The sequence below is a fragment of the Ensifer sp. R1-3 genome (assembly GCF_056739175.1).
Genome location: NZ_CP096515.1, coordinates 2,375,754 through 2,432,259 on the forward strand (window position 1 = coordinate 2,375,754; position 56,506 = coordinate 2,432,259).

Sequence of the window (56,506 nt, forward strand, 5' to 3'; positions counted from 1 at the left end):
ATCACAATGAACGAGGCGGACGCTCCTCTCCGGAGCGCCCGCCTGATTGTTGCCACGGCTGATAACAGGCCGCTGCGATATCTTCAATATGCGGCTTCTTTTGAAGCTGCCCCGCCGGGACGGCTTAGGCCGCGCGGCTCGCCGCTCTTCCGTTGACGGACGACGAATCGCTGTCGATCGCTTCTTTCAGAGGCTTGACCAGGTCGAGCTTTTCCCAGGAGAAGGAACCGTCGCGGCCCGCCTTGCGGCCGAAATGGCCGTAGGCAGAGGTCTTGGCATAGATCGGCCGGTTGAGGTCCAGATGGCGGCGGATGCCGGTCGGCGACAGGTCCATCGTCTTGCGGATGGCGCTCTCCACCTGATCTTCCGAGACTTTTCCCGTGCCGTGCAGATCGACATAGATCGACAGCGGCTGGGCTACGCCGATCGCGTAGGAAAGCTGGATGGTGCAGCGCTCGGCAAGGCCCGCCGCTACGACGTTCTTGGCAAGGTAGCGGGCCGCATAGGCGGCCGAGCGGTCGACCTTGGTCGTGTCCTTGCCGGAGAAGGCACCGCCGCCATGCGGAGCTGCGCCGCCATAGGTGTCGACGATGATCTTGCGGCCGGTAAGGCCCGCATCGCCGTCCGGTCCGCCGATGACGAACTTGCCGGTAGGATTGATGTACCAGGTGCAGTCGTCGGCGATCTTCAGGTCCCCGAGCGCCTCACGGATATAGGGTTCGACCACGGAGCGAACCTTGGTGGAATCCCAGCTCTCGTCGAGGTGCTGGGTGGAAAGAACGATCGAGGTGGCCTCGGCCGGCTTGCCGTCGACGTACCGCACGGTCACCTGGCTCTTGGCGTCCGGACCGAGCTTGGCGACTTCGCCTTCGCCCTTCTTGCGGGCCGCAGCGAGCAGATTGAGGATGCGGTGCGAATAGTAGATCGGCGCCGGCATGAGCTCGGCGGTCTCGCGGCAGGCATAGCCGAACATGATGCCCTGGTCGCCCGCGCCTTCTTCGCCCTGCTTGTCGGCGGCATTGTCCACGCCCTGCGCGATGTGCGCGGACTGGAAGTGCAGAAGGACGTCGATCTTCGCAGTCTTCCAATGGAAGCCGTCCTGCTCATAGCCTATGTCGCGGATCGCCTTGCGGGCCGCCGACTTGAACTTCGAGGGGTTGATGACGTCGTTGCCGTTCTTGTCTTTCTTGAGAAGGCTCGGCGGCAGCCGGACCTCTCCGGCGATGACCACACGATTGGTCGTCGCCAGCGTCTCACAGGCGATGCGCACAGTCCACGGATCGACGCCGGTCTTTGCGGCTTCGCGGTAGACCAGATCGACGATTTCGTCGGAGATACGGTCACACACTTTGTCCGGATGACCTTCGGCTACGGATTCGCTTGTGAACAGGTAGTTTGCGCGCATGCGGGAAGTCCCCTCAATGAAAGAAGCGGTCCAAACGTTTAGTGGTTTTGCCGGTGAAAAACAAGCACACAACGACATAAATATATCTTTATATCGGCATCGCAGCGACGTTCCGCTTTCCGGAAATGCGCTTTTTGTGGAAAATCTTCGCGCTCGGGCGGGAGCCGTGACGCGCTCAGCCCGGAATCCCATCCGGAGCGACCCGCCTCTTGTCGCATGCAGCGTCGAAGCGCTGCCGCCTTCGTCGTTTATCGGTAGGGTTGGAGCTCGCGCAGTACCCAATAGACGAAAAAAGCGGCTTGATGCCGCTTCTTTCGTGCCGGACGACTTGCCGCCTATTCGCTCTCCGCCTCGGCGGCCAGTGCTTTCACGAGGTCTACCAGCTTGCGCCGAACCTTCGGGTCGGAAATCTTCACGAAGGCACGGTTGAGCTGCAGCCCTTCCGAGGAAGACAGGAAATCGACGACGTAGTTGGAGCTCGACGCCTCGGCCATCCCCGGCCCGGTGCCGCCGCCATCGCCCGGAGCATCCTCGAAGAAGAACGACACTGGCACGTTGAGTATCTGCGAAATGTTCTGCAGCCGGCTCGCGCCGACGCGGTTCGTGCCTTTTTCGTACTTCTGGATCTGCTGGAAGGTAATCCCCAGACTCTCGCCGAGCTTCTCCTGGCTCATGCCAAGCATCGTCCGACGAAGGCGAATCCTGCTACCGACATGAATGTCGATCGGGTTCGGTTTCTTCTTGTTCTCGATCATATTCGCCTTCCTAAACACCCTGTTTTCGTTACCAGCAACCCCGCATTGCAAAAACCTGCGCTGCGGCAACCCTGTCACGCTTCGGCGGCAGGCAAAGGTTGATGGCGAAATCCACTATGCAATTTTAGGGGTTTTACGTCAATTCTTCCTAATATTAAAACCTAAGCGCGATATTGCTGCAACCAGAAATAGAATCCCCGTCGTCAGCCAAAAAATCTGGCTGCGCGTTGCGATATTTGTGAGCGTAGGCAGTTTTCCCGGCAGAATTGTGTCTATAACCCCCCTGTAATTGTAGCCCAATACTACCACTAAAACACCACGTGCATCAACAACTGCTGAAATACCAGTATTCGCCGCACGGATCATCGGAGTTCCGGCCTCGACCGCGCGAAGCTGCGCCTGATGGAAATGCTGGCGTGGGCCGGGGGTGTCGCCGAACCAGGCGTCATTGGTGATGTTGAGGAGCGCGTCTGCGAGACGGGCATTGCCGTCCACCTCGTCGGCGAAGATCGCCTCGTAACAGATCATCGGGTAGATCCTTCGACCGCCCGGCAAGGTCAGCACCGGGCGGGTGCTGGCCGCCGAGAAGCCGCCCGGCATCGAAGCCGCGACGGAACTCAGGCCCCAGGAGGTCAGCAGATCCTCGAACGGGAGGTATTCACCGAAAGGCACCAGATGCACCTTGTCCGCCGCACCGACGATCTGCCCTCGATCGTCGATGACATAAACCGAATTGTAATAGCGCGGCGGCAGTCCGGCACCGGCATCCTCGACCCTGACGGCACCGGCGACGAGAACTTGCCCGTCCTGGAGAACATCGGCGATCCGCGCCAGGGCGTCGGGATTGTCGGTGAGGATGAAAGGGATCGACGTTTCCGGCCAGACGACGATGTCCGGCCGTTTGGCGCCATCCTGGACCGGGGCGGCCGTCAGCGAGAGATGGTCCTCGAAGATCGACGCACGCTCGCGGTCGTCGAGCTTCTTGGCCTGGTCGATCACCGGTTGGACAACGCGGACGGTCATCTCCGGCTGGAGCGGCGCCGGTGCCGGCTGGGCGAACCGGTAAAAGCCGAAAGCGACATGCGCCGTGAAGAGCGCTGCGGCGATGGCGAGACCGGCGCGCGCGCCCTTGCCCGTCCAGATCAGAGCCGGCGCGGCGAAGACGAAAACGGCTAGCAGGTTGATCGTCGAAAGATTGACGACGCTGGCCGACTGCATCATCAACGGCATCGGCATGGCCGCATAGCCGATGGCATTCCAAGGGAAGCCGGTAAAGAGAAAACCGCGCAGCCATTCGGCGATGCCGAAGCCGAGCGCAAGGGCGGCGATCCGGCCCCAACCATCCGACCAGAGGCTGCGGGCAATGACGACCGCCAGCGCGTAAAAGAGCCCGAGAACGGCCGGGAGGCCGACGACGGTGAGCGGCAGCGCCCAGGCGAACGCGTCCGCCTCGACCAGAAGCGCATTACCCAGCCACCAGAGACCACCCAGGAAATAACCGAAACCGAAGGACCAGCCGATCGCAGCGGGCGGCATCAGCCGCCGCAGCAGGCCGTCGCCGGGATCGGGCGCCACCCCGTCGATCAGCCAGACGAGGACGGGAAAGGAGACGAAAGCCGCCGCGAAAATGCCGAAAGGCGGCTGGGCAAGCACCGCCAGGAGGCCGGCGAGAAAGCCGACGAATGTCCGGGAAACCCCCGAGAGAAGTATGATTCTGCCTGCCAGTCTTTCCATTGAACCTCCAGTCGGCGCCGGACGTGGGGGAGACCTTGCGCGGGACCCTGTCCTCGAGGATTCAAGGACACACGCAGCACGACCGAATCAATCGGCGGCAGTCTTCCAAAAAAGTGGCTGCTTGTCCCGTCTCCTGGCGACGCCGAGCCGGCCCTATTCGAACGAGGACGGGGGCTGGGCACCCGCCCCTGTGGCGCCGGGCGTGGTAAACGCATCGGGCAACGGCTCCTTCTCGACCTTCGGCAGGCGGCGGCGTGACGGCGGACGCTTGCGCATGATCCTGACGCGTTTGACGCGACGCGGATCGGCATCGAGAATCTGGAATTCGAAACCGGGAATCGCCTGCACCACTTCGCCGCGGACAGGAATCCGGCCGAGCGATGCGAAGACGAGTCCGCCCAGCGTGTCGACATCCTCGAGTTGCTCGCGTACGTCGAAGTCCGGCCCGACCGCCTCGGCGATCTCTTCGAGCTCCACCCGGGCGTCGGCGATGAAGACGTCGTCCGAGCTGCGCGCGAACATCACTTCCTCGTCGTCATGCTCGTCCTCGATGTCGCCGACCACCATCTCGACGATGTCTTCGAGCGATACGAGACCGTCCGTTCCGCCGTATTCATCGATGACGAGTGCCATCTGGATGCGCGCAGCCTGCATGCGCTGCATGAGATCCGAGGCGAGCATCGACGGCGGCACGAACAGGAGCTGCCGGACGATCCCCGCCTCCTCCACCGTCTTGTCGAGATCGACGCGGGAAAGATCGAAGCCTGCCTTCTGCTGCCGGGGCGCCCTTTCGGGCTTGTCGCCATTCGTCGTCGTCGCCCCCTGAGCTTTGCCGTTGCGGCGGCGGTTGCGCGCCTGCTTGGTCACATAGGCAAGAAGGTCACGGATGTGCACCATGCCGCGAGGGTCGTCGAGCCCCTCGCTGTAGACCGGCATGCGCGAGCGTCCCGACTCCTCGAAGAGCACCATGAGCTCGCCGATGGTGATATTCTGGTCTACCGCTTCGATGTCGGCTCGCGGAACCATCACGTCCTCGACCCGAACCTCGCGGAAGCGGAGGATGTTGTTGAGCATCGCCCGCTCTTCGGGCGAGAAAGCCGCATTGCCGTCAGCGTCCGTCATGAGCGCGTCGGCAAGATCCTCGCGCAGGCTCGACGGGCTCACACCGCGTAACAGACGCGCGGCACGGCTCCAAAATGATGATGTGGATTTGCTGCCCTCGAATCGGGCGGCGGTACTACTACCGGCCTCGGTGTCGCCGGAGGCTTCCGCCTCCTCGGTCGCGACAGCGGCCGGCTGTGTCTTGAAGTCGCTCATCGTTCCAAACTGTTAATGCGGGGGTTGGTCCCCGTAGGGATCAGATAGGCCAAGACGCGCCAAAATGCGAGTCTCCAACCCCTCCATTCTCTCCGCTTCGTCGTCTTCGATATGATCATACCCGAAAAGATGCAGGAATCCATGCACGAGAAGATGCGTCAAATGCGCGTCGAAGGGCTTTTCGAGCTCCGCCGCCTCCCGCCTGAGCGTCTCATGGGCGACCACGATGTCGCCGAGCATAGGCCCGGGCATCCTGCCGGGCGTCACCGGAAAGGCGGGAAAGGACAGAACATTCGTCGCCTTGTCCTGGCCTCGCCACTCCGCGTTGATCGCCCTGATCGACTGATCGTCGGTGAAGACCAGCGACAGTTCCGCCGCCTGTGCCGGCAGCGGCTGCTTCTCCTCATCGGCGAGAAAATCGGCCGCAGCCTCGAGAACACGCTCGCAAAAGGACTGAAGCTCGTCTTCGGGCGGCCAGTCTCCCGCCTCGACGCTGATCTGAATGTCCAATGCCGTCATGATAAACACGGCCGCCTCAGCGATCGCTCTGCTCGCTCTCGTCGTGAACCGCCGTCTGGCTGTCATAGGCCCTGACGATCCGCGCCACCAGAGGATGACGGACGACGTCGGCGTCCTTGAAGCGGATCACCGAGACGCCCTCCACGCCCTTGAGTATCTGCAGCGCCTCCACCAGCCCGGACTTCACGCCGCGCGGCAGGTCGACCTGACTCGGATCGCCCGTGACGATCATCCGGCCGTTCTCGCCGAGACGGGTCAGGAACATCTTCATCTGCATCGACGTCGTGTTCTGCGCCTCGTCGAGGATCACGGCGGCGTTGGCAAGCGTTCGCCCGCGCATGAAGGCGAGCGGCGCAATCTCGATGACGCCGGCGGTGATTGCCCGCTCGACCTTGTCGCCCGGCATCATGTCGTACAGCGCGTCATAGAGCGGACGCAGATAGGGATCGACCTTCTCCTTCATGTCGCCGGGCAGGAAGCCGAGACGCTCGCCCGCTTCGACAGCCGGACGCGAGAGGATGATCCGGTCGACAGCGCCACGCTCCAGGAGCTGGGCGGCATGGGCGACGGCGAGATAGGTCTTGCCCGTGCCGGCAGGACCGACGCCGAAGACGAGCTCGGCCCGCTCCATGGCGCGGATATAGGAATCCTGCATCGGCGTGCGCGCAGCGATTGTCTTCTTGCGCGTCGAAATCTGCGCCATTGTCAATTTGGCTTTGCGCTCCATCGTCGGCAACTGTAGCTGATCGTCGGCGGCGACCGCCATGCGGATCGCACCTTCGACATCGGATGTATCGATCGAAGCGCCACTCTGCAGCCTTCCGTAGAGATAGTCGAGGGCACGGCGCGCCTGATTGGTTGCGACGACGTCACCGGAGATGGCGACCGAGTTGCCCCGAGGCCGGGCCTCGATGCGCAATCGCTCTTCCAGCAATTTCAGATTCTGGTCGAACTGACCGAAGAGCTCGCTCGCGAAGCGGTTGTTCTCGAAGGTGAGCACGAAGTGATTGGCGTCCGTCGCGGATGTCTTCGACTGGCGAGATGAGGAAGAAATCAGTTCGTGTCCGTTCAAGCGGTCAGCTCCTCGCGTCCGATTCCCCGATCATCTCGGCAAACAGGCTGTTCGGCCCGGCCTTGGTGATTCGCACTCTGATAATGTCACCGATTTGCGATGCTTTTGCATCAACATTCACGGGCTGCAGCCACGGCGACCGGCCGACGAGCTGCCCCGGCATGCGGCCCGGCTTCTCCAGGAGCAGGTCGATCTCCCGACCCACACAGGCCTCGGCGAAACCGCGCTGCTGCTTTACGAGCAAAGCCTGCAATATTTCCAAGCGCTTGGCCTTCACGTCCTCGGGAACCTGTTCCTTGAGCTCGGCGCCCGGCGTGCCGGGACGCGTCGAATACTTAAACGAGAAAGCCTGTGCATAGTTCACTTCTTCCACAAGGCGAAGGGTATCCTCGAAGTCCTGATCGGTCTCGCCGGGGAAGCCGACGATGAAATCGCCCGAAAGCGCAAGGTCGGGCTGCGCCGCACGAATGCGCTCGACGAGCGCCAGATATTCGGCTGCCGTGTGGCGCCGGTTCATCGCCTTCAGGATACGATCGGAGCCCGACTGGACCGGCAGGTGCAGATAGGGCATCAGCTTCGCCATCGACCGGTGCGCCTCTATGAGGCTGTCGTCCATGTCGCGCGGATGGCTGGTGGTATAGCGCAGGCGCGCAAGGCCGTCGATTTCGCCGAGGCGTCGCAGGAGGTCGCCAAGGCTCCATTCGCGCCCATGCGGACCCTCGCCGTGCCAGGCGTTGACATTCTGTCCGAGCAGGGTGATTTCGCGCACGCCGCCTTCGACGAGCTTCTCCGCCTCCGCCACGATCTGTGCCACCGGGCGCGAGACTTCCGAGCCGCGCGTGTAGGGTACCACGCAGAAAGTGCAGAACTTGTCGCAGCCTTCCTGGACGGTCAGGAAAGCCGTGACGCCCCGCGCACGGGTCTTGGCTTTATCGGGCGCCGGCAGATGGACGAACTTGTCCTCGATGGCATATTCCGTTTCCACGATACGCTGGCCGGCGCGAGCCCGCTTCAGCGCGTCGGGAAGGCGATGATAGGTCTGAGGACCTATGACGAGATCGACCGCCGGGACGCGGCGGAGAATCTCGTCGCCCTCCGCCTGGGCCACGCAGCCGGCGACGCCGATCAGCATCTCGCGGCCCTCGCGCGCCTTGGCCTTTTTCAGTTCGCGCAGGCGACCGAGCTCGGAATAGACCTTCTCTGCCGCCTTTTCGCGGATATGACAGGTGTTGAGCAGGACGAAATCGGCGTCTTCCAGGACATCGGTCGCAACATAGCCGTCGCGCGAGAGCGCATCCGACATGCGGTCGGAGTCATAGACGTTCATCTGACAGCCATAGGTCTTGACGAAAACCTTGCGCGCCGGAACGTTCAGGTCGCCCGCCTCGGGCGACGTCGACAGAAGAGCGGTTTCCTGGGTCATGCGGGTTCTTTAGTGCATAGCGCCCCAAAGTTGAAGCATTTTCGGGCCGTCACGGCGCGAGCCGCGACCTTTGCGCGTCTGACGGGATGTCCGGCGCTGCAGAGCACGCGGGGGCCGGCTCGCCCTTCGCGGCGGATCGGGAGCGCCCTCGCAGCCGATCCGACAGCATTTTGCGGATCCGCTGTCCGATGAGGCGGCTCACTTCCTTGCGGTTCGCGTGCCGGTCATAGTCCACCGCCTCGCCGAAATCGACATCGACCTCCAGGGCTCCCTCTCTGAGCACCCCGAGAAGGTGCGGCACCAGGCCGATGTCCCCCGGCCATGCGGCGATCGGCCGATGATAGCGCCCCATCGGCATGCCGTGGATGCCGGTGTAGGAAATCGCCAGCGGCTGGACGTGGACCACGCCGGTCGGCGACTGCGGGACCGCCGAAGCGGCCGCGCCGAACAGCGAGGTCTTGATGTCGAGCAGCCGGTTGCCGTCGGAGGTCGTTCCTTCCGGGAAGAGCACGACGATTTCCCCATCGGCGAGCCGCCGCCCGATGTCATTGACCTGGTGACCGGTGGTGCGCTTCTGCTCGCGTTCCACGAAAACCGATGCCTGAAGGCGGGCGAGAAGCCCGAATATCGGCCAGCTCTTGACGTCCGACTTGGCAACGAAAACGACGTCCGCCACCGAGGAAAGCACCAGGATATCCTTCCAGGAGACGTGATTGGCGCTCAGGAGCAAGGGACGCCGGCGGTCGAGCTCGCCATGGACGCGGACGCGCAGGCCGAGCAGCAGACAGGCGACGCGATGCCAGTGACGCGGCAGCCAGCGCCGCGGTTTCAGATCGAGCCAGAGGCAAAGAATCTGGACCGGCATCAGCACCAGCGAGACCATGACGAGCAGCATGCCGCAAAGAGCGACCCGCACCCAATTGATCATCCGCAGGCACCTTCCAAACTGCGCTTCACCGTTTGCGTGAAACAGTGAACGTGATCTATTCCAATAGGTTGAGACGCGGGATGCGGGCGGAAAACCGCCCACACTTTCCTCATCCCGCTCTAGCGAAGATCGAGCCGCATGACAAGCGCCGCGCTGCGCTCGCCGGGCCGCGCCTGATAATAGGCCTTGCGCTCGCCGACCTTGCGGAAGCCGAGCTTTCCGTAGAGGCCGATTGCGGCCTGGTTCGTCTCGTCGACTTCCAGGAACAGTGCCTCGGCCCCTTTGACGGCGGCCTCCCGCATGGCCGCCTGCATGAGGCGCCAGCCGAGACCGGAGCGCGCGTAGCGGGCGTCGACCCCGATCGTCAGTATCTCGGCTTCGCCCGCGACCGCCCGCGACAGGACGAAGCCGCCGAAGGCCGGCCGGAACATGCCGTTGGCATTGGTCTGGCGCGCGACGAATCCGAATACCGTCTCCTGACTCAGGAGCCCATGGATTTCGCCGTCGCTCCAGGCGGCGGCGAAGCGCTGGCGATGCAGCGCGGCCGCGGCGCCGAGATCGGCCTCTTCAAGCGCGAAAATGTCGAACTCAGTGCGGCGGGTGAAGTAGTCGGTAAGGCTCATCGGGGGCGTTTCTTGGACGTTCTGGAGAATATACGGGCGAATGGCGTCTTCCGGTCAGGCACGGGTCACGGCGAATCCGGCCTGGGGCTTGGCGTCCGGTCCGCGCAGATAAAGCGGCTTAGGACGCGCTGAAACCGGATCGGCCGCAGCCCCCAGCCGGGCGAGGGCCGCCATATCGATCTCGTCCGGCTTGCCGCCCGCCGCGCCGGTGACGGCAAGGGCACCGGAGCCGCAGGCGATGCCGGCGAAAGCGGAAAAGCGCAGGCGCGCTTCCTCGGCGGGCAGGATTTCCGCCTCCCCCTGCGGCCGTCCCGAAGCATCGAAGGCCTGGAGGTAAACCTCGTCCCGTTTGGCGTCGAGGACGACGAGCACCGGCTGGCCAGCCTGGTTCAGCCTCGCGCTTTCGGCGACGACGTGAAGCGTGGTGATCCCGACCGCGGGCTTTCCGAGCGCCAGCGCGAGGCCGCGCGCAGCGGCAACGCCGACACGGATCCCGGTGAACGATCCTGGACCTATCGTCACGGCAATCCGATCGATTTCGCCGAGTTCCCGGCCCGAGGCGCTCAAGGCCTCATCCACGAATTCCATGAGGCGCTCCGCGTGGCCACGTCCGATATCCGCGCCCGCGCATGCCAGAAGTTCTCCGGCGCCGCCGTCGTAGACGGCAGCGAAACAACCGGACCCGGATGTATCAATGGCAAGAACTAGCATTTCAGCCGCGGTCTCCTCCCCTGCGCCTGCGAGCGGTGCGGCTGCGAGGGTGCGCAGCCGCAGTTACCGCATGTCCAAGTCGCTGCGGCCCTTCGGAATCACACTTGCGATTCTATCCCAAAAACCACACCGGGATAAGGAATATGGAAAGACGATGTAAGGAAAATGAAGCCAAACAGTAAGCAAAGGATGCGCGGGCCTGCCATGCAGATTCCCGCGCCCCGATCCACTTCGGATCAGACGGATTCGACCGCCTCGACTTCCGGAACGAAGTGGCGCAGCAGGTTCTGCACGCCGTGCCTCAAGGTCGCCGTCGAGGAGGGGCAGCCGGAGCATGCGCCTTTCATGTTCAGGAACACCGTTCCGTCCTTGAAGCCGCGGAAGGTGATGTCGCCGCCGTCCTGGGCAACGGCGGGCCGAACCCGCGTCTCGAGCAGTTCCTTGATCGTGGCGACGATCGCCTCGTCGCCCTCATCGAAGAACTCGTCCTCCTCATCCGTCTGCTCGGCACGGCCGGCGCCCGACATGATCGGCTGCCCCGACATGAAATGCTCCATGATCGAGCCGAGAATCGCGGGCTTCAGGTGCTGCCACTCCTGCGATTCCTTGCTCACGGTGATGAAGTCATAGCCGAAATAGACACCGGTGACGCCGGGGATCGAAAAGAGCCGAGCCGCAAGGGGCGATCCTGCAAGGGCCTCTTCTTCGCTCCGGAATTCGGCAGTGCCGTTCTCCATCACCACCTTGCCCGGCAGGAACTTCAAAGTGGCGGGATTCGGTGTGGCTTCGGTCTGGATGAACATGTCTCACTCCATTCTGCCGGGAGCGCTCCTCGACCGGCCTTTTTAGAATTGTTCCAAAATATAGGAGCCTCAAGCGGAGCCCGCAAGGCGTAATAGCGTGATTCAAAGTGCTACAACGACCTTTGCGCGTCCGATATGACGCGCGGGCTCTGTGGAGGTCAGGTCAACGCGTCGATTTCCTCATCCGTCAGCAGGTCGGGAATAACCGTGACAGGTATCGGAAAGGCCGCGGCTTTCCCGGCAATGGACGAAACGAGCGGGCCCGGGCCTTCCTTCGCCGATCCGGCCGCCAGCACCAGGATCGCGATGTCACGGTCCTCCTCGATGGCGGCGTGAATCTGTTCCGTGGCGATGCCCTCGCGAATGACGATTTCCGGCTCGATGCCGATCCGTTCGCGTACCGTCTGCGCGATCTTGGCCAGCGTCGCCTCGGCCTCATCCCGCGCTTCGGCACGCATGATCTCCTCGACGCCCAGCCATTGCTGGAAGTCGCCGTCGGCGATCACGTAGAGCAGCACGAGACCGCCATTGGAGTTCTTCGCGCGCATGCCGGCATAATGCACCGCGCGGCCGCATTCGGGCGTATCATCGATCACCGCCATGAATTTGCGGCGATGGCCTTCCATTCGTGAGAGTCGGGTTGAAACCATGCGCTGAACATTACAACGCCGCGCGGCGCCCGCAAGGTCTCATTTTCGTGAACTACTGCAAAAAGCCGATGATTTCGCGGACCTCGCGCATGGTCGTCTCGGCGCGTTCCCGGGCGCGCTCCCCGCCCTTGCGCAGGATAGCGTCGATATGCGCGGTATCGCCCATCAACCGGCGCATCTCGCCCGTGATCGGCGAAAGTACGCTGACGGCAAGGTCGGCCAGAGCTGGCTTGAAGGTCGAGAATTGCTGGCCGCCGAATTCGGCAAGCACCTCTTCTTTCGACCTGTCGGCGAGCGCTGCGTAAATGCCGACGAGATTTTCGGCCTCCGGCCGATCCTTAAGACCGTCCGCTTCGCTCGGAAGCGCGTCCGGATCGGTCTTGGCCTTGCGGATCTTCTTCAGGATCGTGTCGGCATCGTCCATCAGATTGATGCGCGACAGATCGGATGGATCCGACTTTGACATCTTCTTGGTGCCGTCGCGCAGCGACATGACGCGCGGCGCCGGGCCGCCGATCAGGGGTTCGACCGGCGGGAAATAGGCATGGATCGGCTCTTCGCCGACCACGATGTCGACGCCGTAACCACCGCGGCGGATATGCTCCATGAAGTCGATGTTGAATTTCTGGGCGATGTCGCGGGTGAGCTCCAGATGCTGTTTCTGGTCGTCGCCGACCGGCACGTGGGTGGCGCGATAAACGAGGATGTCGGCCGCCATCAGGCTCGGATAGGCGAGCAGGCCGAGCGAAGCGTTTTCACGGTCCTTGCCGGCCTTGTCCTTGAACTGGGTCATCCGGTTCATCCAGCCGATGCGGGCGACGCAATTGAATATCCAGGCGAGCTCGGCATGCTGCGGCACGGCCGACTGGTTGAAGACGATGTGCTTTTCGGGGTCGATGCCCGAGGCGATGAAAGCGGCCGCGATCGAACGGATCTGGCCCGGCAGGTCGTCATGCACGAGCTGAGCCGTGATCGAGTGCAGGTCGACGACGCAATAGATGCAATCGTTGTTTTTCTGAAGGGCGACAAATTTGCGGATCGCGCCGAGATAATTGCCGAGATGCAGGTTGCCGGTCGGCTGAACACCGGAAAATACGAGCGGCTTGAATTCGTTCATGTCGTCCCCAATCGGGCTTGTGGAGGGCCCGGCTCCAGTTGATATCCGCCGCGCTTATGCACGGCGGGCCGGGCGCAATCAAGAGGCATGGTCACGCGGGCTGGAGGAGATCCCACCTATTGCCGAAAGGATCGACGAAGACGGCAACGGTTCCGTAGACCTCATGGCGGGGCGCCTCGAGGAACGTGACGCCTGCGGAAAGCATGGCGGCGTGATCGCGGCCGAAGCCGTCGGTAAAGAGAAAGAAGCCGACCCGCCCGCCGGCCTGATTGCCGATTGCGGCGCGCTGCCTTTCGCCCTCGGCCCGGGCGAGCAGGAGAGCGGTCTCCGCCGCACCTTTCGGCCGCACGACGACCCAGCGCTTGCCGCCGCCGAGGTCGCTGTCATCGAGGAGGTCGAAGCCGAGCTTGCCGCAGTAAAAGGCGATGCCCTCGTCGTAGCCGGGCACGACGATGGCGACACGGGCAATCGACTGTCTCATTGCCGATCCGCCCCTTCGCTCGCCCGCTCGACGGACGAGGCCGATGCCCCCCGTTTGACGCTGCGGCGGATCATCGAGAGGCTCGCGCCGCCGATCCCGAACGCGACCGCGAAATAGATCGCCATCGCGGCGGCGATCAGGCCGCAGAGGGTAAAGGCGCGGGTCGCAAGCGGTGCGGCGGAAGATAGCGGGAAGGCGAGCCAATCCACGGCAACGTATAAGGCGGCCGCCATGATCGCAGCGGCGATCACCAGCCGGGGAATCCTCGTCAGCAGGGGAATATCGCGCCCCCAGTGCCCACGCCAGACGAGCGTCGCGAAAAGAAGCAAGGCGTTCACCCAGCCGGCGACGATTTCGGCCGTCGCGATGCCGCTTGCGGCAAGCGACGGAAAAAGCGTCAGCGCCAGGGAGACGTTCACTGCCACGGAAATCCCGGCGAAGATCATCGGCGTGCGGGTGTCCTCGCGGGCGAAGAAACCGGGAATGAAAGCCTTGATCAGCACGAAAGCCGGCAGGCCGAGGCCGTAGATCGCCAGGATATGCCCGACGACGACGGTGGATTCCGGCGAGAACTGGCCGCGCTCGAAGAGGAGCCGGACGATCGGCTCCGACATGACGAGCAGCGCCGCGGCGGCGGGGAGCGTGAGGAACAGCGTGAATTCGACGGAACGGTTCTGCAGGTTCGCAGCCTCGTTGAGGTTGCCGCCGCGCAGAGCGCGTGCAAGCTCGGGCAGGAGCACGGTCGCAACGGCAATGCCGACGACGCCGAGCGGCAGCTGATAGATGCGGTCGGCATAGACGAGCGACGAGACGGCGCCTTCCTTTGCAGAAGCGATATTGGTGTTGATCAGGAGGTTGATCTGGGTGATGCCGCCGGTGATCGCCGCGGGAAGTGCCAGCACCAGCAGGCGCTTGACGTTCGGCGTCAGCCGGGGCCGGCGAAAGCCGATCCGGATCCCGGCATTGCGCACCGCGACCCAGACGATCGCCAGTTGCACGAGGCCCGCGGCCAGCACCCCCCAGGAGAGGTCGTAGCCCACCGCGACCGCATCCTGGCCGCTGTACCAGGCGTAGGCCAGCACGGCGATCAGGATGAAGTTCAGGAAGACCGGCGCGATGGCTGCGGCGAAATAGCGGTGCAGCGAATTGAGCATGCCCGCCATCATCGCCGCCAGCGACATGCAGGCGAGATAGGGAAACATGATCGTCGCGAAGGTGACGGTGCTTGTGAATTTCGCGGGGTCGTCGGCAAATCCGGGAGCGATCAATTGCCCGACGATGAAAGGCATCGACAGTTCCATGGCGATCGTCAGCAGAAGAAGAACGGTGAAGAGGACGCCGAAGACCTCCTCGGAAAAGCGCCGGGCGCCGTCCATGCCGTGCGCCTCGATCTCCTTGGCGAAAAGCGGCACGAAGGCCGAATTGAACGCCCCTTCGGCAAAAAGCCTGCGGAAGGTGTTCGGCAGCCGGAAGGCGGTGTTGAAGGCATCGGCGACCGGGCCGGTGCCGAGTGCGGCCGCCATGAAGGTTTCCCGGATGAAGCCGAAGAGCCGGCTTCCGAGCGTTGCGCCGCCGACGGTAGCGAATTTCTTGACCAGACTCATGTTTCGGCTTTTGTCGTTTTGGAACCGTGGGGTACACGGGACACAGGGGTCGGCGCAATGATGCCGGAGGGCATGCGCTCGCGCGCTTCGTCCACCTCGCCCGCCAGCACCGCCTTGAGGCGCGCTGCGATGTTCATCTGCCGGTTCTCGCTGGTGATCTTCGAGCCGACCAGGTCGGTGACGTAGAAGGTGTCGATCACCTTTTCGCCGAAGGTGGTGATATGGGCCGACGCGATGTCGAGCGATAGGTCTGACAGCACCGCGGTCACTTCGGAAAGCAGACCGGTCCGGTCGAGGCCTTCGACCTCGATGACCGTGAACTTGTTCGACAGCGTATTGCTGATCGTCACCTCCGGCGTCACGGTGAAGGCCCTGCTGCGCTTCTTCACACGCGTCCGGCTGGCGATCACCTCGGGCAGCCTCTTGCGGCCGGAGAGCACGTCCTCGATCAGCTTGCCGATGCTCGCCGCCCGGCGCGTCTCGTCCTCGGCGACCGAGAACTCGCGGTTGACGAGAATGGTATCGAGCGCCCGGCCGTCCGACGTCGTGTGGATCTGCGCGCCGACGATGTTGGCGCCCGCCGCGGCGCAAGCGCCGGCGATGACGGTCAGCAGGCGCGGATGGTCCGGCGACAGCACCGTGATTTCGGTAATGGCGTGGAAATCATGGGTGCGGACCATGGTCGCGAGCGTCCTGCCCGCGCGGTCCGCTTCGCGGATGAAGCCTGCATGGCGCACCTGCTCCTCGAGCGCCACGGTCAGGAGATAGGGCTGATAATGCAGCCGCACATAGGCCTGGCGGTCCTTCTTGGGCCAGTCGGCGAGCGCCTCCTCCAGCATGTGGGCGGCGTGCTTCGCCCTCTCCTTGCGCGACAGTTCCGAAAAGCCGCCTGAGAGCAGAAGCTCGGTCTCGTAGTAGAGCGTGCGCAGGAGCTGGCCTTTCCAGCCGTTCCAGACGCCGGGTCCGACGGCGCGGATGTCGCAGACGGTAAGGATGAGCAGCATCTTCAGCCGTTCGAGGGATTGGACCCGTTCGGCGAAATCGACGATGGTCTTGCGGTCGTTAAGGTCGCGGGTCTGCGCGACCATCGACATGGTCAGATGTTCTTCGACGAGCCAGACGACCATTTCGGTCTGTTTCGGGGTCAGTCTGAAGCGCGGGCAAAGCTTTCGCGCGACCTTTGCGCCGGCCACCGAATGATCTTCGGGGCGCCCCTTGGCGATGTCGTGCAGCAGAACGGCGACGTAGAGGGCTTCGCGGTCCTCGATGCCAGGCATCAGCATCGCCGTCAGGGGATGCGCCTCCTCCTCCAGGCCCCGCTCGATGCGGGAGAGAACGTCGACCGAGCGCAGGAGATGCTCGTCCACCGTATAGTGGTGGTACATGTTGAACTGCATCATCGAGACGATCTTCCCGAATTCCGGGATGAAGCGGCCGAGCACCCCCGCTTCGTTCATCCGGCGAAGGATCAGTTCCGGATTGCGCCGCGAGGTGAGTATAGACAGGAAAAGCCGGTTGGCCTCTTCGTTTTCACGCAAGTGCGGCGTGATCAGGCCCAGGGAACGGGTCACCTGCTTCAGCGCCGCCGGGTGGAATTCGAGCCCGTTGATGTCGGCGATGTGGAACAGGCGCATGAGGTTTACCGGGTCGCGCTTGAACACATCGGTGCCCGCAAGTGCGATGCGCCCGCCGTCATCGACGAAATCGAGCGTGCCCGCGATCTTGCGGACGCGATTGCGGAAGCGGCTTATGACGCCCGTGATCCCGGGCGTGTCCTTGGCCTGCTGGTCCTCCAGCGCCGAGCAGAAGATGCGGGTCAGGTCGCCGACGTCCTTGGCCACCAGGAAGTAGTGCTTCATGAAGCGTTCCACCGCCGAGAGCCCGGGGTGATCGTGATAGCCGAGCGCCTCGGCGATCTCGCGCTGGATGTCGAATGAGAGGCGCTCCTCCGCCTTGCCGGTCAGGAAATGCATGTGGCAGCGCACCGCCCAGAGAAAATCCTCGGCCTTCTGGAAGAGCTTGTATTCCTGCTTCGAAAGCACGCCGAGCTTGACGAGATCGGCAGAGTCCTTGACCCGGTAGAAATACTTGGAAATCCAGAAGAGCGTGTGCAGGTCGCGCAAGCCGCCCTTGCTTTCCTTGACATTCGGCTCGACGAGGTAGCGCGTGTCGCCCGCCTTGCGATGGCGCTCGTCCCGCTCGGCGAGCTTGGCGGCAATGAATTCCGGACCGGTATTGCGGACGATCTCATGGTCGAAGCGCGTTTCGAGTTCGTTCGCCAGAGCCGCGGACCCGCAGACATAGCGGCATTCGAGGATCGCGGTGCGGATGGTCATGTCCGCACGCGACAGGCGGATGCATTCCTCGATCGTTCGCGTTGCGTGACCGACCTTGAAGCCGAGGTCCCACAGGATATAGAGCATGAATTCGATCGCCGGCTCCGCCCAGACCGCTTTCTTGGCGGGCAGGAGGAAGAGGAGGTCGATATCCGAGCCGGGCGCGAGCGTTCCGCGGCCGTAGCCGCCGACGGCGGTGACCGCGATGCGCGAAGCCTCGGGGGCCTTCGCGGCGTCGAAAACCTGGTTCAGCACGAAGTCGTGCAAAAGGGTAATCAGCTGGTCCTGAAGCCAGGAGATGCGCTCTGCGCATTTTATTCCTGCGCCGTCTGCGGCGAGCAACTCGCGCGCCTTGGCGCGGCCCGCGACATTTGCCTCCTTGAAGGCCGCAAGCAAGGCCCGGCGCATCGGTTCGCGCTGTTCGGCATGAGCGGAGGCGATGAAGTCGCACCTGGCCCGAAGCGCCGCCACGTCCAGGATTTCGGGAAAGGAGGTTTCGTGTCTGGCCATGAAGTGCCGAGGGGCGTCCTGTCCGACTTAGATCATTCGTTGCAAGCGCCGCTGTATAGCCCTTTTGCCGGCCGAATGACAGGGGAAATAGCCGGGCGAAATCAGCGGTTGGAAAGCTCCTTCTTGAGCGCATAAAGCGCGTCGAGCGCCTCTCGCGGCGTCATGTCGTCCGGGTTGAGCGCCTTGAGGGCCTCCTCGACCTTCGAAGGACCCGACGATGCCCTCGCCGCCTCCTCTCGCCGGACGGCAACCTGGAACAGCGGCAGGTCGTCGATCAGCTGGCTCGCCGGATTCTTGCGGTCTGCATCCTCGAGCTTGGCGAGCACATCCCTCGCGCGGGCGACGACCGACGCCGGCAAGCCGGCGAGGCGGGCGACCTGGATGCCGTAGGAACGGTCGGCGGCGCCCGGGCCTACCTCGTGCAGGAAGATGACGTCGCCGTCCCACTCCTTGACGCGCATGGTCGCGTTCGACAGCCGCACGAGCTTTTCGGAGAGAACCGTCAGCTCGTGGAAATGGGTCGCGAAGAGCCCGCGGCAGCGATTGACCTCGTGCAGATGCTCGACCGCCGCCCAGGCGATCGACAGGCCGTCGAAGGTCGCGGTGCCGCGGCCGATCTCGTCGAGGATCACCAGCGAGCGGTCCGTCGCCTGATTGAGGATCGCCGCCGTCTCGACCATCTCGACCATGAAGGTCGACCGCCCGCGGGCAAGATCGTCCGAAGCGCCGACGCGCGAGAAGAGCCGGTCGACCACGCCGATATGCGCGGCGGCCGCGGGCACGAAGGATCCCGTCTGGGCCATGATCGCGATCAGCGCGTTCTGGCGCAGGAAAGTCGACTTGCCGCCCATGTTGGGCCCGGTGAGGAGCCAGATCGCGCCGCCCTGCTCGCCGTTCGGCGGAGAAAGATCGCAGCCGTTGGCGACGAAGGGATTGGCAGCCTGGCGCCGCAGGGCCTGCTCCACGACGGGGTGGCGTCCTCCGTCGATCGCGAACATTCGCGAGCGGTCGACCGTAGGGCGCGTATAATTCTGCTCCTCCGCAAGCACTGCGAGCCCGGCCGAGACGTCGATCGTCGCGAGCGCCAGCGCTGCCGCCTTGATCGCCTCGGCCTCGGCGACCACCTCGCGCGTCATGGCCTCGAAGGTCTCGAGCTCGATCGCCAGCGCCCGGTCCGCGGCATTGGCGATCTTCGTTTCGAGCTCGGCAAGCTCGGTCGTGGTGAAGCGCATGGCATTCGCCATGGTCTGGCGATGAATGAAGCGGGCGCGGCCGGCGTCGGTGTCGGTCATCGATCCGGCATTGCCGGCGGTCACCTCGATGAAGTAGCCGAGCACGTTGTTGTGCTTGATCTTCAGCGACTTGATGCCCGTCTCTTCGCAATATTGCAGCTGCAGCCCCGCGATCACGCGGCGCGACTGATCGCGCAGCGCCCGCATCTCGTCGAGCTCGGCGCTCGCGCCCTCGCGGACGAAGCCGCCGTCGCGCTTCAGAAGCGGCAGTTCCTCGGCAAGGGTCGCGTCGAGGCGCGCGAGCAATTCCCCCGGCAAGGCCGCGATCGCATCGCGCGCTTCGGTCAGTTCCGCCGAGAGCTCGGCGCCCGAGAGGAGCGCCGATATCGCCGCCGCGGCCCGCATGCCCGCCTGGATGGCACCGAGATCGCGAGGGCCGCCGCGGCCGAGCGCGAGCCGCGACAGGGCCCGCGGCATGTCCGGCGCCCTGCGAAGCGCGTCGCGAACATCCGTCGTAAAGCGCGGCTGATCGGCCAGCACCTCGATCGAATCGAGCCGCTGGTTGATCCGCTCCGGGTCGGTCAGGGGCGACATCAGCCTTTCGGCGAGCAGCCTGGCGCCCCCGCTCGTCATCGTACGATCGAGCGACTTGAGCAGGCTGCCGTCGCGGGAGCCGGAAAGCGTCTTGGCGAGTTCCAGATTGGCGCGGGTCGCCGGATCGATGAAGAGTGTCGAGGCGGCGCTTTCCCTTTCCGGAATGCCGAGCGCCGGGCGCTCCTGGAGCTGGGTCTTCTCGACATAGGAGACCGCCGCCGAAGCGGCCGCGAGCTCCGCGCGCGAGAAGCTGCCGAACCCATCGAGCGTGCCCACGCCGTAGTAGCGTGAAATGCGGCCCTCCGCCGTCGCGCTGTCGAAGAGGACGGCCGGCTGCGGCACCGCGACGCGCCCGAGCACGTCGAAGACGGCCCTGAGATCCGGATCGTGAAAGACGGTGTCGGGCAGGATCAGCTCGCGCGGTTCGATCCGCAATATGTCGGCAAGCAGGCGGCTCTCCGCCGTCTCGGCGAGGCGGAAGATGCCCGTCGAAATGTCGATCCAGGCAAGAGCATAGGCCGGCTCCGAGCCGCTCCTGATGCGCGCCAGCGCCATCAGATAGTTCGATTCCGAAGGCGAGAGCAGCTTGTCCTCGGTGATCGTCCCCGGCGTCACCAGGCGCACGACATCGCGGCGCACGACCGATTTGCTGCCGCGCTTCTTCGCTTCGGCCGGGTCCTCCACCTGTTCGCAGACGGCGACACGATAGCCGGATGCGATCAGCTTCTGCAGGTAATCGTCGGCCGCATGCACCGGCACGCCGCACATCGGAATCTCCTGTCCCATGTGCTGGCCGCGTTTCGTCAGCGTGATACCGAGCGCACGCGAGGCCTCGACCGCATCCTGGAAAAACAGCTCGTAGAAATCGCCCATGCGGTAGAACAGGAGCGAATCCGGATTGTTCGCCTTGATCTCGATGAACTGCTCCATCATCGGCGTGGCAGTGGAGCGGCTCTCCTCGCTTGCGAGATCGGACACGGAAAGGACGTCGCCCGAACGGTTCGATGCATCCATCAGGAAATTCATGATTGTTCCAAAAAAAGAGATGTCACACTATCCGCAAGCATTTATAGACGACAACAACAAAGAGGCTGACCAGGAGGGTCGCCCACAGGAGGTTGAGGAAACATGCCGGGTATCGACAAGACCGACCGCGCAATGACCAGCGTCACGGCGCAGGAAGCGCTCGATTTTCATTCTCAAGGTCGCCCCGGAAAACTGGAAATCTCGCCGACCAAGCCGATGGCGACGCAGCGCGACCTTTCGCTCGCCTATTCGCCCGGCGTCGCCGTTCCGGTGAAGGCGATCGCCGACGATCCGGCAACGGCGTACGACTACACGGCGCGCGGCAACATGGTTGCGGTGATTTCCAACGGTACGGCAATCCTCGGCCTCGGCAATCTAGGCGCACTCGCCTCGAAGCCCGTCATGGAGGGCAAGGCCGTCCTCTTCAAGCGCTTCGCCGACGTCGATTCGATCGACCTCGAGGTGGATACCGAAAACGTCGACGAATTCGTCAACTGCGTCCGCTTTCTCGGCCCTTCTTTCGGCGGAATCAATCTCGAGGACATCAAGGCCCCGGACTGCTTCATCATCGAGCAGCGGCTGCGCGAAGTCATGGACATTCCCGTCTTCCATGACGACCAGCACGGCACCGCGATCATCGCCGCGGCAGGCCTCGTCAACGCGCTGACCCTGACCGGCCGCGACTTCAAGACGGCCAAGCTCGTCTGCAACGGCGCGGGCGCGGCGGCGATCGCCTGCATCGAGCTCATCAAGGCGATGGGCTTCAACCCGGAAAACATCATCCTCTGCGATACCAAGGGGGTCATCTACAAGGGCCGTACCGACGGCATGAACCAGTGGAAGTCGGCGCATGCGGTCGAGACCGACCGCAGGACGCTCGCCGAGGCACTTGACGGCGCCGACGTGTTCTTCGGCCTTTCGGCCAAGGGCGCGCTTTCCGCGGACATGGTCCGCTCCATGGGCGCACGGCCGATCATCTTCGCCATGGCCAATCCCGATCCGGAAATCACGCCCGAAGAAGTGGCCCTGATCCGCGACGACGCGATCGTCGCGACCGGCCGCTCGGACTATCCGAACCAGGTCAACAACGTTCTCGGCTTTCCCTATATCTTCCGCGGCGCGCTCGACGTGCGCGCTTCGACCATCAACGACGCGATGAAGATCGCCGCGGCGGAAGCGCTCGCCAATCTCGCCAAGGAAGACGTTCCGGACGACGTCGCCGCTGCCTATCAGGGAAACCGGCCGCGCTTCGGGCCGCAATATATCATTCCCGTCCCCTTCGATCCGCGCCTCATCTCGGCGATCCCGATGGCCGTCGCAAAGGCAGCTATGGAGACCGGCGTTGCCCGCAAGCCGATCGAGGACCTCAAGGCCTATGGGCAGCAGCTTTCGGCGCGGCGCGACCCGATCGCCTCGACGCTGCAGCGCATCGTCGAGCGCGTTCGCCGCCAGCCGAAGCGGATCGTCTTCGCGGAAGGCGAGGAAGTGCAGATGATGCGCTCGGCGATCGCCTATGCCAACCAGCAGCTCGGCACGGCGCTCCTGCTCGGGCGCGAGGAAGTGATGCGCGAAACCGCCGAGCGCGAAGGCATCGACCTCGACCGCGCCGGCATCCAGATCGTCAATGCGCGCCTGTCGAAGCGCGTCGGCGCCTATACCGATTTCCTCTATTCGCGCCTGCAGCGAAAGGGCTATCTCTTCCGCGACGTGCAGCGTCTGATCAATACCGACCGCAACCATTTCGCCGCCTCGATGGTGGCGCTCGGCGATGCCGACGGCATGGTGACGGGCCTTACGCGCAACTATTCGACCGCGCTCGAAGACGTGCGCCGCTGCATCGATCCAAAGCCCGGCCACCGGGTGATCGGCGTGTCCATTGCGCTCTGCCGCGGCCGTACGGTGCTCGTCGCCGATACCGCTGTGCACGACATGCCGACCTCCGAGGAGCTGGCGGATATCGCCGAGGAAGCGGCCGGCCTCGCCAAGCGGCTGGGCTACGTGCCGCGGGTGGCGATGCTCGCCTATTCGACCTTCGGCCACCCTTCCGGCGAACGCTCGGAGCGGGTACGCGAGGCGGTAAAGATCCTCGACCGGCGCCGTGTGGATTTCGAGTATGACGGCGAAATGGCCGCCGACGTGGCACTCAATGCCCGGGTGATGGAGCAATATCCGTTCTGCAGGCTTTCCGGCACCGCGAACGTGCTCGTCATGCCCGCGTTCCACTCGGCCTCGATCTCGACGAAGATGCTCCAGGAACTGGGCGGCTCGACCGTGATCGGCCCGCTGCTGGTCGGTCTCGACAAGTCGGTCCAGATCGCCTCGATGTCGGCAAAGGACTCGGACCTCGTCAACCTGGCCGCGATCGCGGCCTATAACGCGGGGACGTGACGCGGGTCGGAAAACTGCCGGCACCTCGTCTGTTGCCGCGTCGCCAGACGATTGAAGCAAGCCTCAAGATCGCGCGAGCGCTCATAAAACAAGAGCCCGCTTCCCGGGAACGGAGGCGGGCTCAATCTATCATGGCTGACCAATTTCGTTCGTGATGAAAATTCGAGATTTGCTCGCGGAGCCTACCCTCGCAGGCAGAGCGGCGAATGTTCTCCTTTATGGTTCAATATGCTTCCGTCATGAAAATTCGAGGTGCAGCGATAGACAATCAGGATACCGGCGAGGAAAAGCGCCCCGCATCGGCGCCGTAATAGTTCAGATAACGGCCGGAAATTTTGCCGATCGGCAGGACGATCAGCACGTCGGTGGTGCGGAACGCTTGATCGACCACAGCCCCGTCGCCGACCATTGCACCGAGCCGCATATAGCCCTTGATCAGCGGCGGCAGCGCCGCGAGCGCCTTCTTCGGGTTGATCGCCTCCGGAGGCATCAGGTCCATCGTCCGGTAAAGCTCCGGCCGGGCGGAAACCGCCCACTCGTCCCGGACCCGGACGTTATGATGCAGGAAGGAGAGCGCGAGCGCGTGCTCTTCGGGAACCACGCCCGGAAACGAACCGCAGCCGAACATCGCATCGATCCCGTGCTTCAGCGCATAGGCCCAATTGCCCTGCCACAGCAGCTCCACCGTGCGCTTGGTGCGATATTCCGGCAGCACGCAGGAACGTCCGAGTTCCATGAAGCGCTTGCCGGGATGACGCGAGAGAAGTTCGCCTATTGCAAACTCCGAAGCCGAGTAGAAGCCGCCGGTCCGCTCGGCAACGTCCTGGCGCAGAAGGCGGTAGGTTCCGACGATCTGCTCCTCGGCATCGCCCTCGATCGAGGTATCGAGCACCAGCAGGTGGTCGCAGATCGCATCCCAGCTGTCGATGTCGCGCTTGCGTCGGCCGGCTTCGGGGGCCACCTGCGCGTTCATCTCCTCGACGAACACCCTGTAGCGCACCGCCTGCGCGGCATCGATTTCGGCTGCCGATCGGGCAAGGCGGGTCTCCAGATTGGCGATCCGTCCGAGAACATCGCTCGCCGGAGCCGCAACTGCCTTGCGGATGTAAGCATTGGAGGTGTCAACCACGCCCATCGAATCCAGAAGTTCGATCGTCATATCGTGTCATCCCGAACCGTCATTGCTGCCGGGCTTAGACCACGTTTCTGCAACAACATAGTGACACCCGGGCAGTATACAACCCCGACTCGGCCCGGTGCCCCGAAGCGTGGGATTCTATTTTGCAACGGGGTCCATGAGGCGGGTGACTTCGGCAAGGAGCCGCTGCGGGTCGGCGGGCTTCGCCAGCACGGCGTCCGCTCCCGCGGCTCGAAGGCGCTCATCGAGATCGCCGCGCGCGTCCGCGGTCAGGACGAGCACCGGCACCCGCCGCCTGCCTCCGGCCGCCTCCGCTTCACGTAGACGCCGGAGCACGTCGAGACCATCGCCGCCCGGCATGTTGAGGTCGGTGACGATCAGCGGCGGCGGGGCGGAACCGGCCGAGCGGAGTGCGGCTTCGAGCGCCTTGAAGTCACCGACATGATCGACGGCACGCCCGGCACGGCTGAGAACCGACCGCAGGACGAGTGCATTCACAGGGTCGTCCTCGGCAAGCAGGATGCCGCGAACATCCGCCGTCATCACCGTCGCTGTCGGCTCTTCCCGCAGCACCGGTCTGTTGTCGTTGATCGCGTCGCGTTTCTCCATTCCTCTGAGCCGCCCGAGCAGCACCTCGACCAGCGATCTCTCGCGAAGAGGGCGGATCAGCCAGGCCTCATAGCCGCCGAGCCGGCTCACCGGATGGCTTGTGCGCTCCTCGGGGCTGATGAGATAGGTTCTGCGCAAACGCAGGCCGGCGATCGTCGGCTCGAGAGCAAGAAGCTCGCGAAACTGCGCCGCATGACGGTGATCGACGATGACATCCGTCAGCGGCAGCCGATTGCCGAGCGCGCCGGCGACGACCCGTCCCGCGACGGCAAGTGTCGAAGCCCGATGGCACGTACCGCCCAGCGTCTCGATCGTGGCGGCAAGCGCGGCCGAGGAGGGCCCCTCGGGTGCCATGACAAGCACCTGTGCGCCCGCCAGAATGCCGCGCCGAACGGGAACGCCCGAGAGACCGGCGCCAGCCATCGGGAACCGGATCTCGAACCGGCTTCCCTTGCCGGACATGCTCGTGGCGGTCAGGCTGCCGCCGAAGGCCTCCATGATCCGCCGGGATATCGCGAGGCCGAGGCCGGTGCCTTTGGCACGCTGGGCGTCGTCGCCTGCCTGCTCGAACTCCTCGAAAACGCGCGCGAGCTCGTCGGCGGACATGCCGGGACCGCTATCGTCGATCCGGATGCGCACGGAGCCGTTCTCGATATCGACGGAGACGAAGACGCCGCCCTTCTCGGTGAATTTCACCGCGTTGCCGACCACGTTGAACAGCACCTGGCGCAGGCGCGCCGCGTCGAAAAGCATCCGCTCGGGTACCTCGATGGCGACCGTCGCACCGATCTCGATGTTCTTCTCGTGTGCGCGGGGCGACAGCATCTCGACCACGTTCTCGACTGTCTGGCGCAGATCCTCCTGCGACGGGCGCAGCTGGAACCGTCCGACGGCAAGCGACGAAAAATCGATCAGATCCTCGACCAATTGAACCAGGGTGTGGCCGGACTGCTGCATGCCGGCGAGATAGTTCTTCTGCTCTTCCGACAACCGCGTCTCGGCAAGGAGCCGGCTCATGCCGAGGATGCCGGAAAGCGGGGTACGGATTTCGTGACTGACGGTGGCGAGCAGACGGGATTTCGCCCGGCTCGCCTCCTCGGCGCGCCGCCGCGCCTCCTCCCTCTGGCTTGCCGCCAGCATTTCCTCCGTAACATCGCGAGCGATGCTGTGGCGCATCGGTCGGCCGCGCGCCGGGTCGCGGACAAGCACGTCGTGCCAATCGTAGAGCCGCGTGCCCGAGGGGGTGTAGATATGGACAAAGTAGCGGTCTGGGCCCGTCTTCGGCTCGAAGCGCAATCCCAGCTCCGCGCAGGTCAGCCCCCGCGTGTCCGCGCATCCGCAAAGCTCATGGAAGGCGCCATTGGCCTGCATGATCTTGCCGTCAAGGTCGCGGACGATGGCGAGATCGCCCATGGCGTCATGGATCGTCGCAAGGAGCGCCGCGGTTTCAATGCCATGCCGTGCGGGGTCCTGCGCAGTCTCGCCGGCGCCGGCAACCCGCTTCCCCGACGCCTCGTCGCGGCCGGACAATAGCAGGAAGGCGCCGGCCAGGCCCCCTGCCGCGATGATCGCCGGCAGCAGGTGCAGACCCGCGCCCGCACCGACGGCAAGGAGCAGCATTGCCGCAACGATGCCGGCGAGAGCATAGGCGACGCGCGCGCCCCCTGCCGAAGGATCGCCCAACGGCCGGCGCTGCAGGATGACGGCGGCACCGAGCTTCACCGCGGGCGCCGCTGATGCGGTCCTGCCGGCCCCCGACCCCGTGCCCGCGCCAGCCCTCATCCGCTCTCGAAACATCCGCTCGCTCATGCCCGCGGCCTAGGACCTGTGGACACTTATGGATAGGGGTTTGACGGCCCATATTGCGAGGGACTTTCGTGGAAAATCCGGCGCCGCAGGCCGTCCGCCTGCAAGCCGGATTTTTCGCGACAAGGCACCGCAATATGGGCTGCCCGAAGGGTTTTGCACAAATCGCCCACTGCCGGCGGCTTTTCCCTTGCAAAGGGGGCAACCCTTTGCTGCGGAAAAATCCTTGGCATTGACCGATTTGTGCAAAATCAAACCCCTATCCATAAGTGTCCACAGGTCCTAGCACGGCAAGCCTTCCGAATGCCTTCAGCCGACGCCTAAAGTTTTAGCGAACGCTCCTTTTTCGCCTGCAGCAGTTCGTCGAGAATGATCGCGCCGGCGCCGACGGTGATGAAACTGTCCGCCAGGTTGAAGACGGCAAAGGACCAGGTGGCCGTGTAGAACAGGATATAGTCGATGACGTAGCCGAAGAGCAGCCGGTCGACGAGATTGCCGAGCGCCCCGGCAATGATCATCGCATAGCCCAGATGGGCGAAGAAGCGGTCCTTCGGCGTGCGGCGCCACAGCCAGAGCACGAAGGTGACGACCGCCAGCCGGATGCCGACGATGAACCACCCCTCCATGCCCGAGAGCATCGAGAAGGCAACGCCGTAATTGTAGGTTCGGTAGAGGGCGAGCATCGGCATGACCGGCACCCCCTGCTGGAAGGGCAGATACGCCTCCACCAGATATTTGATGAACTGGTCGGCGGCGAGCGCGATCAGAATGAAGAGCGCGATCGGGAGCGGCCGCGAGAAAAGTGTCTGCTCCTGCCTCATCGGCCGCCATCCAGAGACAGGAGATGGCGCCGCGCCTCGAACAGCATGATGCCGGTCGCGATGGCGAGATTGAGCGAATCGGCACGCCCCGCCTGCGGAATGCGGGCGAGTGCGCCGGCCTCGCGCGCGAGTTCCACCGGCAGGCCCGCCTGTTCATTGCCCATCAGAAGCACGACCGGCTTCGATTTGTAGTCGATCGTGCGATAGTCGACGGAACCCGCCAGGTGGGTCGCGACCACCTGAACGCCGGCCGCTCTCTGCCAGCGGATGAAATCCTCCGTATTCGCCCGCGCGATCGGTATGGCGAAAACGGAACCCATGGTTGCCCGCACGGTCTCGAGCGAAAAGGGATCGGTGGTTTCGCCGACCAGGATGATCCCGGAAGCGCCGGCCGCGTCGGCGGTGCGGATGATGGTGCCGAGATTGCCCGGGTCGCGCACGCGGTCGAGCGCCACATAGGTCTCGCCCTCCTGCGGATGAATATCCCTGAGCGGAGAGTAGCGCTGCTCGAAGATGCCGACGACCATCTGCGGATTGTCGCGCCGTGTGATGGTGGAGATCACCTTTTCGTTGACTTCGAGGACGAGCCCGCCTCTGGCGACCGTTTTCGCCGCCACCTGCTCGACCTGAGGCTTGCGCTTCGCCGCCTTGGCATAGACGAGCGTCTTGATCTTCCAGCCGAGATCGAGCGCGTCGATGACGAGCTTCAGCCCCTCGGCCATGAAGGAGCGCGTCTCGTCGCGATGCTTCTTCTGCGTCAGCGCCCGGATATCCTTGACGATCGGATTGGTGAGGCTGGTGACCTCCTTCACCTGCCCGACGCGTGCCGTGCCCGTGCCGTGGTCGCTTCTGTCGTTGATCATTTCGGTACCCAGCGGCTGAAGAGGGAGGTGGAGAGTGCGCGGCCCGGTGCAGTGCCGTCGAGGCCGCCCTCGCGGATGATGAGCTCGCCCGATTCCACCCGGCCGCCGCGCCCGCGCATCGTCTCGCGCATGAGCTCGTGGATCGAATAGAAGCTCGCCCGGATCGAATAGGCGGTGAGCACGAGGCCCCGGGCGTCCGGCGACAGGATCTCGCGGCAGATGTCCAGCATCGCTGCCAGGTGATCGAACAATTGCCATACTTCGCCGTTCGGACCGCGGCCGAACTTCGGCGGGTCGGTGAGGATGATGTCGTAACGGCTGCCGCGCCGCTCCTCGCGTTGGATGAACTTCATGGCGTCGTCGCAGATCCAGCGGATCGGCAATTTCTCGGCGCGCGCCAGGACCTGGTTCTCGCGCGCCCAGCCGATCGCCTTTTTCGAGGCATCGACATGGGTGACCTCGGCGCCCGCCTTGGCGGCGATCAGCGACGCAACGCCGGTATAGCCGAAGAGATTGAGAACCTTCAGAGGCCGTCCGGCTGCGGCCACCTGGTCGCGCATCCACGACCAGTGGGCGAGCTGTTCGGGAAAGACGCCGACATGGCGGAAGGAGGTGAACCGGCCAAGGAAATCCGTATCGAGGAGCTGCATCGGCCAGGTCTCGCCGAGCACCTCGCCCGGGAAACGCCAACGGCCCATGCCGTCCTCTTCGGTATCGCCGGTAAAGACGGCATCGGCCCGCTCCCATATCGATGCCGGCAGGGCCTTCGGCCAAAGCGCCTGGGCCTCGGGGCGAACGATGCGATAGGGACCGTATTGTTCGAGCTTCTCCCCATCACCGCTGTCGACCAGGTGATAACCGGCAGTAGCCGCGGTCTCGAGGATCAGCGGCACCCTCTCGGCCGGCTTCTCGCCGCTTCTCGGCTCGATGCGCCGCCTCGGAGCACTCTCCTGGACGGACGGACGCTCGCTCTTCCGCGGCGCCGCTTTCGGCGGCGGCCCTCCTGCCGCTGCCTTGGGCCCGGTCTTCGTCGCGGTCTTCGTCCCGGGTCCGGCGCCCTTTGCCGGCGGCAGCCCTTGCTCGTGGCGGCCGCCGCGCGCCTCGGCGCCCCGGCTTTTAGCCGCCGTCACCGATGCGTTCTTCGATCGCCGGTCTTTTTCCTTCACGCGCTGATCCTTGGACTTCGTTCAACCATTCGGCGCAGCCACTCTCGACCGGTTTTCCCGCGCCTTCGCCACGTCCGTAGCATGTTCAGCCTGCAAATAGCATCGCCGGTGCTCTTGGCAAAGCCGTTTCCGATTGCGAAGATCGCCGGCAAGAGTGGACGGGAGGACCGGCATGAATATGAGCGGAGAGGAACGTATCGCGGCTGACCGCGACGCGGTTTGGCGTGGCCTGAACGATGCGGACATTCTGAAGCGATGCATTCCCGGCTGCCAGTCTCTTGAATTGATATCGCCGACCGAGCTTGCGGCCGTGGTCAAGATCAAGATCGGCCCCGTTTCCGCATCCTTCAACGGCACGGTCGTTCTGTCGAACCTCAATCCCCCCGCGAGCTACACCATATCCGGCGAGGGCAAGGGCGGAATAGCAGGCTTTGCCAAGGGCGGCGCCGACGTCACGCTACTGGACGAGGGCGCGGAAACCGTGTTGCGCTACGACGTCAAGGCGGAGATCGGCGGCAAGCTTGCCCAGCTCGGCTCGCGCCTCGTCGATTCGACGGCGCGCAAGCTCGCCCAGCAATTCTTCGCGGATTTCAACCTGGCCGTCAGCGGCGAGGCCGAGGCGGCGAGCTGAGGTCTCGCAACGCGTTCAGCAGCGATCTCAGCCTTGCGGCGCAGGCAGGCTCGCTTGCGTCGCCAGTTTCTCAGCCTGGCCGCGTTGCTTTTCTGCCTCGCGATGCCATTTCAGCGCCTCGTTGGCCTCGTTGCGCGCCCGACGCCGATATTTCCCCTGGGTGAACCAGGTCACGGCGGCGCCGAGCACGAGACCGATAATGACGGCGAGAAAGAGAAATACGAAAAACGGAGCCGAGATCGAAAGCACACTGTCGACGGGATTGAACGGGTTCAACGCAAGGGTTGCCGTCTGCCGGTTGGCTACGCTCAGGACGATCAGCAGGACTCCGAGCGGCACGAAGACGACGATATTGATGAGTTTCTTGAGCATGCACCCGCTCCGACCAGAATGTTAATGCATGTCGCCCGGGAATCTGGGGCGGCTTCGCGACAACGACATGCATAGGAATAATGACATAAAGCGGGCCGTCCTGTTTCGAGGCGGAGAGCCGCACGACGCGCGGATCTCGGCGCCCGCGCGAGAGGCGCCGATTCCTGTGCGCCTCGTTCGTCAGTCGTCTTCGCCGTTATTGTTGTCGTTCATGCCCGGATTGAGCCGCTCACGCAGTTCCTTGCCGGTCTTGAAGAAGGGCACCCACTTTTCTTCGACGAAGACGGAATCGCCGGTGCGTGGGTTGCGGCCTGACCGTGATGGCCGGTTCTTGACCGAGAATGCGCCGAAACCGCGCAGCTCCACCCGATTGCCGGCAGCAAGCGCGTCCGTGATCTCATCGAGTACCGCATTGACGATATTCTCGACATCGCGGTGATAGAGATGCGGATTGCGCGCCGCCACAATCTGCACCAGCTCTGACTTGATCACGTTCGCCCCCTCGGTTTTTTTGCTTGTTTTGTCTGCGTTTGTGCATTGGGGAAGGCTCGCCTGGAGCTACGGCCTCGTGACGCGGCTAGCACACGTGCTTTCCTCATTGCCCTTCAACCTGCCAAACCGAAACAAGACCGTCAAGAAACAACTTGTCCAGGCCGGTCCTTTCGAGGCTCTTCATCGTCGGAAAAGCCTCATATCCCAACGCCTTGACCGATTCGGCCAGGAGCGATCCGAGGCCGAAGGACAGCGTGCCGCTCGGTGCTTCCCAGTCGAGGACGGGAAGGTCCTTCGAGACCTTCCGTTCGGCCAGGAACGCCCGGATTTCATCATCGCCGCCGAGCTCGTCGACGAGTTTGCCTTCCAGCGCCTGCCGCCCGGTGAAGATCCGGCCATCCGCAAGGGCGAGCGCTTCCGGCCGCGGCAGTTTGCGCCGCTCGGCGACCAGATCGACGAACCATCCGTAGCTGTCGTCGATCATTGCCTGAATCATTGCTCTCGCCTCGTCGCTCGGAGGATGAAACGGCGACGGTTCGGCTTTGAGAGGCCTCGATTTTATCGATTCGAGCGACACGCCGAGTTTGTCCATGAGGGTCTTGACCTGCGGATACTGGAAAATGACGCCGATGGAGCCGGTGATCGAGGTCTCCCCGGCAACGATCCGATCGCCGGCAAGGGCGATCAGGTAGCCGGCCGAAGCGGCAAGCGTGCGCACATCCGAGACCACCGGCTTCTTCTCGGCAACCTTGCGGATGGCCTTGTAGATGACTTCGCCGCCATAGGTGGTGCCGCCCGGTGACGAGATCGTCACGATCAGCGCCTTGACGGACTGGTTGTCGGCGATCCGCTCCAGCCGCTCCACCAGCTCCCGGTCGTCCTGAATAAGGCCTGTGACGGCGACGCGCGCGACGTGATCGCGCGCACGCTCCGTTACGTCGCCCCAGCCCGAGAAGGCAAACAGCGCGAGGCCGCCGGCGACGAGGACGGCCACCGCCGCCCAACGCCAGAAGCTCAGCTTTCTGCGCAGGCTGCGGCGGTCGGCAATGGCGAGTTCGTCCATGGGTGTCTCCGATTTTTGGTAAGGGGGTTCTGTCAGTTTCCCACGGAACATGCTATCTGCCTCAGCCGCGGCAAGCTAGGGTAGTCTGCAACGCGGCGCACGGGAATAGGCGCCGGGCCGACGCGAGTTGCTGCATGAAACCCCTTGGGGTTTGACGCGGCATGGAGTAGAGCATGCCCGGCGGAATGGAATATTGCGGCCGGATTGTCTTACAACGCAAAGTTTGCGCCGCTCCATTGCCGGGCGGCAGCAAGATAACCATATTCGCCGTGGCTTACGCCGATGTATGTATATGTGTCCCTCGGACTGCCCGAGGTCAGACGAAACTGACAGGCTCTTGATGCTGAACGAAGCCCGATCCCCCGCAATCTTTGCCGATGTGGGTACGAGCTCTGCCGATGCCTATGCTTCGGCGGCGCGGCATTCGGCGCGCGTAAGGCGCCTGAAAGTCATGCTGCCGCTCATCGCCGGCGCGGTTGCGCTGATCTTCGTCGCCGTTTCCTTCGTGCGCGCTTTCCTGCCCGAAGAGCTGCAGCTCGAGACGGCGACGATCGAGAACGGCAAGATCGTCATGCAGAATCCCGCGATCTCCGGCCGCAACAAGCAGGATATCAGCTATTCGATGAAGGCCCAGCGGGCGCTTCAGGATATCGCCAATCCGAACCTGATCACACTCGAGACCATTCACGCCGAGATGCCGGTCAACGATACGCTGATCGCCACCGTCGATGCGACGAGCGGCATTTACGACCGAGGCGCGAATACGCTCGACATGAACGCACCGTTCACGATTTCCATGAATAATGGGGTCAATGCCGACTTCCAGTCTGCCTATCTGGATATCAATGCGGGCGAAATGGAGACGAAACACCCGATTGCCATCAGCATGAAGGGCGGATCGATCATTGCGCAGAAGCTGCGAATGACAGATAAGGGACGTGTCGTAACATTCGAAGGCATGGTAAGGGTCAATATCGAACCCAGCGCCATTCGCAAAAACGCCAAATAACAGGACCCCAAGAACAGGATCCCCTGCAGCCATGTCGGTCAAACCTGCCGCTCTCTTTAGGATTTCAGCCGCTCTGGCCGTGGCCGGGCTCGGCGCTTCGCTGATTGCTTCCGCCGCCCTCGCGCAGGCAACCTCCAGTCGCATGCAGGGCCTTCAGCTCTCGAACGACCAGCCGATCCAGATCGAGAGCGACAAGCTGGAGATCAAGGATCCGGAGAGCAAGGCAATCTTCACCGGCAATGTGAAGGTCGTCCAGGGCACGACGACACTGCAGGCCGGCAACATGACCGTCTTCTACAAGGCGGGCGGCGGCTCGGTCACCAGCGGCAACGCCGATATCGACCGGATCGAGGTCAGCAACAAGGTGTTCCTCAGCTCCGGTGCGCAGCAGGCGACGGGCGAAAGCGGCATCGTCAACCTGACCAACCAGACCATCGTGCTCAAGGGCAAGAAGGTCGTGCTGTCGGAAGGCAAGAACGTCTTCGTGGGCTGCCAGTTGAACGTCCAGATGGACACCGGCGAAGCGCAGCTCGACGCCTGCGGCGGCCGCGTACAGATCCAGCTCGATCCGCAGTCCCGCAAGACGAACTGACATAGACCCGCTCGTGCAGATTCCTTTCCTTCACAAACGCAAACGGGGCAAGAAGCCGTCGGCGGCAGCGGCAGCTGCCCGCGCGGTCGACAAGGCGCGCTACGACGGCACGCTGATTGCCCGGGGCCTGACGAAGTCCTACCGATCGCGCCGCGTCGTCAACGGTGTCTCGCTCGTCGTGCGCCGTGGTGAGGCTGTCGGCCTGCTTGGCCCGAACGGCGCAGGCAAGACGACCTGTTTCTATATGATCACCGGCCTGGTGCCGGTGGACGAGGGCTCGATCGAGATCAACGGCAACGACGTCACGACGATGCCCATGTATCGCCGGGCGCGCCTGGGCGTCGGCTACCTGCCGCAGGAGGCCTCGATCTTTCGCGGGCTGACGGTCGAGGATAACATCCGTGCGGTGCTGGAGGTTCACGACGAGAACGTCGACCGCCGCGAGAGCAAGCTCAACGATCTGCTTGGTGAATTTTCGATCACCCACCTGCGCAAATCGCCGGCCATTGCGCTTTCGGGCGGCGAACGTCGGCGCCTCGAAATCGCCCGTGCGCTTGCGACCGACCCGACCTTCATGCTGCTCGACGAACCCTTTGCGGGCGTCGACCCGATCTCCGTCGCCGATATCCAGGCGCTCGTGCGCCACCTCACTTCGCGCGGCATCGGCGTCCTCATCACCGACCACAATGTGCGCGAGACGCTGGGGCTGATCGATCGGGCCTATATCATCCATGCCGGCGAAGTGCTGACGCATGGCCGCGCCAACGACATCGTCACCAATCCGGACGTGCGCAGGCTCTATCTCGGCGACAATTTCAGCCTCTGATGCCTGCCGGGGACGTGCATTCCGGCAGAACGGACGACCGCCGGCTGAATCGGCACCTCCGCCGCCGTCCACGCTTGACCAAATTCCAGTAATAAGCAATTTTTGGGCCAACTAAGAAAATGGGCCCGTCCAAGCGGACACGGCTCGGAGAACTCGACGGGAGTTTCACGCCAGCATGGCCTTGTCCGCCAGCCTTCATCTGAGACAGTCGCAGTCGCTGGTCATGACGCCGCAGCTGATGCAGTCGATCCAGCTGCTTCAGATGAACCATCTGGAGCTCAGCCATTTCATCGCGCAGGAAGTCGAGAAGAACCCGCTGCTGGAGGTCCAGTCGGCCGATGAGCCAACGATATCGGATCGCGAGGATGCCGGTCCGCATCCGGCGGAGACCGGCGGCGAAACCGACGAGGCGGCAGGTCAGAGCGACCTTTACGACAGCGCCATGTCGAGATCCGGCGAGAGGCTCAGCGAAGGCCTTGACGCCGACTTCGCCAACGTCTTCCCCGACGATACGGCGCCGCAGCGGGCGGATGCGCCAGAGCTTCTCGGCCAATGGAAATCCATGCCGGGTGCCGGCGACGCAGAGGGATACGATCTCGACGATTTCGTGGCCAGCCGCAAGACATTGAGGGAGGCGCTCGCCGAGCAGCTGCCCTTCGCACTCAGCGCTGCCTCCGATCGGCTGATCGCCCGGCATTTCATCGACCAGCTCGATGATGCCGGCTACCTGCACGCCGACCTCGCCGAGACCGCGGAGACGCTGGGCGCGGCAGGCGAGGACGTGGCGCGCGTGCTGCACGTGCTTCAGCAGTTCGATCCGCCGGGCGTCTTCGCGCGCACGCTTGGCGAATGTCTTGCCATTCAGCTGCGCGCCCGCAATCGTCTCGACCCGGCGATGGAAGCGCTCGTGGCCAATCTCGAGCTCCTGGCACGGCGCGATTTCGCAAGCCTCAAGAAGATCTGCGGCGTCGACGAGGAAGACCTGATCGATATGCTCGCCGAGATCCGCAAGCTCGATCCGAAACCGGGCACCAGCTTCGAAACCGGTGTGTTCGAGGCCATCATTCCCGACGTCGTCGTGCGCGCCGCACCCGATGGCGGCTGGCTTGTCGAGCTCAATCCGGATGCCCTGCCCCGGGTTCTCGTCAACCACGACTATTTCACAGAAATATCGCGCTCCAGCCGGAAGAACAGCGGCGAACAGGCCTTTCTCAACGAGTGCCTGCAGAATGCCAACTGGCTGACGCGCAGCCTCGATCAGCGCGCCAGGACGATCATGAAGGTGGCGAGCGAAATCGTCCGGCAGCAGGACGCCTTCCTCATCCACGGCGTCGGCCACCTGCGCCCGCTGAACCTCAGGATCGTTGCGGACGCGATCAAGATGCACGAGTCGACGGTGAGCCGGGTCACCTCCAACAAATACATGCTGACCCCGCGCGGGCTCTTCGAATTGAAATATTTCTTCACGGTCTCGATCGGCTCGGCGGAAAACGGCGATGCACATTCGGCCGAGTCCGTGCGCCATCGCATCCGCACGATGATCAATCAGGAAAGCGCCGATGCCGTGCTCTCGGACGACGACATCGTCGACGTCCTCAAGCAGGCCGGCGTCGATATCGCCAGACGCACCGTCGCAAAATATCGCGAGGCGATGAGCATCCCCTCCTCCGTCCAGCGCCGCCGCGAGAAGCGGGCGCTGGCCAAGGCCGCGGGATTCTGAGCGCTGCCGGCAGGCCGCAAGCGCGTAAGCCGGGTTGCGCTTTGGGCTCTGGCCGGCGGAACCGCCGGGGCCTGATGAACGTTTAATTCCACGGCGCGCAATTGACTCTCCGCGGTACAGCGGATATGAGGCCGCCGCGCTTGCCTGAGATAGAACTCCGCGAGGCAGCGCGCGCTCACGATTTCGGTCGTTCAGGACTCCGGTCGCTGAAGTGCTTGGATGACGGGAGCGCTTGGAATAGACTGGGCACGCAATTCACGAACAAGAGAGGAAACTCCATGAGTGTGCGTGTATCCGGTAAACATATGGAAATCGGCGATTCGTTTCGCGTCCGCATCGGCGAGCAGATCGAGCAGGCCGTAACCAAATATTTCGACGGAGGATATTCGAGCCAGGTCACTGTGGAAAAGTCAGGGTCGCGATTCAGCGCCGACTGCAAGCTTCATCTCGATACGGGCGTGGTATTGCAGGCAAACGGCCAGGCGAACGAACCACAGTCAGCCTTCGACGCGGCTTCGGAGCGCATCGAGAAGCGGCTCCGGCGCTACAAACGCAAGCTCAAGGACCATCACAACGGCAACGGGCAGAATTCCACCGAGGTGGCCTATCGAGTGATGGACTCGGTGCCCTTCGAGGACGAGGAAGTTCCCGACGATTATGCACCGACGATCGTTGCCGAAACTACGAAACAGTTGAGAACAATGTCCGTCGCCAACGCCGTTATGGCCTTGGACATGACGGATGAACCGGTGCTGATGTTCCGCAGCCCCGGCAAGGATGACCTGAACATCGTCTATCGGCGCAACGATGGGAATATTGGCTGGATCGACGCCGCCAATATCAAGGCATGAGTGGGGATGGGGGAAGCCAGCCGGACTGGCGTCCCCCGTCTTTCCGATCAGCGGGACGGCGGAAAGGCTCGACTTTTCTGTGCATTCGAACCGCCAAGACAAAGATGGGTAGAGCCATCACGGCGCATTTGTGATGAGATTGCCAGGCTCTAACCGGCGAACGAGGATAAAAGAATGGCATTGGCAGGCTTGCTGCATCAAAATGCGATCATCCCGGCCATGAGGGCCAACTCGAAGAAGCAACTCCTTCAGGAATTGGCGGCAAAAGCATCGAAGCTCACCGGTCTGCCGGAGCGGGAGATTTTCGACGTCATCCTGCAGCGAGAACGACTCGGCTCGACCGGTGTGGGCAACGGCATCGCCATCCCGCACGGCAAGCTCAGCAATCTTCCGTCGATCGTCGGCATCTTTGCGCGGCTCGATGCGCCGGTCGATTTCGAGGCATTGGACGACCAGCCGGTCGACCTCGTCTTTCTGCTGCTTGCACCGGAAGGTGCCGGCGCCGACCACCTGAAGGCGCTCTCGCGCATCGCGCGCGTGCTGCGCGACCATGACATGGTGTCGCGTATCCGAGCGAGCGACTCGGCAAGCGCGATCTACACGCTGCTTAGCGACGACACGACCTCGCACGCTGCCTGAATATCTTCTGCCTGCCGCCTACCGGAGCCGGTTGGAAGAGCATGCGGCAATTCGAACAACGCCGAAGGGCCGCGCACCTTGCAGAGTGCGCGGCCCTTCGCAAATCGCATTCATGCGCCGTCAGATCACGATGTTTCTAGGGCGGGTCGACCTACTGCATGTTTCCTTTAATCGTATCCGATTAAAGGACAAAAACATGCAGCAGATCAAAGTGTTACAGCGACCTTTGCGCGTCTGATAAGACGCGCGGCGCTGTAAAAACATGAACGTGATCGATTCCAAGAAGTTGAGACGCGGGATGCGGGCGGAAAACCGCACACACCTTTCCTCATCCCGCTCTAAGCAGCAGGCGTCTCGCTTTCAGAGGTGGCTGCTTTCGGGCCGCCCTTGGCAACGCCGACCATCGCCGGGCGCAGGACGCGCTCGCCGATCGTGTATCCCGCCTGGACCACCTGGACGACCGTGTTGTTCGGAACCTCGGTGTTCGGGACCTCGAACATGGCCTGGTGGAAATTCGGATCGAACTTCTGGCCGGTGGGGTCCAACTGCTTCACGCCGTGACGCTCGAGCGCCGCAAGCATCGACCGCTCGGTCATTTCCACGCCCTCGATGAGTGCTTTCAGGCCGGCATCGCCCGCCTCCCTGGCGTCGGCCGGAATCGCATCCAGCGCGCGGCGCAGGTTATCGGAGACCGCCAGCATGTCGCGCGCGAAGCCCGCGACGGAATAGGACTTCGCGTCCTTGACATCACGTTCGGTGCGCCGGCGCAGATTGTCCATCTCCGCAGCAAGGCGAAGATATTTGTCGCGCAGTTCCGCACTCTCGGCCCTGGCAAGCTCAAGCGGATCCGGCGCGGTCGTGGAAGCATCCGCCTCCGGCTTTTCCGCGGCTTGCGGCTCAGCGGCTGTTTCGAATTCTTCAGGCGCCGCGGCCTCGGGTCCGTTCTTGTTCGTTTCGTCGGTCATGACGTTCTCCGAATTTCTGTCTTTTGCTGTGTTCGGCATCATCAAACCAGCGGAAGTCGCTTTGCTTGAACGTACTGTTGCCTGGATTTGAAGCCCGATATCGATGTTTGGGCCCAAAAAATCAAGGGTCGATTGCTTCATCGATCAAAAGGATTCGCTCAGCGCGACAGCCGCGACATGAGCTGGGCGGTGTAATCGACCATGGGAACGATGCGGGAATAGTTGAGCCGGGTCGGCCCGATTACACCGACCGCGCCGACGATGCGGTCGTCGCTGTCGCGGTAGGGAGCGACGATCAGCGAGGAACCGGAAAGCGAAAACAGCTTGTTTTCGGAACCGATGAAGATGCGCACGCCCGGGCCGCTCTCGGCGAGGTTGAGGATCTCGATCAGGCTGTCCTTCTTTTCGAGGTCATCGAAGAGCATACGCAGCCGCTCGATGTCGTCCGTCCCTTCCAATCCTTCGAGCAGATTGGCGCGGCCCCTGACGATCAGCCGCGCCGGCTGGCCGTCGCCCTCGCTTCCGGACCAGATCGCCAGCCCACGCTCGACCAGGTCCTGCGAGAGCGCGTCGAGCTCGCCGCGCACCGTCTCCTTGACCTTTTCCAGTTGCGTCCGCAATTCGGGAATCGTCTGACCGGCAAGGTGAGCGTTGACGAAGTTCGCCGCTTCGGTGAGCTGGGCGCTGGTGATCCCGGCGGGCAGCTCGATGATGCGGTTCTCCACCTGATCGTGCTCGCCGACGAGCACCGCCAGCGCCTTGGTCGGCGCCAGCCGGATAAACTCGACATGCTTGAGGACGGGATCGCTCTTGGTGGTGATTACGAGACCTGCGCCGCGCGACATGCCGGACAGCATCTGGCTCGCCTCGGTAAGAAGGTTTTCGACCGACCTGTCCCGATTTCCCGGGTGAACCTGCCTTTCGATCGAGGCGCGTTCCTCCGGCGAGAGATTGCCCACCTGCATGAAGGCGTCCACGAAGAAGCGCAGGCCCAGCTGCGTCGGAAGCCGGCCGGCGCTGACATGGGGGGAATAGATCAGGCCCAGATCCTCGAGATCGCTCATCACGTTGCGAACCGAGGCCGGCGACAGCGACACCGGCAACAGCCGCGAGAGATTGCGCGAGCCCAGCGGCTCCCCGCTTTCCAGATAGCTCTCGACAATGCGGCGGAAGATCTCGCCGGAGCGCTCGTCCAGCGCCGATGCGATCCCCTTCGTTCCAGGGTTGCGCAGTACCATGTCACTCCGTGATCAGTATTCTGTGTCCGGAAAGAATATAGTGATCCGCGCGGGGAATGGCAAAAGGGAAAAATCACTGCGAAGCTTCGACATCAAGCGGTTCCCTTTGCCTACGCCATGATCTAGAAGGCTCACGAAAGCGCCGCGCGTCTTCAGACGCGCAAAGGCCGCTGGAGCACTTTGAATTCTGCATGTTCTTGTCCTTGAACCGAACAGGACCCAAGGAAGCATGCAGTCGGGATCGACAGGAGTTGACGATGCGGCCATCCGGTAGAAAAACCGACCAAATGCGCAAGGTCTCGTTCGAGCGCAGTTTCTCCAAGCATGCGGAAGGATCCTGCCTGGTACGCTTCGGCGACACGCATGTTCTGTGCACCGCGAGCCTGGAGGAAAAAGTTCCGGCTTGGCTGCGCAACGGCGGCAAAGGCTGGATCACCGCGGAATATGGCATGCTGCCGCGGGCGACCGGCGAGCGCATGAGGCGCGAGGCGGCGACCGGCAAGCAGAGCGGCCGCACGCAGGAGATCCAGAGGCTGATCGGGCGGTCGCTCAGAGCCGTCGTCGATCTTCCGGCGCTCGGCGAACGTCAGATCTCGATCGACTGCGACGTGATTCAGGCCGACGGCGGCACGCGCACCGCGTCGATCACCGGCGCCTGGATCGCCCTCCACGACTGTTTGAAGTGGATGGAAGCGCGCAACATGGTCAAGCTGGAGAAGGTCTTGAAAGATCATGTGGCCGCCATTTCCTGCGGCATCTTCGCCAATCAGCCGGTTATCGACCTCGATTATCTGGAAGACTCGGCTGCGGAGACGGATGCCAATTTCGTGATGACGGGCAGCGGCGGCCTGGTCGAGATCCAGGGAACGGCGGAAGGCAAGCCCTTCAGCGAAGAAGAATTCGCAAGCCTGATGCTGCTCGCCAAGAACGGCATTGCCGAACTCGTCGAAATGCAGAAGCAGGCGATAGCAGGCTAGATCACGATGTTTTTAGGTCGACCTAAAACATGAACGTGATCGGAACCAAGAAGTTGAGAAGCGGGATGCGGGCGGAAAAGCGCGCGCACTTTTCCTCATCCCGCTCTAGACCGCTCTCTGCTTCACTGAAGCAGTGAGATGATCTAACGCTTCGACAATACGCACTTCCGGACGGAACACCGTCACGGCTTTTCCGGAAGTGCTCTGGATCACTTGAGAGGAACAGGTCCGGTGCCGACATTCGAAGGCATTCTGGAGACCGCGCTTTACGCGGACGATCTCGACCAGGCGGAGGCCTTCTACGGAACGGTCCTCGGCCTTGAAAGGATCACGCGCGCCGGCAGCCGCCATGTCTTCTTCCGCTGCGGCGAAGGCGTGCTCCTGATCTTCAATCCGGCGGAGACGGTGAAGCCGCCTGCACCGGGCGCACTTCCCGTGCCTCCGCACGGGACGAAGGGCAACGGGCACATGTGCTTCCGGGTCGCCGCCGAGGCGCTCGACGGCTGGAAGGCGAAACTGGAGGCAGCCGGGGTCGAGATCGAGGCGGATATCCGCTGGCCGAACGGCGCCCGCTCCTTCTATTTCCGCGATCCGGCCGGCAACAGCCTGGAATGCGCGGAAGCGGGCCTCTGGGCCAAGGATTGATTTCGGTAATACCTGAACGGAACGGAATAGATGCGCAGACTGATCGACAAGACGCTCGTCGTCGCGAGCCATAATGCCGGCAAGATCCGTGAGATCCGCGATCTCATCGGGCCGCTCGGCTTCGAAGCGAAATCGGCAGCCGATCTCAATTTCGTCGAGCCGGATGAGACCGGCACGACCTTCGAGGAGAACGCGACCATCAAGGCGCTCGCCTCGGCCAAGGCCTCGGGACTGCCGGCGCTCTCGGACGATTCCGGTCTTGCCGTCGACGCGCTCGGCGGCGCCCCCGGCGTCTACACGGCCAACTGGGCCGAACGTGAGGACGGCAGCCGCGACTTCCGGATGGCCATGGAGAAGGTCGAAGAGGCGCTCCGCGCCAAGGGTGCGGCGAAGCCCGAAAGCCGTACCGCACGCTTCGTGTCCGTTCTCTGCCTTGCCTGGCCGGACGGGCATGTCGAGCTCTTTCGCGGCGAGGTCGAGGGTTATGTCGTCTGGCCGCCGCGCGGAACCAGTGGCTTCGGCTACGATCCGGTCTTCCAACCGAAGGGCTACGACACCACATTCGGCGAAATGAGTGCGGAGGAGAAGCATGGCTGGAAGCCGGGCGATTCCGAGGCCCTGTCGCACCGCGCCCGCGCATTCAAGCTGTTCGCCGAAACCTGTCTCGGCGCCTGAGTAGGAAGACAATGCAGATAGCCCCGCTTTCAGCGATCGGTGACGGCATGGACCCCGGTTTCGGGGTCTATGTGCACTGGCCCTTCTGCGCGGCGAAATGCCCCTATTGCGACTTCAATAGCCATGTGCGCCATCAGCCGGTGGATCAGCCTCGCTTCGTCGCCGCATTCCTGAAGGAAATGGCCGCGGTGCGCGCGCTTTCCGGTCCGAGAACCGTCACCAGCATTTTCATGGGCGGGGGTACCCCGTCGCTGATGGACCCTCGGACGGTGGAGGCGATCCTCGACGGCATTGCCCGGCATTGGCACGTGCCTGATGGCATCGAGATCACCATGGAGGCGAACCCGTCCAGCGTCGAGGCAACGCGCTTCCGCGGCTATCGGGCGGCCGGCGTCAACCGCGTCTCGCTCGGCGTACAGGCTCTCAACGACCGTGACCTCAAATTTCTCGGGCGGCTGCACGATGTCGAGAATGCGCTGAAGGCGATACGGCTCGCGCGCGAGATCTTTCCGCGCATGTCCTTCGACCTTATCTATGCGCGGCCGAACCAGACGGTCGAGGAATGGGAGCGGGAGCTGAAGGAGGCGGTTTCCTACGCCGTCGATCATCTGTCGCTCTACCAGCTTACCATCGAGGAAGGGACGCCCTTCTACGGCCTGCACAAGGCAGGGAAACTCGTCGTTCCGGATGGCGAGCAGTCGGCGGTTCTCTACGAGGCCACGCAGGAGATCACCGCTGATATCGGCATGCCGGCCTATGAGGTCTCCAATCATGCCCGGCCGGGGGCCGAGAGCCGGCACAACCTCACCTATTGGCGCTACGGCGACTATGCGGGCATCGGCCCCGGCGCCCACGGGCGGCTGGCGATCGGATCAGGCAAGATCGCGACCGCAACCGAGCGCAACCCGGAGGCATGGCTGCAACGCGTCGAAGAGTGCGGCGAAGGCCTGGTCGAGCGGGAACTGCTCGATTTCGAGGCGCAGGCCGATGAGCTTTTGCTGATGGGGTTGAGGCTGCGCGAAGGCGTCGATCTCGCCCGCTGGCAGACCCTCTCGGGCCGCGATCCGGATCCGGCCCGGGAAGAATTCCTGATCGAGCATGGTTTCATCGAACGGATCGGCAATTCGCGGCTGCGCTGCACGCCCGCCGGAATGCTGATCCTCGACGCCGTGGTGGCCGACCTCGCCTGCTGATCGCGGGCCGAGCGGCTCAGCCGCCTTCCTTCACCGGTGCAACGATCCCCCAGGTAACTCCAAAGGGATCCCGGAGCTGGCCGTAATGGTCGCCCCAGAATGCGATCTCCAGCTGCATCGTCACCTCTGCGCCGGCCTCCACCGCCCGATTCCACCAGAAATCAGCGTCATCGACGACGAGGTGCAGCACGAAGCCCTCCGGCGGCTTCCAGGGATGGCCGAATTCCGGGAAAGGATCGTTCAGCATCAATGCGCCGCCATTGATCGTCAGGTGGCAGTGGATGAGGCGCTTTCCATCCTGGGCATGTTTGCGGTCCTCCTCCTTGGCGCCGAAAGCGCGGACATAGAAGGCCGCCGCCGCATCTGCATCCTCCACGTTGAGATAGGCGATGACGCCGGGCATGGGCGGGCGCGACGGCGCTTGCCAGTCGACCTCGGACCGGGGATCGAGATCGATCGCCGCCTTGAAGCTTCCGTCCATGTAGAAGGGGACGGATTCGTGCTGATGGGCGATTTTCCATCCCCTGTCGGTGCGTGTCAGGCCCAAGGTCAGGCGATACCAGAGCGCCGCCTTCTGGCCATCGTGCTTCTCGCCGGAAAGATGCGTCAGCGCAGTGGCGAAGGCGACGTCGCCGCTCACCGAAACGTCGAGCTCCTCGAGGGTGAAGCCGAGCGGCCCTTTCCACGTGGAAAACCACTGCTCAAGGCCGCCGGCATCTGCGTCGGAAGCCTTGAGGGGGGGCGCCAGCGAAAAGACGAGGCAATCTTCCGTGCCGTGGGCGAGGACGCGGGCGGCATCCTTCCGGCGCAGCGCCTCCGCCCAGTCCCCGATTACCTCCTCGATCTCCGCAACGGCCGCATTCCTGCTCTCGGTAATGGTCATGACCCGGTCCTCCTCTCAGAGTTTCGCAACGAGCGTCGCAAGCTGATCGGCGCATTGGCCCCAGCCCTCGTGGAAGCCCATCTTCTCATGGGCATCGCGGTCCTCGACGCTCCAATGGAGCGCGCGGGCCGTATAGCGGGTCTTGCCGCCCTCGTTCTCGAAGGTCATGACCGCCGTCATGAACGGCTTCTCGGACGGCTTCCAGGCTTCCGTAAAGGCATCGGTGACGACGATCTTCTCGTTCGGCACGACTTCCAGATAGACGCCCTGATTAGGATAGAGTTCGCCCTCGGGCGAGCGCATGACAAAGCGGTTGGTGCCGCCCGCCCTGACGTCGAGCTCCGCTTCCGTGATCGTCCACGGCAGAGGGGCGAACCACTGCTTCAGAAGCTCGGCTTCCGTGAAGGCCCGGTAGACCTTCTCGCGCGGGGCATCGATCAGCCGGGTCAGAACCAGTTCGCGTTCGCCGCCGGAATTGGTGTCGGTCGCTGCAGTCATCTTCGGATTCCTCCATGTTGGTTCATTCCAAGGACGAAGGAGGATGCCGCCTGCCGACAGGGGCCAGAAAAAATTTATCGCTTTTCTTCTTCCGCGACCGTCGCCGGCTCGGCCGCGAGGTGATCGAGCTGCATGCGGATATAGGCCGCTTCGGACGCGTTGGTGGCCAGTGCGATCGCCCGGTCGAAGGCGATGCGCGCCTCGCATGCCCGGCCGAGCTGCTTCAAAAGGCCGCCGCGCAGGCCGTGATAGTAGAAGTAGCCGGAAAGCCTCTCCCCAAGGGGCTCCACCATCGCCAGTGCAGCCTCCGGCCCCTCGCGTTTCGAGACCGCGACCGCGCGATTGAGCGTGACGACCGGCGAGGGCTGCAGGCGCTCGAGCGCCTGGTAGAGGAGGTCGATCTCCTCCCAATCCGTCTGCTCCGGACGTTCGGCGCGAGCATGCAGGGCCGCGATTGCTGCCTGTATCTGGTAGGGACCGGGGCGGCGATGGCGCATTGCTTTGTCGATCATCGCCAGCGCCTCGGTGATCATCGGCCGGCTCCAGAGCCGCCGATCCTGATCTTCGAGCAGGACGACGGCACCATTGGCATCGAAGCGCGCACGGGCGCGCGAATGCTGGAGCAGCAGAAGCGCCGTCAGCCCCATCATTTCCGGCTCGGCGGGAAACAGCCGCAGCAGCAGGCGCGACAGGCGGATCGCCTCGTCGCAAAGATCGGCGGAGACGCCCTCGGGGCCGTTCATCGCCGAATAGCCCTCGTTGAAGACAAGGTAGATCATCGTCGCGACCGCAGCGAGCCGCTCGGCGCGATCGACGGCATCGGGTGTCTCGAACGGGATGCCGGCGGCTGCGACGCGGGCCTTGGCGCGGGTGATGCGCTGCTCCATCGCCGCTTCGCTGACGAGAAAAGCACGGGCGATCTGCCTGACGGAGAGCCCCGATACGATGCGCAGTGCAAGCGCGATCTGCTGGGTTGCCGGAAGCGCCGGGTTGCTGCAGACGAAGAGCAGCCGCAGGATGTCGTCGCGGTAATGCGCCCCGTCGAGGCGATCGGCGAGTTCACTCTCCCGGTCGTCGAGATCGGAGAGCAGTTCCTCCGGCGGCAGTGCCGTCTCGCGCGACTGCCGCCGCACCTTGTCGATGCCGCTGTTGCGGCCGACGAAGATGAGCCAGGCGGCGGGATCGCGCGGCGGACCGGTGCGGGGCCAGTTTTTCAGCGCCCGGATACAGGCCTCCTGGAACGCCTCCTCCGCCAGATCGAGATTGCGAAAGTAACGCAGCAGCGCACCCATTGCCTGCGGCCGCGCGGAAACAAGAGCAAGATCGATCCAGCCTGTGTCGGTCATGAGGGCAGCTCACCGGGTTTATAAAGCGCGAGCGGCCGGACCTCGTAGGAGCCCGTGCTCGGATTGGCGTTACTCAGATCGCGCGCGAAGTCGAGCGCCTCATCCAGCGAGGCGCAATCGATCAGATAGAAGCCGAGCAACTGTTCCTTGGTCTCGGCGAAGGGGCCGTCCATGACGATCGTCTCGCCGGCGCTGTGGCGCAGCGTCGCCGCCGCCGTCGTCGGCACCAGGCGCGCGACGGGCCCCAGCTTGCCCGCTTCGACATATTTGCGTTGGACGGCGCTCAGATCACGCATGACCCTCTCGTCCTCCTCCTTGCTCCAGGCACTGGTGACGCTTTCATCGTTGTAGCAAAGCACGGCGTAAAGCATTGAAAATCTCCGCTCTGGTCTGAAGACGAATGGCGCTATTGATAGCCGACAAGCGGGGCGAAAAAAACGCTCAACAAAAAAGCCCGGCGGACCGGGCTTTCGTAACTTCGGGCTTTCCTGCCTCTATTCGTTGATCAGTCGCTTCAAAAGCTCGATCTCGTGGCTGAGCTTGGTGTCGGCAGAAATCAGTTCCTCGATCTTGCGCACAGCATGGAGCACGGTCGTGTGGTCGCGCCCGCCGAAGCGGCGGCCGATCTCGGGGAAGGAGCGCGGGGTCAGTGTCTTCGACAGATACATGGCGATCTGGCGCGGCTTGACGATGACGCGGGTGCGGCGGTTGGAGACCAGCTCCTGACGCGAGACATTGTAATGCTTGGCGACGACGCGCTGGATATCTTCGATGCGGACGCGGCGCGGTTCCCCGGCATTGACGAGATGGCCGAGCAGTTCGTCGACCCGCTCGATCGAAAGCTGCGGCTCGAAGGAGCGGCGGAAGAGAAGCTGATTGAAGGCGCCCTCGAGTTCGCGGCCGCTGGCTGTCACGTTGCGGGCGACATGGCTCAGTATCTCGAGCGGAATCTCGAGCGAGGCATCGTCCTGGCGCGCCGCTTCGAGACGACGCTTCAGCATTTCGAGGCGCATCTCGTAGTCCGGCCCTTCCATCTCGATCGCCACGCCGCCTTGCAGGCGCGAGCGAACGCGGCTGTCGAGCGATTCCAGCTCCCAGGGTGCACGGTCCGCGGCGACGACCACCTGCTTGGCGGAGTCGAGCAGCATGTTCAACAGATGGCAGAACTCGTGCTGGATCGACTTGCCCTGCAGGAACTGCATGTCGTCGATAATGAGAAGGTCGATGTTGCGAAGCGATTCCTTCAGCGACAGCGCGTCATTGTCGCGGATCGCCGTTGCGAAACGCCACATGAAATATTCGGCCGTCAGATAGACGACGCGTGGCGCGCGCGCACTCTGGAGGGCCGCGAGAGCGATCGCCTGCAGAAGATGCGTCTTGCCGAGACCAACGCTCGAATGGATGAAAAGCGGATTGAAGCGCACGGCGCCGGCGCCGGCCTCGGCAATCGTACGCGCTGCCGCGAGCGCGACCCGGTTCGACGAGCCCTCTACGAAACTATCGAAACCGTAGCGCTGATCGAGCGGCGAGCCGAAAAGCGGCGCCTGGACGGGTCTCGCCGGAGCTGCCGCAACCGCAGCGGCGGCAATTGCCACGGTGGGGGCCGCCGAACGGCGGGAGGGAGAGACGACCGCCGCTTCGGCAGCCGCGGCAACGCTCTCTTCAGGAGCCGTCGGGCGATGACCGCGGGTCGCGGTGCGCACGAGGATCTCCACCTTCAGTATCTCGCTGTCCTCCTGCTGGACGAGCGTGGTGATCAGATCGAGATAGCGATTATTGATCCAGGACTTCAGAAAAGTCGTCGGGACCGAGAGGCGCACGACGCTTTTCGACACTGAATGGAGCTTGAGGCGTCCAAACCAACTTGCGAAGACATCCGGACCGACCTGGGCTTTCAAGCGCGCACTTACCCGCTCAAACAGTGCGTCATGCCGCATGTCGTGTTTTTCCCCCGCCGCCTGAGACTGATTGCTTCCGGCCTGAAAACCTCCAGGTGCCGTCGCCAAATTCATCCGCATCTTGCCGCCTTCCAATTTCATTATTCCGATGCCGTCATTTCTGGCGGCCTCATCTTTTATGCCCGCCCGCCACGGCCGCTCAAAAGCCATGCCGCGTCAGCCGGACGCTCTGATACGCACCGAACCGGGCTCCTCATATCCCGTCACGGCACGCTGCGCTCATTCGCTTGCCTTCGCCTCAAGCAAATGTCCCCTCGCACTTCGCCTTACCGATTCTGCACGGCTCTTTTCAAGCCGACCGGAACCGCTTTTCCTCGTTGCCGGCTGACCGCACCCTCGTACGTAGCGGACAGCCCGAGCCTCCTTCTTCCTGCTCCAACGCATTCACAAGGCTAAGCCCTGCCGGCAACCACAAGACGAAACGTCCTCGCTCCGGTGCGAAGGCTCGCCCGGTTTTATCGTCTCGACTTGTTTGATTGATCGACGTGGAATTAACCCCGCCACAGGCGACGGAAAGCCCAAAGTCACCCCGATTGGAATGACCCTTAAACTTCCTCGTACAGATGTAATCTGTGTCCCCTGTGGAAGGCATTTAGGCAGGATCGCCCGGCAAGATCAATCGCGTTTTTTACCCGCCCGTAAGCGTCGACAGTTGACTCTCGTGCCGGGTTTTGCATCCCGCTCCCCGAGTCCGGCGAGAATCCCTGTTGAATCAAGGGTTTTGTTTTTTGCGTTCTTGCTTAGCTGGCGAAAAAGAAAAAAAATAAAAAATGGCTTGACTCACTTCGGACTCAATCCGCCCGCCCCGCCAGACCACATTTTTGCCGCAACCTCTCATAAGTCACTGAAAAGCTTGCAATTTTTTTGTCACGGGATTGACACGAGCGTGGCAAGGTCAATCGCGCAGGCCGTTGGCGGCGGCACGAATCGGAAAAGCCCGGCGAAAACGCCGGGCACTTCATCAACAGCTTTTTTCTTAGCCGGGTTAGGCCGAAAGGCTCTTCACGCGCTGCGCCAGGCGCGAGACCTTACGCGATGCCGTGTTGGAATGCATTACGCCCTTCGTGGCGGCGCGCATCAGCTCCGGCTGTGCCGCCTTCAGGGCGGCGGCTGCGAGTGCCTGATCGCCGGAAGCGATCGCCTCTTCGACCTTGCGGACGAAGCTGCGGATGCGCGAACGACGGGCCTTGTTCACTGCGGTACGGCGTGCGATCTTGCGGGTCGCCTTTTTCGCCGAAGTTGTATTGGCCATTGATGCCTCTCTTCGAAAACTGACATGGACTCCGCCTCGCCGTGCCGGGTCACTGCGACCTGTCATACAAGCAATTCGGGAGTATTATCGGAAAGCCTCGAACGAGGGCGTTCCAAACTGAGGGCGGCGTATAAAGGGAAACCGCCCGCACGTCAACGCGCAATTTGAGAAAACCGAGTCCTGTCCATGGCTCATCTGTGTTTGAATTCGGCTTTGCGCTTGGCGACGAAGGCGGCCATGCCCTCTTTCTGGTCCTCCGTTGCGAAAAGCGACTGGAAGAGCCGCCGCTCGAAGCGCAGCCCCTCGGCGAGCGACAGCTCCAGAGAGCGGCTGACGGCCTCCTTGGCCATCATCGCCGCCGGCAGCGAGAATGACGCGATCTTCTCCGCGGCGCCGAGCGCCTCCTCCAGGAGCCTGTCCGGAGCCACCACGCGCGAAACGAGCCCGGAGCGCTCCGCCTCCGCCGCGTCCATCATGCGGCCGGTGAGAATGAGGTCCATGGCCTTCGCCTTGCCGACTGCGCGGGTCAGGCGCTGCGATCCACCCATGCCGGGAATGACGCCAAGCGTAATCTCCGGCTGGCCGAACTTCGCCGTTTCGGAGGCGATGATGAAGTCGCACATCATGGCGAGCTCGCAGCCACCGCCGAGCGCGAAACCGGATACGGCGGCGATCATCGGTTTGCGGGCGTTCGCGACATGCTCCCAGCCGCCAAGGAAATCGGCGAGGTAACCGTCGACGAAATCGAGCCCCTGCATCTCCTTGATGTCGGCGCCGGCGGCAAAGGCCCTCTCGGAGCCGGCAAGGACGATGGCGCCGACGGCCCTGTCGGCGTCGAAGGCCTTCAGCGCGGCATCGAGCTCGCGCATCAGCACCGCATTCAGCGCATTGAGCGCCTGCGGCCGGTTGAGCGTGATCAGGCCCACGCGGCCCTGCGTTTCGACCAGCAGCGTCTCGTAACTCATTCCCGTCTCCTTCACGCGTTGTCGGAAGATTGAAGAGCGGAATGTGCCATGCCGCCCTATTTCTGGCAGTGCGGACAGTAAAAAGTCGAACGTCCCGCCTGTACTATGCGGGCGACCGTACCGTGGCAGCCGGGCGTGCGGCAAGCCTCGCCTTCCCTGTCATAGACGGAGAAGCTGTGCTGGAAATAGCCGAGACTGCCGTCCGCCTGAATGTGATCCTTGAGCGAGGAGCCGCCGGCGGCGATCGCATCGGCAATCACGGCGCGGATCCTTTCCGTCAGCGCGATCAGCGCCTGTTTCGGCCGGCCCCGCTTGTCGACGAGCGTGCCTGCCGCCCTTTTCGGCGAGAGGCCCGAGCGCCACAGCGCCTCGCAAACATAGATATTTCCGAGCCCCGCGATCGTCCTCTGGTCGAGAAGAGCGGCTTTCAGCGGCTGAATCTTGCCGGCGAAACGGGCGGCGAGATAGGCGGCATCGAGGGCGTTGCCGGTCGGCTCCTCGCCGAGGCCGCGGAGGAAGACGTGATCGGCGAGCGCAGAGCGCCGTGCCAGATCCATGAAACCGAAGCGGCGCGGATCGTTATAGATCACCCGTGCCGGCCCGGAGCCGCCATCGAGATGGAAGACGACATGATCGTGCTTCTCGTCCTTGCCGCGCGGGTGGTGGAAAGCGCCGGGCGTGGCCGGATCCGCACCAGCCTCTATCGGGCCTTTCTCGATCCGGAACGACCCGGACATGCCGAGATGGGCGATGATGACGTCGCCGCCCTCGAGCTCGATCATCAGATATTTGGCGCGCCGCGAGAGGGCGATGATCCGGCGGCCCGCGACCGCGTTCGCGAAATTCTCGGGGAACGGAAAGCGCAAATCCGGCCGGCGCAACTCCGCCCGCACCAGAAGCGCACCCTCCATCGTCGGCGCCAGTCCGCGCTTGACCGTTTCCACCTCGGGCAATTCCGGCATCGGCCGTGTTCCTTCATCCTTTATTCATCGCACCCGCCCGCGTGAGCGGCACGCCATTCCCATGACGCCGCCGATAGCCTATATCCCGCTCCATGCGGCAGCCGGTCGCCTCTCGCTCAGATAGCGTGCACGGAGCGATTTCGCTATGGTGCCGGCAAAATTCGTTGAAGTGGAGTTTCGTATGGCGGATGAGCGCGTATCGGCGAGGGGCGGAATGGAGACCTCTTTCGGTTTCCGCGAAGTCGGCACGGGCGAGAAGCAGCCGCTCGTCAACGACGTCTTCCACAAGGTCGCCAAACGCTACGACATCATGAACGACGTGATGTCGGCCGGGCTGCACCGAGTCTGGAAGGATGCGATGATCGCGGCGCTCAACCCGCCGGGCCGCGAGGACTATCGGGTTCTCGACGTCGCCGGCGGCACCGGTGACATCGCCTTCCGCATCGTCGAGCGCTCCGGGCGCAAGGCCCATGCGACCGTGCTCGACATCAACGGCTCGATGCTCTCGGTCGGCGCCGAGCGCGCCCGCAAGAAGGGGATCGAAGCCAATCTCGACTTCGTCGAGGCCAATGCCGAAGACCTGCCCTTCGCGGCGAATTCCTTCGACGCCTACACGATCGCCTTCGGCATCCGCAACGTGCCGCGCATAGAGGTCGCGCTCAAGGAGGCCTACCGCGTGCTGAAGCGCGGCGGCCGGCTGCTCGTGCTCGAATTCTCCGAAGTGGAAATGCCGCTGCTCGACCGCTTTTACGATGCCTGGTCCTTCAATGCGATTCCGAAATTCGGAAAGCTCATCACCGGCGACGATGCGCCCTACCAGTATCTGGTGGAATCGATCCGCAAGTTTCCGAACCAGCGTGATTTCGCCGCCATGATCCGCGATGCCGGCTTCGCGCGCGTCTCCTTCACCAATTATACCGGCGGCATCGCAGCGCTGCATTCCGGCTGGAAAATCTGAGCGCATGAGCACTCCCGGAGCATATTTCCGTCTCATACGGATCGGCTGGGTCCTTGCGCGCGAGAATGCGTTTGCGGCGGTCCCCTCCGAACACCTGCCCCCGCTCGCACGCTTCGTCCAGAAGCTCGCCGGCCTGCTTGCCAGCCGCGAGGCCCGGCTCGGTGCGCGCAGCGGCCGCCTCGCCCGGGCGGTGGAACGGCTCGGCCCTTCCTATGTCAAGATCGGCCAGTTTCTGGCGACGCGCCCGGACGTGGTCGGCGCCGAACTTGCCGCCGACCTGTCGCTGCTCCAGGACCGCATGGCCACCTTTCCTGAGAGCGCATCCAGGGCGGCGATAGAGGCGTCTCTCGGGCGCTCCGTCGGTGAGCTCTTCCTCGAATTCTCCGAACCGATCGCAGCCGCATCGATCGCCCAGGTCCATCCCGCCGTGGTCATGCGCGACGGCACGCGCGAAAGGGTGGCCGTCAAGGTCATCCGCCCGGGCGTGCGCCAGCGCTTCGTGGCCGACATCGAGGCCATGTATCTGGTCTCGCGCATGCAGGAGCGATTCCTGCCCTATACGCGCCGCCTGAGGCCGGTCGAAGTGACGAAGACGCTGGAGCAGACGACCAAGGTCGAAATGGACCTGAGGCTCGAGGCCGCGGCGCTTTCCGAACTTGGCGAGAACACCAGGGAGGATTCCGGGTTTCGCGTGCCCAGGGTCGATTGGGAGCGCACCGGCCGCGACGTCGTGACGATGGAATGGATCGACGGCATCAAGATGTCGGACATCGAAGGGCTGAAACGGGCCGGCCATGACCTGAACCGCCTGGCCGAAACGCTGATCCAGTCCTTTCTGCGCCACACGCTCCGGGACGGCTTCTTCCATGCGGACATGCACCAGGGCAACCTGTTCGTCGACGAGGCAGGCCATATCGTCGCCGTCGACATGGGCATCGTCGGCCGTCTCGGCCGGAAGGAACGCCGCTTCCTGGCCGAGATCCTCTACGGCTTCATCATGCGCGACTATCAGCGCGTCGCGGACGTGCATTTCGAGGCCGGCTACGTTCCCTCGCACCACGACGCCGCAAGCTTCGCCCAGGCGATCCGCGCCATCGGCGAGCCGATCCACGGCCAGCCGGCCGAGACGATCTCGATGGCGAAACTGCTGACGCTGCTGTTCGAGGTCACCGAACTTTTCGACATGCAGACGCGTCCCGAACTGGTGATGCTGCAGAAGACGATGGTCGTCGTCGAGGGCGTCGCCCGCACGCTCAACCCGCGCTTCAACATGTGGAAGGCGTCCGAACCGGTGGTCGGCAAGTGGATAAGGGACAATCTCGGGCCGAAACGCATCGTCGCCGATCTGCGCGACGGCATTCATGCGGCGCTCCGGGTTGCCGAAGCGCTGCCCGAGATTGCGGCGCGGACGGAACGCTTCTCCGGGGAAATCATGGCGATGAGCGAGAACGGCCTGCGCTTCGATCCGGAGACCGCGGAAGCGATCGGCAGGGCCGAGGCGCGCCATACGCGCTCGGGCCGTATCGCGCTATGGGTTATCGCGGCGGCGCTCGTCTACATCGCCTGGCAGCTTGCGTGAGCGGAGCGGCGGGCCTCCTTGCCAGCCTGCCGGAGAGAAGTGCCCGGCAGCCAAGAGGCGCCAACGATCAAAGCAGGAGGAAGGAATATGGATCTCGGCATTAGCGGAAAAAGGGCGCTCGTTCTCGGCGGCAGCAAGGGGCTCGGGCGCGGTATCGCCGAAGCGCTCGCGGCGGAAGGCGTTGCGGTCGCGCTGACCGGCCGGAACGAAGAAACCGCAGCCAAGGCCGCAGCGGAAATCGGCCCGGACGCTGCCGGCTTTTCGCTCGACCTTGCAAAGCCTGAAATCCTCGACCCCTTCCTCGATCGGCTCTCCTCCGCATTCGGACAGGTCGATATTCTGGTGCTGAACGGTGGCGGTCCGCCGCCGACGAATGCTGCCGACATCGATCCCGGCTTCTGGCGGGCTCAGTTCGAGGCGATGGTGCTTTCCGGCATGCGCATCGCCCACCGCCTGCTGCCGTCCATGCGGGAGCGCCGGTTCGGCCGCATCGTCGCCGTCGCCTCCACCAGCATCCGCGAGCCGATCCCCGGCCTGACGGCGTCCAATGCGCTGCGCAGCGCGCTTGCCGGCTGGATGAAGACGCTCGCCAGCGAGGTGGCAGCCGACGGCGTGACCGTCAACATGCTCCTGCCCGGCAGGCTCGCGACGGACCGGACCCTGGGCTTCGATCGCATGGATGCAGAGGCCGAAGGCGTCAGCGTCGAAACCGTTGCAGCGCGCAGCCAGTCGGAAATTCCGGTCGGGCGCTACGGGACGCCGGCCGAGTTCGGTGCTGCCGCAGCCTTTCTCGCAAGCCGGCAGGCCGCCTACATCACCGGGATTGCGCTGCCTGTCGACGGCGGGCTCAGCCGTTCGATGCTCTGACCATGCTCATCCCGCTTCAGAGACCGGCGGCACGAGGCCTGCGGCGCTGCGCCGTCACCGCTCTCGTCATTCTTTTCAGCCTAACAGGGATCGTGAGGGCCGCCATGCTGGATGAAGAACTCCTCACGGCCGCCCGGCTGGGCAAGGCCGCCGAAATCAGCGCTCTCGTAGACCGCGGCGCACCGGTGGATGCGCGCGACGAAACAGGCGCGACAGCCCTGCTCATCGCCACTCATGAGAACAATATCGAGGCCGCAAGGGTCCTCATCGCGGCCGGCGCCGACGTCAACGCCAGGGACCGCATCCAGGACAGCCCTTATCTCTATGCCGGCGCGCGCGGCCATCTCGAAATACTGAAGATGACGCTCGCGCATGGCGCCGATCTGGAGAGCACCAACCGCTACGGCGGCACCGCCCTCATTCCCGCCGCCGAGCGCGGCCATGTCGAAACCGTGAAGACGCTGATCGATGCCGGCGTTGCCGTCGATCATGTAAACCGCCTCGGCTGGACGGCGCTTCTCGAGGCGATCATCCTCGGCAACGGAGGCGACAACCATACGGAGATCGTCAGGCTGCTGATCGAGGCCGGTGCCGATGTCGATCTGGCAGACGGCGACGGCGTTACGCCCCTCGCCCATGCAAAAAGGCGAGGGTTCCGGCAGATCGAGCGCCTCCTCCTCGCCGGCGGCGCTCATCAAGCGGCGGAATGAAGGCTTAGAGGGGGATAGGAAAAGTGTGTGCGGTTTTCCGCCCGCATCCCGCTCTAACTTTTTGGAATCGATCACATTCATGTTTTCAGGTCGACCCGACCTAAAAACATCGTGATCTAATGCACGTCGAAAATCAGTGACTTATGCGCGGCCACGGCTGCCGTGACGCCATCGCCGACCGCATGCGAGACCGAGCCCGCGCCCCGCGCGGCATCGCCGCAGGCATAGATGCCCTCGACGCTCGTCTCCTTTGCCTCGTTCGTCCGGATATAGGGTCCGAGCGGTCCGTCCTCGAATTCGCAGCCGAGCGCTGCAGGCAGATCGCTCGCCATGCGGGTGCGCGACGCGACGAACAGGCCTTCGAGAGCAACGGCCCGGCCGCCATCCAGAACCACGCTCGCCTTCGCGCCGTCAACGGCGACGACCCTCTCCCTTTCGATCTCCACACCGCGCGCTTCCAGCATGGCGGCCTGAGCGGCATCGGGCTCGAACGCTTCATTGGCGAACAGGATGGTCGGCCCCCAGTCCGGCAGCATCATGGCCTGGTGAAAACTGTGCTCACCGGTTGCGAGAACGCCGATGCGGCCCTGCCCGAGCTCATAGCCATGGCAATAGGGGCAGTGAAAGACGGCGCGGCCCCAGCGTTCCTGAAGTCCCGGTATCGACGGCAATTCATCGACCACGCCCGTTGCCAGGATCAGCCGCTGCGCAGCGATATTTTCGCCCTGCACCGAGACGACCAGATTGGCGCCGTCGCGGCCCGCCGTATCGGCCGTTCCTTCGACGAAACGCACATTGGGATAGGCCAGCAACTGTTCGCGGCCGTGCGCCGCGATCGCCGCCGGCGCCTCGCCGTCCCGGCTGAGGAACCCATGCGACGATTCGGCAAAGCGGTTCCTGCGCGCGCCCGCATCGACGACGACAACGGAGCGTCTGGCTCTGGCCAATTGGAGTGCCGCCGACAGCCCCGCATAGCTTCCACCCACGATCGCCACATCTACCGGCATCA

At 63.6% G+C, this 56,506-nt stretch carries 52 protein-coding genes (1 of these 52 running past the window's edge); 16 read left to right on the forward strand and 36 right to left on the reverse strand.

All coding sequences use genetic code 11. The annotated features are described in order from the left end of the window. Positions 1–124: 124 nt before the first annotated feature. From metK to mutS, 17 genes are all read right to left on the reverse strand, one after another. Positions 125–1,405 carry a methionine adenosyltransferase gene (gene metK, locus M1D43_RS11445; protein ID WP_003527663.1) on the reverse strand — a complete coding sequence of 427 codons (1,281 nt, stop codon included), beginning with the start codon at positions 1,403–1,405 and terminating at the stop codon, positions 125–127. A gap of 335 nt (positions 1,406–1,740) precedes the next feature. Then, positions 1,741–2,160, reverse strand: a complete 420-nt coding sequence (locus tag M1D43_RS11450) for a helix-turn-helix domain-containing protein (protein WP_003527670.1) — start codon at positions 2,158–2,160, stop codon at positions 1,741–1,743. Positions 2,161–2,298: 138 nt separating this feature from the next. Further along, the gene (lnt, locus tag M1D43_RS11455) at positions 2,299–3,894 is read right to left on the reverse strand and encodes an apolipoprotein N-acyltransferase (protein WP_153315002.1); all 1,596 of its coding nucleotides are present in this window, start codon (positions 3,892–3,894) and stop codon (positions 2,299–2,301) included. 153 nt (positions 3,895–4,047) lie between these two features. Beyond that, positions 4,048–5,211, reverse strand: coding sequence for a hemolysin family protein (locus tag M1D43_RS11460; protein WP_003527674.1), 1,164 nt, complete (start codon positions 5,209–5,211; stop codon positions 4,048–4,050). A gap of 12 nt (positions 5,212–5,223) precedes the next feature. Continuing rightward, positions 5,224–5,730, reverse strand: coding sequence for an rRNA maturation RNase YbeY (gene ybeY / locus M1D43_RS11465; RefSeq protein ID WP_153315000.1), 507 nt, complete (start codon positions 5,728–5,730; stop codon positions 5,224–5,226). Positions 5,731–5,746: 16 nt separating this feature from the next. Then, a complete protein-coding gene (locus M1D43_RS11470; RefSeq protein ID WP_003527679.1) occupies positions 5,747–6,802 on the reverse strand; it encodes a PhoH family protein in 1,056 nt (351 codons plus the stop codon). Between the two features lie 4 nt (positions 6,803–6,806). Beyond that, the gene (gene miaB / locus M1D43_RS11475) at positions 6,807–8,225 is read right to left on the reverse strand and encodes a tRNA (N6-isopentenyl adenosine(37)-C2)-methylthiotransferase MiaB (RefSeq protein WP_003527681.1); all 1,419 of its coding nucleotides are present in this window, start codon (positions 8,223–8,225) and stop codon (positions 6,807–6,809) included. 49 nt (positions 8,226–8,274) lie between these two features. Continuing rightward, positions 8,275–9,153 (reverse strand): lyso-ornithine lipid O-acyltransferase, encoded by an 879-nt coding sequence (gene olsA, locus M1D43_RS11480; RefSeq protein WP_003527683.1) that lies wholly within the window; start codon positions 9,151–9,153, stop codon positions 8,275–8,277. A 119-nt stretch (positions 9,154–9,272) separates the two neighbouring features. Then, positions 9,273–9,776, reverse strand: coding sequence for a GNAT family N-acetyltransferase (locus tag M1D43_RS11485; protein ID WP_003527685.1), 504 nt, complete (start codon positions 9,774–9,776; stop codon positions 9,273–9,275). A gap of 54 nt (positions 9,777–9,830) precedes the next feature. Next, a complete protein-coding gene (tsaB, locus tag M1D43_RS11490) occupies positions 9,831–10,487 on the reverse strand; it encodes a tRNA (adenosine(37)-N6)-threonylcarbamoyltransferase complex dimerization subunit type 1 TsaB (protein ID WP_153314999.1) in 657 nt (218 codons plus the stop codon). Between the two features lie 236 nt (positions 10,488–10,723). Then, positions 10,724–11,290: a NifU family protein gene (locus tag M1D43_RS11495; RefSeq protein WP_028011197.1), complete on the reverse strand. Its 567-nt coding sequence runs from the start codon at positions 11,288–11,290 to the stop codon at positions 10,724–10,726. Between the two features lie 158 nt (positions 11,291–11,448). Beyond that, on the reverse strand, positions 11,449–11,940 hold the full coding sequence (locus tag M1D43_RS11500) for a universal stress protein (RefSeq protein ID WP_003527692.1): 492 nt from the start codon (positions 11,938–11,940) through the stop codon (positions 11,449–11,451). A gap of 52 nt (positions 11,941–11,992) precedes the next feature. Continuing rightward, positions 11,993–13,057, reverse strand: a complete 1,065-nt coding sequence (gene trpS / locus M1D43_RS11505; protein WP_498813966.1) for a tryptophan--tRNA ligase — start codon at positions 13,055–13,057, stop codon at positions 11,993–11,995. 91 nt (positions 13,058–13,148) lie between these two features. Next, on the reverse strand, positions 13,149–13,538 hold the full coding sequence (locus M1D43_RS11510; protein WP_153314997.1) for a VOC family protein: 390 nt from the start codon (positions 13,536–13,538) through the stop codon (positions 13,149–13,151). Continuing rightward, positions 13,535–15,142 (reverse strand): murein biosynthesis integral membrane protein MurJ, encoded by a 1,608-nt coding sequence (gene murJ / locus M1D43_RS11515; protein ID WP_153314994.1) that lies wholly within the window; start codon positions 15,140–15,142, stop codon positions 13,535–13,537. The genes M1D43_RS11510 and murJ overlap by 4 nt, the downstream gene beginning before the upstream one ends. Continuing rightward, positions 15,139–17,988, reverse strand: a complete 2,850-nt coding sequence (locus tag M1D43_RS11520) for a [protein-PII] uridylyltransferase (protein ID WP_153314992.1) — start codon at positions 17,986–17,988, stop codon at positions 15,139–15,141. Before M1D43_RS11520 ends, murJ begins: the two co-directional genes overlap by 4 nt. 101 nt (positions 17,989–18,089) lie before the next feature. Beyond that, on the reverse strand, positions 18,090–20,840 hold the full coding sequence (gene mutS / locus M1D43_RS11525) for a DNA mismatch repair protein MutS (RefSeq protein ID WP_153314990.1): 2,751 nt from the start codon (positions 20,838–20,840) through the stop codon (positions 18,090–18,092). Positions 20,841–20,942: 102 nt separating this feature from the next. On the opposite strand from mutS, the gene M1D43_RS11530 reads away from it, so the two are divergent. Further along, positions 20,943–23,228 (forward strand): NADP-dependent malic enzyme, encoded by a 2,286-nt coding sequence (locus tag M1D43_RS11530; protein ID WP_010968547.1) that lies wholly within the window; start codon positions 20,943–20,945, stop codon positions 23,226–23,228. A 268-nt stretch (positions 23,229–23,496) separates the two neighbouring features. On the opposite strand, the gene olsB is transcribed toward M1D43_RS11530, so the two are convergent. The 5 genes from olsB to M1D43_RS11555 all read right to left on the reverse strand — a co-directional run bounded on the left by olsB (position 23,497) and on the right by M1D43_RS11555 (position 29,631). Beyond that, entirely contained in the window at positions 23,497–24,387 is an 891-nt protein-coding gene (gene olsB / locus M1D43_RS11535; protein ID WP_153314988.1) for a l-ornithine N(alpha)-acyltransferase, read from the reverse strand. A gap of 117 nt (positions 24,388–24,504) precedes the next feature. Further along, the gene (locus tag M1D43_RS11540) at positions 24,505–26,784 is read right to left on the reverse strand and encodes a PAS domain-containing hybrid sensor histidine kinase/response regulator (protein ID WP_192923495.1); all 2,280 of its coding nucleotides are present in this window, start codon (positions 26,782–26,784) and stop codon (positions 24,505–24,507) included. Positions 26,785–27,101: 317 nt separating this feature from the next. Then, the gene (gene lspA / locus M1D43_RS11545) at positions 27,102–27,602 is read right to left on the reverse strand and encodes a signal peptidase II (protein WP_010968544.1); all 501 of its coding nucleotides are present in this window, start codon (positions 27,600–27,602) and stop codon (positions 27,102–27,104) included. Next, the gene (locus M1D43_RS11550; RefSeq protein WP_153313593.1) at positions 27,599–28,465 is read right to left on the reverse strand and encodes a TrmH family RNA methyltransferase; all 867 of its coding nucleotides are present in this window, start codon (positions 28,463–28,465) and stop codon (positions 27,599–27,601) included. The genes lspA and M1D43_RS11550 overlap by 4 nt, the downstream gene beginning before the upstream one ends. Beyond that, entirely contained in the window at positions 28,462–29,631 is a 1,170-nt protein-coding gene (locus M1D43_RS11555) for a class I SAM-dependent methyltransferase (protein WP_318853515.1), read from the reverse strand. The genes M1D43_RS11550 and M1D43_RS11555 overlap by 4 nt, the downstream gene beginning before the upstream one ends. A gap of 172 nt (positions 29,632–29,803) precedes the next feature. Here M1D43_RS11555 and M1D43_RS11560 point away from each other — a divergent pair, with 172 nt between their 5' ends. Next, positions 29,804–30,262: an SRPBCC family protein gene (locus M1D43_RS11560; RefSeq protein WP_003527711.1), complete on the forward strand. Its 459-nt coding sequence runs from the start codon at positions 29,804–29,806 to the stop codon at positions 30,260–30,262. 27 nt (positions 30,263–30,289) lie between these two features. On the opposite strand, the gene M1D43_RS11565 is transcribed toward M1D43_RS11560, so the two are convergent. The 3 genes from M1D43_RS11565 to sppA all read right to left on the reverse strand — a co-directional run bounded on the left by M1D43_RS11565 (position 30,290) and on the right by sppA (position 32,189). Beyond that, complete coding sequence (locus M1D43_RS11565) at positions 30,290–30,634, reverse strand: DUF1049 domain-containing protein (RefSeq protein WP_153313592.1); 345 nt, start codon at positions 30,632–30,634, stop codon at positions 30,290–30,292. Positions 30,635–30,814: 180 nt separating this feature from the next. Next, positions 30,815–31,126: an integration host factor subunit beta gene (locus M1D43_RS11570; protein ID WP_003527713.1), complete on the reverse strand. Its 312-nt coding sequence runs from the start codon at positions 31,124–31,126 to the stop codon at positions 30,815–30,817. Between the two features lie 103 nt (positions 31,127–31,229). Further along, complete coding sequence (gene sppA, locus M1D43_RS11575; protein WP_127598086.1) at positions 31,230–32,189, reverse strand: signal peptide peptidase SppA; 960 nt, start codon at positions 32,187–32,189, stop codon at positions 31,230–31,232. A 340-nt stretch (positions 32,190–32,529) separates the two neighbouring features. Here sppA and lptC point away from each other — a divergent pair, with 340 nt between their 5' ends. The 6 genes from lptC (at position 32,530) to ptsN (ending at position 37,826) form a co-directional block, all read left to right on the forward strand. After that, positions 32,530–33,198, forward strand: a complete 669-nt coding sequence (gene lptC / locus M1D43_RS11580; RefSeq protein ID WP_003527716.1) for an LPS export ABC transporter periplasmic protein LptC — start codon at positions 32,530–32,532, stop codon at positions 33,196–33,198. A gap of 31 nt (positions 33,199–33,229) precedes the next feature. Continuing rightward, positions 33,230–33,790, forward strand: coding sequence for an LptA/OstA family protein (locus tag M1D43_RS11585; protein WP_003527719.1), 561 nt, complete (start codon positions 33,230–33,232; stop codon positions 33,788–33,790). A 19-nt stretch (positions 33,791–33,809) separates the two neighbouring features. Beyond that, complete coding sequence (gene lptB, locus M1D43_RS11590; protein ID WP_371070287.1) at positions 33,810–34,616, forward strand: LPS export ABC transporter ATP-binding protein; 807 nt, start codon at positions 33,810–33,812, stop codon at positions 34,614–34,616. A gap of 175 nt (positions 34,617–34,791) precedes the next feature. Next, the gene (gene rpoN, locus M1D43_RS11595; protein WP_153313590.1) at positions 34,792–36,336 is read left to right on the forward strand and encodes an RNA polymerase factor sigma-54; all 1,545 of its coding nucleotides are present in this window, start codon (positions 34,792–34,794) and stop codon (positions 36,334–36,336) included. A 278-nt stretch (positions 36,337–36,614) separates the two neighbouring features. Next, positions 36,615–37,187 carry a ribosome hibernation-promoting factor, HPF/YfiA family gene (gene hpf, locus M1D43_RS11600; RefSeq protein ID WP_003527725.1) on the forward strand — a complete coding sequence of 191 codons (573 nt, stop codon included), beginning with the start codon at positions 36,615–36,617 and terminating at the stop codon, positions 37,185–37,187. 174 nt (positions 37,188–37,361) lie between these two features. Beyond that, positions 37,362–37,826, forward strand: a complete 465-nt coding sequence (gene ptsN, locus M1D43_RS11605; protein ID WP_003527726.1) for a PTS IIA-like nitrogen regulatory protein PtsN — start codon at positions 37,362–37,364, stop codon at positions 37,824–37,826. A 338-nt stretch (positions 37,827–38,164) separates the two neighbouring features. Here ptsN and grpE read toward each other — a convergent pair whose 3' ends face one another. Together grpE and hrcA are read right to left on the reverse strand one after the other, a co-directional pair. After that, entirely contained in the window at positions 38,165–38,791 is a 627-nt protein-coding gene (grpE, locus tag M1D43_RS11610) for a nucleotide exchange factor GrpE (RefSeq protein ID WP_003527728.1), read from the reverse strand. A gap of 158 nt (positions 38,792–38,949) precedes the next feature. After that, positions 38,950–40,029, reverse strand: a complete 1,080-nt coding sequence (hrcA, locus tag M1D43_RS11615; protein ID WP_003527730.1) for a heat-inducible transcriptional repressor HrcA — start codon at positions 40,027–40,029, stop codon at positions 38,950–38,952. A gap of 257 nt (positions 40,030–40,286) precedes the next feature. Here hrcA and rph point away from each other — a divergent pair, with 257 nt between their 5' ends. The 4 genes from rph to hemW all read left to right on the forward strand — a co-directional run bounded on the left by rph (position 40,287) and on the right by hemW (position 43,519). Continuing rightward, the gene (rph, locus tag M1D43_RS11620; protein ID WP_003527732.1) at positions 40,287–41,006 is read left to right on the forward strand and encodes a ribonuclease PH; all 720 of its coding nucleotides are present in this window, start codon (positions 40,287–40,289) and stop codon (positions 41,004–41,006) included. Positions 41,007–41,237: 231 nt separating this feature from the next. Next, positions 41,238–41,651 (forward strand): VOC family protein, encoded by a 414-nt coding sequence (locus M1D43_RS11625; RefSeq protein ID WP_003527734.1) that lies wholly within the window; start codon positions 41,238–41,240, stop codon positions 41,649–41,651. 30 nt (positions 41,652–41,681) lie between these two features. Continuing rightward, the gene (rdgB, locus tag M1D43_RS11630; protein ID WP_003527736.1) at positions 41,682–42,326 is read left to right on the forward strand and encodes an RdgB/HAM1 family non-canonical purine NTP pyrophosphatase; all 645 of its coding nucleotides are present in this window, start codon (positions 41,682–41,684) and stop codon (positions 42,324–42,326) included. Between the two features lie 11 nt (positions 42,327–42,337). Then, positions 42,338–43,519, forward strand: a complete 1,182-nt coding sequence (gene hemW, locus M1D43_RS11635; protein WP_003527738.1) for a radical SAM family heme chaperone HemW — start codon at positions 42,338–42,340, stop codon at positions 43,517–43,519. Positions 43,520–43,535: 16 nt separating this feature from the next. On the opposite strand, the gene M1D43_RS11640 is transcribed toward hemW, so the two are convergent. From M1D43_RS11640 to mutM, 8 genes are all read right to left on the reverse strand, one after another. After that, positions 43,536–44,402, reverse strand: coding sequence for a nuclear transport factor 2 family protein (locus tag M1D43_RS11640; protein WP_153313588.1), 867 nt, complete (start codon positions 44,400–44,402; stop codon positions 43,536–43,538). Positions 44,403–44,417: 15 nt separating this feature from the next. Continuing rightward, a complete protein-coding gene (locus M1D43_RS11645; RefSeq protein WP_010968535.1) occupies positions 44,418–44,900 on the reverse strand; it encodes an SRPBCC family protein in 483 nt (160 codons plus the stop codon). Positions 44,901–44,974: 74 nt separating this feature from the next. Continuing rightward, positions 44,975–46,246: an RNA polymerase sigma factor gene (locus tag M1D43_RS11650; RefSeq protein WP_153313587.1), complete on the reverse strand. Its 1,272-nt coding sequence runs from the start codon at positions 46,244–46,246 to the stop codon at positions 44,975–44,977. Further along, positions 46,243–46,617 carry a YciI family protein gene (locus M1D43_RS11655; RefSeq protein WP_003527752.1) on the reverse strand — a complete coding sequence of 125 codons (375 nt, stop codon included), beginning with the start codon at positions 46,615–46,617 and terminating at the stop codon, positions 46,243–46,245. Before M1D43_RS11655 ends, M1D43_RS11650 begins: the two co-directional genes overlap by 4 nt. A gap of 123 nt (positions 46,618–46,740) precedes the next feature. Continuing rightward, a complete protein-coding gene (gene dnaA, locus M1D43_RS11660; RefSeq protein ID WP_027989520.1) occupies positions 46,741–48,354 on the reverse strand; it encodes a chromosomal replication initiator protein DnaA in 1,614 nt (537 codons plus the stop codon). A gap of 835 nt (positions 48,355–49,189) precedes the next feature. Next, on the reverse strand, positions 49,190–49,456 hold the full coding sequence (rpsT, locus tag M1D43_RS11665; protein ID WP_003527759.1) for a 30S ribosomal protein S20: 267 nt from the start codon (positions 49,454–49,456) through the stop codon (positions 49,190–49,192). A gap of 191 nt (positions 49,457–49,647) precedes the next feature. After that, positions 49,648–50,421 carry an enoyl-CoA hydratase gene (locus M1D43_RS11670; RefSeq protein ID WP_153313586.1) on the reverse strand — a complete coding sequence of 258 codons (774 nt, stop codon included), beginning with the start codon at positions 50,419–50,421 and terminating at the stop codon, positions 49,648–49,650. A 56-nt stretch (positions 50,422–50,477) separates the two neighbouring features. Further along, a complete protein-coding gene (gene mutM / locus M1D43_RS11675; protein WP_153313585.1) occupies positions 50,478–51,383 on the reverse strand; it encodes a bifunctional DNA-formamidopyrimidine glycosylase/DNA-(apurinic or apyrimidinic site) lyase in 906 nt (301 codons plus the stop codon). 181 nt (positions 51,384–51,564) lie between these two features. Here mutM and ubiE point away from each other — a divergent pair, with 181 nt between their 5' ends. The 4 genes from ubiE (at position 51,565) to M1D43_RS11695 (ending at position 55,497) form a co-directional block, all read left to right on the forward strand. After that, positions 51,565–52,341 carry a bifunctional demethylmenaquinone methyltransferase/2-methoxy-6-polyprenyl-1,4-benzoquinol methylase UbiE gene (gene ubiE / locus M1D43_RS11680; protein ID WP_003527766.1) on the forward strand — a complete coding sequence of 259 codons (777 nt, stop codon included), beginning with the start codon at positions 51,565–51,567 and terminating at the stop codon, positions 52,339–52,341. A gap of 4 nt (positions 52,342–52,345) precedes the next feature. Next, a complete protein-coding gene (ubiB, locus tag M1D43_RS11685) occupies positions 52,346–53,920 on the forward strand; it encodes a 2-polyprenylphenol 6-hydroxylase (RefSeq protein WP_027989522.1) in 1,575 nt (524 codons plus the stop codon). Between the two features lie 87 nt (positions 53,921–54,007). Beyond that, positions 54,008–54,787 carry an SDR family oxidoreductase gene (locus M1D43_RS11690; protein WP_153313584.1) on the forward strand — a complete coding sequence of 260 codons (780 nt, stop codon included), beginning with the start codon at positions 54,008–54,010 and terminating at the stop codon, positions 54,785–54,787. A gap of 104 nt (positions 54,788–54,891) precedes the next feature. Further along, complete coding sequence (locus M1D43_RS11695) at positions 54,892–55,497, forward strand: ankyrin repeat domain-containing protein (protein ID WP_027989524.1); 606 nt, start codon at positions 54,892–54,894, stop codon at positions 55,495–55,497. 116 nt (positions 55,498–55,613) lie between these two features. Here the strand turns inward: M1D43_RS11695 and M1D43_RS11700 are convergent, their stop codons facing one another. Next, on the reverse strand, positions 55,614–56,506 hold the 3' portion of the coding sequence (locus M1D43_RS11700; RefSeq protein WP_153313583.1) for an NAD(P)/FAD-dependent oxidoreductase. The gene runs 13 nt beyond the window's last position; 893 of the gene's 906 nt are visible here — the last part of the coding sequence; its start codon lies beyond the right edge, outside the window; its stop codon occupies positions 55,614–55,616.

Bases quoted from the DNA above. Each gene is read 5' to 3' on its own strand.
- metK (WP_003527663.1), bottom strand. From the start codon at position 1,405: ATGCGCGCAAACTACCTGTTCACAAGCGAATCCGTAGCCGAAGGTCAT.
- M1D43_RS11450 (WP_003527670.1), bottom strand. From the start codon at position 2,160: ATGATCGAGAACAAGAAGAAACCGAACCCGATCGACATTCATGTCGGT.
- lnt (WP_153315002.1), bottom strand. From the start codon at position 3,894: ATGGAAAGACTGGCAGGCAGAATCATACTTCTCTCGGGGGTTTCCCGG.
- M1D43_RS11460 (WP_003527674.1), bottom strand. From the start codon at position 5,211: ATGAGCGACTTCAAGACACAGCCGGCCGCTGTCGCGACCGAGGAGGCG.
- ybeY (WP_153315000.1), bottom strand. From the start codon at position 5,730: ATGACGGCATTGGACATTCAGATCAGCGTCGAGGCGGGAGACTGGCCG.
- miaB (WP_003527681.1), bottom strand. From the start codon at position 8,225: ATGACCCAGGAAACCGCTCTTCTGTCGACGTCGCCCGAGGCGGGCGAC.
- olsA (WP_003527683.1), bottom strand. From the start codon at position 9,153: ATGATCAATTGGGTGCGGGTCGCTCTTTGCGGCATGCTGCTCGTCATG.
- M1D43_RS11485 (WP_003527685.1), bottom strand. From the start codon at position 9,776: ATGAGCCTTACCGACTACTTCACCCGCCGCACTGAGTTCGACATTTTC.
- tsaB (WP_153314999.1), bottom strand. From the start codon at position 10,487: ATGCTAGTTCTTGCCATTGATACATCCGGGTCCGGTTGTTTCGCTGCC.
- M1D43_RS11495 (WP_028011197.1), bottom strand. From the start codon at position 11,290: ATGTTCATCCAGACCGAAGCCACACCGAATCCCGCCACTTTGAAGTTC.
- M1D43_RS11500 (WP_003527692.1), bottom strand. From the start codon at position 11,940: ATGGTTTCAACCCGACTCTCACGAATGGAAGGCCATCGCCGCAAATTC.
- trpS (WP_498813966.1), bottom strand. From the start codon at position 13,057: ATGAACGAATTCAAGCCGCTCGTATTTTCCGGTGTTCAGCCGACCGGC.
- M1D43_RS11510 (WP_153314997.1), bottom strand. From the start codon at position 13,538: ATGAGACAGTCGATTGCCCGTGTCGCCATCGTCGTGCCCGGCTACGAC.
- murJ (WP_153314994.1), bottom strand. From the start codon at position 15,142: ATGAGTCTGGTCAAGAAATTCGCTACCGTCGGCGGCGCAACGCTCGGA.
- M1D43_RS11520 (WP_153314992.1), bottom strand. From the start codon at position 17,988: ATGGCCAGACACGAAACCTCCTTTCCCGAAATCCTGGACGTGGCGGCG.
- mutS (WP_153314990.1), bottom strand. From the start codon at position 20,840: ATGAATTTCCTGATGGATGCATCGAACCGTTCGGGCGACGTCCTTTCC.
- M1D43_RS11530 (WP_010968547.1), top strand. From the start codon at position 20,943: ATGCCGGGTATCGACAAGACCGACCGCGCAATGACCAGCGTCACGGCG.
- olsB (WP_153314988.1), bottom strand. From the start codon at position 24,387: ATGACGATCGAACTTCTGGATTCGATGGGCGTGGTTGACACCTCCAAT.
- M1D43_RS11540 (WP_192923495.1), bottom strand. From the start codon at position 26,784: ATGAGCGAGCGGATGTTTCGAGAGCGGATGAGGGCTGGCGCGGGCACG.
- lspA (WP_010968544.1), bottom strand. From the start codon at position 27,602: ATGAGGCAGGAGCAGACACTTTTCTCGCGGCCGCTCCCGATCGCGCTC.
- M1D43_RS11550 (WP_153313593.1), bottom strand. From the start codon at position 28,465: ATGATCAACGACAGAAGCGACCACGGCACGGGCACGGCACGCGTCGGG.
- M1D43_RS11560 (WP_003527711.1), top strand. From the start codon at position 29,804: ATGAATATGAGCGGAGAGGAACGTATCGCGGCTGACCGCGACGCGGTT.
- M1D43_RS11565 (WP_153313592.1), bottom strand. From the start codon at position 30,634: ATGCTCAAGAAACTCATCAATATCGTCGTCTTCGTGCCGCTCGGAGTC.
- sppA (WP_127598086.1), bottom strand. From the start codon at position 32,189: ATGGACGAACTCGCCATTGCCGACCGCCGCAGCCTGCGCAGAAAGCTG.
- lptC (WP_003527716.1), top strand. From the start codon at position 32,530: ATGCTGAACGAAGCCCGATCCCCCGCAATCTTTGCCGATGTGGGTACG.
- M1D43_RS11585 (WP_003527719.1), top strand. From the start codon at position 33,230: ATGTCGGTCAAACCTGCCGCTCTCTTTAGGATTTCAGCCGCTCTGGCC.
- rpoN (WP_153313590.1), top strand. From the start codon at position 34,792: ATGGCCTTGTCCGCCAGCCTTCATCTGAGACAGTCGCAGTCGCTGGTC.
- hpf (WP_003527725.1), top strand. From the start codon at position 36,615: ATGAGTGTGCGTGTATCCGGTAAACATATGGAAATCGGCGATTCGTTT.
- ptsN (WP_003527726.1), top strand. From the start codon at position 37,362: ATGGCATTGGCAGGCTTGCTGCATCAAAATGCGATCATCCCGGCCATG.
- grpE (WP_003527728.1), bottom strand. From the start codon at position 38,791: ATGACCGACGAAACGAACAAGAACGGACCCGAGGCCGCGGCGCCTGAA.
- hrcA (WP_003527730.1), bottom strand. From the start codon at position 40,029: ATGGTACTGCGCAACCCTGGAACGAAGGGGATCGCATCGGCGCTGGAC.
- rph (WP_003527732.1), top strand. From the start codon at position 40,287: ATGCGGCCATCCGGTAGAAAAACCGACCAAATGCGCAAGGTCTCGTTC.
- rdgB (WP_003527736.1), top strand. From the start codon at position 41,682: ATGCGCAGACTGATCGACAAGACGCTCGTCGTCGCGAGCCATAATGCC.
- hemW (WP_003527738.1), top strand. From the start codon at position 42,338: ATGCAGATAGCCCCGCTTTCAGCGATCGGTGACGGCATGGACCCCGGT.
- M1D43_RS11640 (WP_153313588.1), bottom strand. From the start codon at position 44,402: ATGACCATTACCGAGAGCAGGAATGCGGCCGTTGCGGAGATCGAGGAG.
- M1D43_RS11645 (WP_010968535.1), bottom strand. From the start codon at position 44,900: ATGACTGCAGCGACCGACACCAATTCCGGCGGCGAACGCGAACTGGTT.
- M1D43_RS11650 (WP_153313587.1), bottom strand. From the start codon at position 46,246: ATGACCGACACAGGCTGGATCGATCTTGCTCTTGTTTCCGCGCGGCCG.
- M1D43_RS11655 (WP_003527752.1), bottom strand. From the start codon at position 46,617: ATGCTTTACGCCGTGCTTTGCTACAACGATGAAAGCGTCACCAGTGCC.
- dnaA (WP_027989520.1), bottom strand. From the start codon at position 48,354: ATGGCTTTTGAGCGGCCGTGGCGGGCGGGCATAAAAGATGAGGCCGCC.
- rpsT (WP_003527759.1), bottom strand. From the start codon at position 49,456: ATGGCCAATACAACTTCGGCGAAAAAGGCGACCCGCAAGATCGCACGC.
- M1D43_RS11670 (WP_153313586.1), bottom strand. From the start codon at position 50,421: ATGAGTTACGAGACGCTGCTGGTCGAAACGCAGGGCCGCGTGGGCCTG.
- mutM (WP_153313585.1), bottom strand. From the start codon at position 51,383: ATGCCGGAATTGCCCGAGGTGGAAACGGTCAAGCGCGGACTGGCGCCG.
- ubiE (WP_003527766.1), top strand. From the start codon at position 51,565: ATGGCGGATGAGCGCGTATCGGCGAGGGGCGGAATGGAGACCTCTTTC.
- ubiB (WP_027989522.1), top strand. From the start codon at position 52,346: ATGAGCACTCCCGGAGCATATTTCCGTCTCATACGGATCGGCTGGGTC.
- M1D43_RS11690 (WP_153313584.1), top strand. From the start codon at position 54,008: ATGGATCTCGGCATTAGCGGAAAAAGGGCGCTCGTTCTCGGCGGCAGC.
- M1D43_RS11695 (WP_027989524.1), top strand. From the start codon at position 54,892: ATGCTGGATGAAGAACTCCTCACGGCCGCCCGGCTGGGCAAGGCCGCC.